Source organism: Halorubrum laminariae (assembly GCF_024494655.1).
Classification (GTDB): domain Archaea; phylum Halobacteriota; class Halobacteria; order Halobacteriales; family Haloferacaceae; genus Halorubrum; species Halorubrum laminariae.
In genome coordinates, this window is the sequence record NZ_JANHDL010000010.1 from 55,544 (window position 1) to 104,519 (window position 48,976).

The 48,976-nt window shown below is 58.7% G+C and carries 35 protein-coding genes and 3 pseudogenes; 25 read left to right on the forward strand and 13 right to left on the reverse strand.

The genetic code is table 11. The features are described from left to right. Positions 1-18: 18 nt before the first annotated feature. The 16 genes from NO887_RS14395 to NO887_RS14470 all read left to right on the forward strand — a co-directional run bounded on the left by NO887_RS14395 (position 19) and on the right by NO887_RS14470 (position 11,419). Positions 19-2,391, forward strand: a complete 2,373-nt coding sequence (locus NO887_RS14395; protein WP_015299293.1) for a heavy metal translocating P-type ATPase — start codon at positions 19-21, stop codon at positions 2,389-2,391. A 121-nt stretch (positions 2,392-2,512) separates the two neighbouring features. Continuing rightward, entirely contained in the window at positions 2,513-2,935 is a 423-nt protein-coding gene (locus tag NO887_RS14400; RefSeq protein ID WP_006183447.1) for a DUF8025 family protein, read from the forward strand. A gap of 107 nt (positions 2,936-3,042) precedes the next feature. Further along, on the forward strand, positions 3,043-3,534 hold the full coding sequence (locus NO887_RS14405) for a DUF7995 family protein (RefSeq protein ID WP_006183446.1): 492 nt from the start codon (positions 3,043-3,045) through the stop codon (positions 3,532-3,534). A 3-nt stretch (positions 3,535-3,537) separates the two neighbouring features. Beyond that, a complete protein-coding gene (locus tag NO887_RS14410; RefSeq protein ID WP_006183445.1) occupies positions 3,538-3,903 on the forward strand; it encodes a DUF7568 family protein in 366 nt (121 codons plus the stop codon). Between the two features lie 77 nt (positions 3,904-3,980). Further along, the gene (locus NO887_RS14415; RefSeq protein ID WP_006183444.1) at positions 3,981-4,376 is read left to right on the forward strand and encodes a DUF7567 family protein; all 396 of its coding nucleotides are present in this window, start codon (positions 3,981-3,983) and stop codon (positions 4,374-4,376) included. A gap of 79 nt (positions 4,377-4,455) precedes the next feature. Continuing rightward, the gene (locus NO887_RS14420; RefSeq protein ID WP_122106725.1) at positions 4,456-4,857 is read left to right on the forward strand and encodes a DUF6166 domain-containing protein; all 402 of its coding nucleotides are present in this window, start codon (positions 4,456-4,458) and stop codon (positions 4,855-4,857) included. 23 nt (positions 4,858-4,880) lie between these two features. Then, positions 4,881-5,159 (forward strand): DUF7389 domain-containing protein, encoded by a 279-nt coding sequence (locus tag NO887_RS14425; RefSeq protein ID WP_006183442.1) that lies wholly within the window; start codon positions 4,881-4,883, stop codon positions 5,157-5,159. Between the two features lie 49 nt (positions 5,160-5,208). Then, positions 5,209-5,430 carry a DUF8129 domain-containing protein gene (locus NO887_RS14430; RefSeq protein WP_006183441.1) on the forward strand — a complete coding sequence of 74 codons (222 nt, stop codon included), beginning with the start codon at positions 5,209-5,211 and terminating at the stop codon, positions 5,428-5,430. 53 nt (positions 5,431-5,483) lie between these two features. Further along, positions 5,484-5,783, forward strand: coding sequence for a hypothetical protein (locus tag NO887_RS14435; RefSeq protein WP_006183440.1), 300 nt, complete (start codon positions 5,484-5,486; stop codon positions 5,781-5,783). A 140-nt stretch (positions 5,784-5,923) separates the two neighbouring features. Beyond that, positions 5,924-6,610, forward strand: coding sequence for a DUF6166 domain-containing protein (locus tag NO887_RS14440; protein WP_006183439.1), 687 nt, complete (start codon positions 5,924-5,926; stop codon positions 6,608-6,610). Then, positions 6,610-6,765 carry a hypothetical protein gene (locus tag NO887_RS14445; protein ID WP_006183438.1) on the forward strand — a complete coding sequence of 52 codons (156 nt, stop codon included), beginning with the start codon at positions 6,610-6,612 and terminating at the stop codon, positions 6,763-6,765. Before NO887_RS14440 ends, NO887_RS14445 begins: the two co-directional genes overlap by 1 nt. Continuing rightward, on the forward strand, positions 6,762-7,298 hold the full coding sequence (locus NO887_RS14450) for a hypothetical protein (RefSeq protein ID WP_006183437.1): 537 nt from the start codon (positions 6,762-6,764) through the stop codon (positions 7,296-7,298). Before NO887_RS14445 ends, NO887_RS14450 begins: the two co-directional genes overlap by 4 nt. Before the next feature lie 168 nt (positions 7,299-7,466). Then, positions 7,467-8,627 carry a dihydrodipicolinate synthase family protein gene (locus NO887_RS14455; protein ID WP_137685130.1) on the forward strand — a complete coding sequence of 387 codons (1,161 nt, stop codon included), beginning with the start codon at positions 7,467-7,469 and terminating at the stop codon, positions 8,625-8,627. A 325-nt stretch (positions 8,628-8,952) separates the two neighbouring features. Next, positions 8,953-9,954, forward strand: coding sequence for a DUF6610 family protein (locus NO887_RS14460; RefSeq protein ID WP_137685131.1), 1,002 nt, complete (start codon positions 8,953-8,955; stop codon positions 9,952-9,954). A 75-nt stretch (positions 9,955-10,029) separates the two neighbouring features. Beyond that, positions 10,030-10,377, forward strand: coding sequence for a DUF8013 domain-containing protein (locus NO887_RS14465; protein WP_006184811.1), 348 nt, complete (start codon positions 10,030-10,032; stop codon positions 10,375-10,377). A gap of 112 nt (positions 10,378-10,489) precedes the next feature. Further along, a complete protein-coding gene (locus NO887_RS14470) occupies positions 10,490-11,419 on the forward strand; it encodes an ArdC-like ssDNA-binding domain-containing protein (protein ID WP_137685132.1) in 930 nt (309 codons plus the stop codon). A gap of 125 nt (positions 11,420-11,544) precedes the next feature. Here NO887_RS14470 and NO887_RS14475 read toward each other — a convergent pair whose 3' ends face one another. Together NO887_RS14475 and NO887_RS14480 are read right to left on the reverse strand one after the other, a co-directional pair. Further along, on the reverse strand, positions 11,545-12,240 hold the full coding sequence (locus NO887_RS14475) for a nucleotidyltransferase domain-containing protein (protein ID WP_137685133.1): 696 nt from the start codon (positions 12,238-12,240) through the stop codon (positions 11,545-11,547). Further along, a complete protein-coding gene (locus tag NO887_RS14480; RefSeq protein ID WP_137685141.1) occupies positions 12,237-12,908 on the reverse strand; it encodes a helix-turn-helix domain-containing protein in 672 nt (223 codons plus the stop codon). The genes NO887_RS14475 and NO887_RS14480 overlap by 4 nt, the downstream gene beginning before the upstream one ends. A 227-nt stretch (positions 12,909-13,135) precedes the next feature. Here NO887_RS14480 and NO887_RS14485 point away from each other — a divergent pair, with 227 nt between their 5' ends. The 3 genes and pseudogenes from NO887_RS14485 to NO887_RS14495 all read left to right on the forward strand — a co-directional run bounded on the left by NO887_RS14485 (position 13,136) and on the right by NO887_RS14495 (position 15,139). Further along, complete coding sequence (locus NO887_RS14485) at positions 13,136-13,954, forward strand: hypothetical protein (protein ID WP_137685134.1); 819 nt, start codon at positions 13,136-13,138, stop codon at positions 13,952-13,954. Positions 13,955-14,126: 172 nt separating this feature from the next. Further along, positions 14,127-14,450 carry a DUF6788 family protein gene (locus NO887_RS14490; RefSeq protein WP_122106741.1) on the forward strand — a complete coding sequence of 108 codons (324 nt, stop codon included), beginning with the start codon at positions 14,127-14,129 and terminating at the stop codon, positions 14,448-14,450. A 93-nt stretch (positions 14,451-14,543) separates the two neighbouring features. Then, a pseudogene (locus NO887_RS14495) lies at positions 14,544-15,139 on the forward strand (DUF8170 family protein). Between the two features lie 454 nt (positions 15,140-15,593). Here NO887_RS14495 and NO887_RS14500 read toward each other — a convergent pair. Together NO887_RS14500 and NO887_RS14505 are read right to left on the reverse strand one after the other, a co-directional pair. Next, positions 15,594-16,850, reverse strand: coding sequence for an orc1/cdc6 family replication initiation protein (locus tag NO887_RS14500; protein WP_122106730.1), 1,257 nt, complete (start codon positions 16,848-16,850; stop codon positions 15,594-15,596). Positions 16,851-17,338: 488 nt separating this feature from the next. Further along, positions 17,339-17,572: pseudogene (locus NO887_RS14505) on the reverse strand (AAA family ATPase); the annotation flags it as partial. 345 nt (positions 17,573-17,917) lie between these two features. Between NO887_RS14505 and NO887_RS14510 the strand changes: the two are divergent. After that, the gene (locus NO887_RS14510; RefSeq protein WP_235167923.1) at positions 17,918-18,151 is read left to right on the forward strand and encodes a hypothetical protein; all 234 of its coding nucleotides are present in this window, start codon (positions 17,918-17,920) and stop codon (positions 18,149-18,151) included. Positions 18,152-18,192: 41 nt separating this feature from the next. Here NO887_RS14510 and NO887_RS14515 read toward each other — a convergent pair whose 3' ends face one another. From NO887_RS14515 to pglX, 4 genes are read right to left on the reverse strand one after another with little or no spacing between them, the layout of a single operon-like run. Then, positions 18,193-21,099: a helicase-related protein gene (locus NO887_RS14515; protein ID WP_256418937.1), complete on the reverse strand. Its 2,907-nt coding sequence runs from the start codon at positions 21,097-21,099 to the stop codon at positions 18,193-18,195. 6 nt (positions 21,100-21,105) lie between these two features. Then, a complete protein-coding gene (pglZ, locus tag NO887_RS14520) occupies positions 21,106-23,271 on the reverse strand; it encodes a BREX-5 system phosphatase PglZ (protein ID WP_256418938.1) in 2,166 nt (721 codons plus the stop codon). Between the two features lie 2 nt (positions 23,272-23,273). Continuing rightward, positions 23,274-23,819: a hypothetical protein gene (locus NO887_RS14525; protein ID WP_256418939.1), complete on the reverse strand. Its 546-nt coding sequence runs from the start codon at positions 23,817-23,819 to the stop codon at positions 23,274-23,276. Then, positions 23,816-28,129 carry a BREX-5 system adenine-specific DNA-methyltransferase PglX gene (gene pglX, locus NO887_RS14530; protein WP_256418940.1) on the reverse strand — a complete coding sequence of 1,438 codons (4,314 nt, stop codon included), beginning with the start codon at positions 28,127-28,129 and terminating at the stop codon, positions 23,816-23,818. The genes NO887_RS14525 and pglX overlap by 4 nt, the downstream gene beginning before the upstream one ends. 149 nt (positions 28,130-28,278) lie before the next feature. Here pglX and NO887_RS14535 point away from each other — a divergent pair, with 149 nt between their 5' ends. Further along, positions 28,279-30,744, forward strand: coding sequence for a hypothetical protein (locus tag NO887_RS14535; protein WP_256418941.1), 2,466 nt, complete (start codon positions 28,279-28,281; stop codon positions 30,742-30,744). Positions 30,745-31,140: 396 nt separating this feature from the next. Here NO887_RS14535 and NO887_RS14540 read toward each other — a convergent pair whose 3' ends face one another. Genes NO887_RS14540 through NO887_RS14555 form a run of 4 tightly spaced genes read right to left on the reverse strand, consistent with a single transcriptional unit; the run spans position 31,141 to position 40,170 of the window. Continuing rightward, entirely contained in the window at positions 31,141-34,974 is a 3,834-nt protein-coding gene (locus tag NO887_RS14540; RefSeq protein ID WP_256418942.1) for a hypothetical protein, read from the reverse strand. Further along, entirely contained in the window at positions 34,971-35,591 is a 621-nt protein-coding gene (locus tag NO887_RS14545) for a BREX protein BrxB domain-containing protein (RefSeq protein ID WP_006182471.1), read from the reverse strand. The genes NO887_RS14540 and NO887_RS14545 overlap by 4 nt, the downstream gene beginning before the upstream one ends. Further along, positions 35,588-39,334, reverse strand: coding sequence for a hypothetical protein (locus NO887_RS14550; RefSeq protein WP_256418943.1), 3,747 nt, complete (start codon positions 39,332-39,334; stop codon positions 35,588-35,590). Before NO887_RS14550 ends, NO887_RS14545 begins: the two co-directional genes overlap by 4 nt. Next, on the reverse strand, positions 39,334-40,170 hold the full coding sequence (locus NO887_RS14555; protein WP_122106902.1) for a BrxA family protein: 837 nt from the start codon (positions 40,168-40,170) through the stop codon (positions 39,334-39,336). The genes NO887_RS14550 and NO887_RS14555 overlap by 1 nt, the downstream gene beginning before the upstream one ends. 128 nt (positions 40,171-40,298) lie before the next feature. On the opposite strand from NO887_RS14555, the gene NO887_RS14560 reads away from it, so the two are divergent. The 4 genes from NO887_RS14560 to NO887_RS14575 all read left to right on the forward strand — a co-directional run bounded on the left by NO887_RS14560 (position 40,299) and on the right by NO887_RS14575 (position 48,587). Then, complete coding sequence (locus tag NO887_RS14560; protein WP_256418944.1) at positions 40,299-43,487, forward strand: PD-(D/E)XK nuclease family protein; 3,189 nt, start codon at positions 40,299-40,301, stop codon at positions 43,485-43,487. Then, positions 43,480-47,118 carry a UvrD-helicase domain-containing protein gene (locus NO887_RS14565; protein WP_256418945.1) on the forward strand — a complete coding sequence of 1,213 codons (3,639 nt, stop codon included), beginning with the start codon at positions 43,480-43,482 and terminating at the stop codon, positions 47,116-47,118. The genes NO887_RS14560 and NO887_RS14565 overlap by 8 nt, the downstream gene beginning before the upstream one ends. A 136-nt stretch (positions 47,119-47,254) precedes the next feature. Continuing rightward, on the forward strand, positions 47,255-48,193 hold the full coding sequence (locus tag NO887_RS14570) for a ParA family protein (protein WP_122106900.1): 939 nt from the start codon (positions 47,255-47,257) through the stop codon (positions 48,191-48,193). Further along, a complete protein-coding gene (locus NO887_RS14575) occupies positions 48,186-48,587 on the forward strand; it encodes a DUF7970 domain-containing protein (RefSeq protein ID WP_235167900.1) in 402 nt (133 codons plus the stop codon). Before NO887_RS14570 ends, NO887_RS14575 begins: the two co-directional genes overlap by 8 nt. Positions 48,588-48,754: 167 nt before the next feature. Here NO887_RS14575 and NO887_RS14580 read toward each other — a convergent pair. Beyond that, positions 48,755-48,976, reverse strand: a pseudogene (locus NO887_RS14580) (Fic family protein); the annotation flags it as partial.

Consider the following 48,976-nt stretch of genomic DNA (forward strand, 5'->3'; position numbering starts at 1 on the left):
CACTCCTACCGTGAGGTAATGACAGAGAATCCGGACGCAGCAGGAGAAACGAGCGGCGGCGGACAGCGACGTGAGCTGACCGCCCGCCTCGCCGTTCCCGAGATGGACTGTCCCTCTTGCGCCCAAAAGGTGGACAAGAGCCTCCAGCGTGTCGACGGCATTACTGACGCCACGCTCCAGCCGACCACCGGCACGGCCAACGTCACGTACGACCCTGATCGGACTAGCGAAGCCGACGTAATCAAGGCGATTGAAGGCGCCGGCTACGAGGTCGTCGGGGGCTCGGACGCTGAGGGCGATGATGAGGACAACCAGGCGACCGACGGCGTCGACATCGCGCCACCATCGGAGGTCTGGACGAGTCCTCGCGCGAAGAAGACGTGGCTCGGCGCGGCGTTCGTCACGCTCGGCCTCCTCTTCGAATTCCTCCTCACCGGACAGAACGTCACGGTGGCGAGCGTCCTCGAGTACCCGCTCCACATCGCAGATGTCCTGTTCCTCGGCGCCGTCGCCGCCAGCGGCATCCCCGTCGTCCGTAGCGGGTACTACTCCGCGAAGAACCGAAGCCTCGACATCGACCTGCTGATGGGGACGGCGATCATCGCGGCGACCGGTATCGGCTACTTCGTCGAGGCCGCCACGCTGGCCGTCCTATTCAGCATCGCCGAGCTGCTCGAGGACTACGCGATGGACAGGGCACGGGACTCCCTGCGCGAGCTGATGGAACTCTCGCCCGACGAGGCGACCGTCCTTCGCGATGGTGAGGAAGTGACCGTTCCCGCCGAGGAGGTCGACGTTGGCGAGACCGTCGTCGTCCGCCCCGGCGACAAGATTCCGCTCGACGGAACGGTCATCGACGGCGAGAGTGCAGTCGACCAGTCGCCGATCACGGGCGAGAGCGTCCCCGTCGACAAGACTGCCGGCGACGAGGTCTACGCCGGCGCGATCAACGAAGAGGGGTACCTCGAGGTAGAGGTCACCTCGACCGCTGGCGATTCGACGCTCTCGCGCATCATCGAGATGGTACAGGGCGCACAGGCGAAGAAGACCGAGTCTGAGCAGTTCGTCGACCGCTTCTCCGGCTACTACACACCCCTCGTCGTCGTGCTGGCAATCCTGACCGCCGCTATCCCGCCGCTGGTTATCGCCGACCCCATCTCGGTGGACGTGGCCGGGTACGGGTTCACTTTCGCCGGCGACTGGCAGACCTGGTTCATCCGCGGGCTCACCCTGCTGGTAATCGCCTGCCCCTGTGCGTTCGTCATCTCCACACCCGTCTCGGTGGTGTCGGGCATCACCAGCGCCGCGAAGAACGGCGTCCTGATCAAGGGCGGCAACTACCTCGAAGCGATGGGCGAAGTCGATGCCGTCGCGCTCGACAAGACGGGGACGCTCACGAAGGGCGAACTCGCCGTCACCGATGTCGTCCCGGTCGGCGACACCACTGAGGATGATCTGCTCCGTCGCGCCGCCGGGCTGGAGCGGCGCAGTGAGCACCCCATCGCTGCGGCGATTCTCGCCCGTGCTGAGGAGGCGGGCGTGGGCGACCTGCCCGACCCGAGTGGCTTCGAGAGCCTCACGGGGAAGGGCATCCGGGGCGAGATCGACGGCGAGACGTACTATGCGGGCAAGCCCGCGCTCTTCGAGGAGCTGGGCTTCGACCTCGCTCGAGCACGCCGCGAGACAGACGGCGGCGTCGTGGCGGAAGAGGCGACCGAGGCCGACGACGGGGCGTTCGCCGAGGACGCGCTCACCTCACTGGAGCGGGAGGGCAAGACGGTCGTTATCGTCGGGACGGAGTCGGAACTGCTGGGTGCAATCGCCATCGCCGACGAGGTGCGCCCGGCCTCGAAGCGGGCTGTCGAACGCCTGCACGAGCTGGGCGTCGAGCGCGTGGTGATGCTGACCGGGGACAACGAGGGCACCGCCCGCGCCATCGCCGAGCAGGTCGGTGTCGATGAATATCGCGCCGAACTCCTACCCGACGAGAAGGTCGACGCAGTCGAGGAGTTACAGGCGGAGTACGGGGAGGTCGCGATGGTCGGCGACGGCATCAATGACGCCCCCGCGCTGGCCACTGCGGAGGTCGGCATCGCGATGGGCGCGGCGGGCACCGACACCGCCCTCGAAACGGCTGATATTGCGTTGATGGGCGACGACATCGGGAAACTCCCGTACCTGTACGACCTGTCGCATACGGCCAACGGCGTGATCCGGCAGAACATCTGGGCGAGCCTCGGCGTGAAGCTTCTGCTCGCGTTAGGCGTGCCGCTGGGCCTGGTCAGCGTTGCGCTGGCAGTCGTTGTCGGAGATATGGGGATGAGCCTCGGCGTCACCGGGAACGCGATGCGGTTGTCACGAATCGAGCCCGATCGAATCATCGACGCCTGATTCTGCGGCGGGAAGTGCGGGCAGGACGCTCTTCTTTCGGGACTTACCTCCGCTACATCGAGACTAGTTGTGGTTTGTCTGGGGCAGAAAGGACTGAGCCCCACCGTTGGCTCGTGATTTGATGCCCGAGAATTCAGACGACGATCCATTCCACGATTGCGAGTTAGATCCCGACGCAGTCCTCGGGACGCGCACCTTCCACGATGTCCTGTTCACCGATGAGACGGAGACACCGGTGAACGTGCTCACTGGCGAGACGCCCGCACATTCACAGGCGACCGTCGAGGAAGCGAAGGAGTTCGCTGCGAGTATTGACACCGACACGCCACAGATTGCACTTCCGGCGTCAGTTGAGACGCAAATCGAGACGCAGAGTAAGCCCTACACGTCGGCTGCGTTCTTCCACTTCAAGGCGACGGGCTCGCTAAGGCGTCACCGCGCCTACCACGCCGCATATGACTCGGATGCGTTCACCGTCGACTTCGAAGCTGACTACGAGTCCGGAAACCTGACCATCACAGTCGATCGAACGAACGAGTCCTAAGAATCGACCGCTAGATCAGGGTTTTTCGAGCGCCGGCGATGGGTGCCGGCGCAGCAGGAGCGAACGATCAACCACTCCCGGTGCGTCGGCGTTTCGAGGTGTTCGAGATGCACATGGTAATTTACGCTCTGGTAGAAGAATCGACCCACGACGACGCACTGGCCAGCGGAAAGTCGGTGTTCGACCGCCTGGTCGGCGCGGACCCACACGCCGGCGCAGTCTTCGACTACCACGTGACGTTCGATGAGGAGGACACGTCCGTTGCGGGGAAGGCGCGATGGGGTGAATTGCCGACTGCAGCCCCCGTCGACTCCGATGCCGGCCAAGACCTGCTTGAGCGTGGCTGGGAGGCGACGAAAGAGGAGTTCGAGCGGAATCTCGACCGGGTGAAAGAGGCCATCGACGAGCTCTCCGATGAGGAGATCATGCGCGACGAAGATCTCGCTCGGCACGCCTTCCACCAGGTTGGCGCCTACGACGGGCCAACGATCTTCCTGTACAACGAATATGCGAACGGGATCCGTCACCGTGAGCAGCTGGATCGAGTGCTGGAGGAGAGCGAGGAGCTCTGGATCGTGCCCGCCGACGTCCACTTCTAACAGATGTCCCGGATCACAAACTGGAAGCGCGAGAGCCGCACGCCCACACTCGCATACCGGAATACCGAGACCGGCGCTCGGGCGGTCTTACACCGAGCGCCGGATTCATACCGCTACAAGTGGCGTGGCGTAATCCTCGTCGACGGCTACCCAGTGTGGTCGCGGGGGTACGAGACGAAGGACGCGAAATCGTTCCGTGACGAGCTCCGTGACCGGCCAGCGCCCGAACTGAGTTGTCCCGAGTGTCCGAACAGCGATATAGCAATCGGTGGGAAAACGGCTGACGGTGCGAAGGTTCAGCGCTGGGTCGAGTGTCGGAACTGTGGGTACGAAACATCCTCGCGAATCGTGTACGGCGCCGAGCGCTGATTGATAGGAGCGTATCTGCGGTGACGTTTATTTTGGGCCGGAATGGGTGGCCCGTCTCAATCGGGCCAGATTCACAGATGAGTCTGGAAGTCATCGACCGCCACAGCGAAGCACTGTTCGAGTTCCTCTGGTGTCCCGTCTGCGGGCACGAGATATTCAGTCACATTCCGTTCGAAGGTGTGTTCTGCAAGAACTGCAACACACAGGTCGAACTCCAAGAATCCCGAGAGACACGCGGCTACGAGGAGGCCGTGCTCGCCTGCTTCGACACCCACTCAACGTGGAACCTCCACGTCGACGAAAAGCTCCGTCGCGATCTACCCGATGGGTCGGCACGGGTGAAGATCCTCGGCGCACCGGGTGCCTACGAGGTCGACTGGTGGAGTCCAGCACCCGGCGATGACTGGCAGCCGGTCGAGCGTGGTGAATTCGATGAGGTCGACGAACCAGCCGATATCTCCCATCTCGCGTAGGGGCAAGCAGTCCCTGTGACTGTTTTTCACCCCCTGAGGGGTGCGGGGGTGCTCGAACGAGTAGCTCCCGAACAGACCAATGAGTAGACCTAGCGACACACACTCGATTGAACAGACACACCCAGCGAGCGACTGCGACATCGCCTACGTCGGGTATCGGCAGAGCGGGCAGGCTATCGTTGAGAAACGTCCCGGCCAAGAACGGCTCACACCAGAGCGGAGTCTCGCGCTGGTGAATCACAGTCCCTCGGGATTCGAATGGGGATATGGTGGTAGTGGTCCGGCACAACTCGCGCTCGCACTCCTCCTCGACTACACAGGTGACGAAGCGTTCGCCCTCGACCACTACCAGGCATTCAAAACCGAGGTCGTGAGCCAACTGGACTGTGCTGGGTCTGCTGGACGCTGGCGACTCACCGGGGCCGAGATCGACGCAATCCTTCACGAAACACCCGGCGAGCCGGCCGCACCGTCCATCTGAATATCAATCACCGAAGGTAACCCATGTCAGAACATACCCAACCATCTCGTGCGGATGACGAATCGACCGCAGCCAGTGAACAGACGACACGAACGGAGTACGTCGAACGCAGTGACGTCGGCGTCTCCCTCACCGTGAAGCTTACTCGCGGGACGGGCACCCGCGATCAGGACAAAATCGTGGCCAAAGCGAAAGGCAAGACTCTCGAAGACGCTCGCGAGGACATGGAGATTCTTCGGGAGTACATCCACGATCTCGCTGAGGACGCCCGCCAGATCCAACCCGAGGAAGAAGACGAGTAACGGCGGGGGCTGTTTTTTGTCGCCTCAGCAGTGACGGAGGCGATCATCAGTGAGCAATCCAGACGGTCAAACAACAGACGCAAGCGATCTTTCGCCAGAACAACGGCTCGAGCCATCGAATACGCGACTCATCAACGCTGGTATCGTGACGATCAACAATATGGAGACGCTGCGAGCCTGCGTCGCCTACGAGAACGCGAATCAGCAACGGGTCCAGATCCTCCGCCAGCTTGAACAGCGGGCCAGCGAACTCCGCGCACAAGACGATTGACCCAACGCCCGGAGGTGTCTGTCGGAGCCTCGGTGGGTGGAGGCTCAATCCAGATGAGCGATCGACCAGAGATCGAGATTCAACGACAGACCGCATTCGGTGACGATGGCCAACTCGAAGTAACCGAAACAAGCGTCGAGACCTCGCTTGAGGACTTCGGCGCTGACGTGGATCATCGTGACCGGGATTCACGTCTTGATCAGCCCGAGGCGTGTGAGTTCGGCGTCGACGATCGACCCGAAGTTGAGCAAACATCCGAGGGAGATCAGTCAACACTCTTCGCTGATACGGACGAGGATCAGCAGACCCTCGCTGGCGACGATGCAGCCGCTCGCTGTCTCTTCGAAGAATAGGCTTGCCTCTATCAGTTGGTTGTCTGATGAATTGTTATACTGAATTCTAACTTTGAAGCGACGTTGAGGGTCTAATAGCCGGTGGTGGTTTTTCGACCCCCAGCAGGGGTGCGGGGAATCCGAACGCCCGCATTCAACCGATGGAGACGAATTCGACTACCGACCCACGAGCAGTCGTACAGGATACGGATGAGCGATGTCAGGCGAGTACAGACCGCGTCGAGTACGTCGGGATGCGTGTCGACGGAACGCCAGTTGTCCTGAACCTCACCGCACACGAACGCCTCTCCCCCCATCAAAGTCTCGGTCTCGTGCGGCATAGCCCGGCGGGATTCGACTGGGGCTACGTCGGGAGCGGACCGGCACAGCTCGCCTGTGCGCTCCTCCTCGATTATACCGACGACGAAACTGTCGCCCAGCATCACTACATCCAGTTCCGCAACGACGTGGTCAGTCAGCTGGTGTGTGATGGCCCGGCCGACTGCTGGCACCTCACCGGGGAGGATATCGAGGCGGCACTCGCTGAATTCGAAGAGTACCGAGCACTCACGCCAGATGGTGGGACGCCGTCATCGTCACTACCGGCGAACTGGAGTGCGGTGAGCCGGACAGATCGGACAGTCTTCCAACGTCGGGATATCGACCACTACGTCGTCCTCGCCGAAGGGAGCGAGGAGTGGTTGATCATACTTTGTGCGCAGGGGGACCGGGCGTATCCCGCCCCACTCGACCATCGAACACTTCCGGTCGAGAACAATCCTGCTTCAACCGTGCAGGCACTCGTCGCTGAGAGTAACGATCTCGTCGAGCCAGAGGAGGACATCTGATGGAGAACATCCGACTCTCGCGGGCCACGTACCAACTCATCGAACGCGCCGTCACGGCGCTGGAGTGCATCGGCCGAGAACTCGAGCGATACAACGACCGGCATGAGCGAACAGCTGGGAAAGACACAGATGAGACGAATCCCAGCGAATCATGACTGACGAAGCGACGCTTGACTACTTCGAGGGCGAGAATTCAGCCGGTGAGTCTCGCTCGCTCACGCTGGAAGAGCGACTCCTCGCCCCGATATCCCCGTCCATCGGTCTGCGGGTGATTCCCGGTCGCGAGGATCCGCTCTATCTCCAAAATCGGGGAACAGAACGGTATCTTTTCCGCGACGATCACGACCGGTGGTTCATCCTTCAACCCTCGGCGAAGGACTCAGAAGAGGCGTTCGTCCGCTGGGTGTATCTCCCAGCAGACCGGCCCGAACGGCTGGCACAGTCAGCGCTTCGTCGACGGACAGTGACCGGCTATGATTATGTTCAGCGGTCGGCCGCACCAGATCCAGTCAGGTCGACGGTGACGGCGATGTTCGTCACGGAACGCTGGCCTGAGACCGCCTACGAGTGTGGGTCGTGTGAGACGCTGTTCGACACGTCACGAGAGCACGCCCTCCACTGCTGGGACGACCATCCGTGGGTGCCAAATCCTGAACAGGTGCGCCGTCGACGCGAAGCCGACGAGTGAATTGAAGAGCCGAAGCCAGGTGTCGGGACCGTCCAGATGATTAACCAACAGTACTGGATTTTTGGGTAGAATGTTGGTTAAGAGGTTGTTTTTGCGCCCGTGAGAGGGGCGCAGGGCGCGTGATGAGAGCGCTGTCGCGGGTGACGAATTCAATTTCGAGGAGACAAGATGAAAGACCCAGAATCCAGAACCGTGTTCGCCGGCGTCGACGGACGAACCGATACAGAACTACCCGACTGGTACCGCCGGAAGAAAACGGTCGACGAACCGAAGTCCTTCGCCGAGACGATTCGTGACCTCCCCCAGGCCGTCGAGACGACAGTCGCATACCGGAATCCCTACTCCGACGAGTGGGTCGAAACGGATCGCTTCAACGCCTTAGTCGAGCCGACGAGAGCGCGCGACCACGCGACAGACGATGAGCCCGGCGCAGACCCATTATTTCACGTCCCCACGGACAGTTACGCGATCATCAACCCGGTGGACGTGTACAGGCCCTTGGAAGAGGTCCTTCGCGAGGAGACCATCGACGGGACGCCGCTGGATGACGTGATGTTCGGCGAAATCCGGCGCTACCGGGGCGGTGGCGAGGTCCATATGGACGTGATGTTCGACGGCCTCGAAGTCCGGCTTCCCGGCCGGGCGGACCCGATCACGATGGCCGTGACCTCCGGCTACGACTTCTTCGGTGAGCACGCAGTCTACGTAGAGGGATTCGCTCAGGACGGGTACTGCTCGAATTCGATGCGCTCGCTCACCGATAAGGAGGTCATCAAGCACGTCGGGGACGTTCGGGACTTCCGGACCTGGTGGGAAGAGATTCTCGCACAGGTCGAGCTCGTCGCTGACGATCTCTTCGAGTTCATCCGAGATGCGCAGGAGATTGATCTCGAGTTCTCCGAGCTCCCGTTCACCGTCACCGAATTTTACAGCCTGCTGGGATTCCCGGACTATCTCGCAGAGCGTGCTGCCGAGGACGCCGAAGCGAACGCAGCGTCGCCGTTTGCAATCGATATGTGGACGCTGCACTCCGGCGCGACATACGCGCTCACCCACTTTTTCCAGGGGAAAGAGGGCACGTCCCTCGACCAGTACGTCCGCGTTGCGAACGACATCCTGTTCAACCCGGAGGGCACCATCGAGCGCGTCGAACGAGCCTACGAGGAGCAGCTGGAGGCGGACGGCGACGACGGGTCGCAGGCGTCGCTCGCCGGCGAGCGGGCGCTCGCGAGCATCGAGCGTGTGAACGAAGACCTGCAGGCCAACGTCGAGCAGTTCGAAGCACGTGAAGAGGCGCTTCGCGAGCGGTTCCAGCAGGTGACGAACTAGCGCAGTCATCCGTTTTCGCGTTTCCATATGGCAAACGAAAACGCCCACCAGCAGTGTCCGGTCTGTGATCGCCGAATCGCGAGCGTGACAATCGTCGGGCCGAGTGAAGCAGTGGTCACGCCGTGCGGGCATCGTATCGTTCCCCACCGACTCGACTGAAGGCCTGACTCACCGTTGAGCGGACACGGTGGCTACGTCGTCTCTATATTAACCAACGATGTGCGGGTTCTGGAGACTAGTGTTGGTTAATAGCGGACTGCGGCTCCGTTTATTGCCCCTCAGAGAGGGTGCAGGGCGGCTGGATTCGCCCTCGCAGCCCATGTTCATGTCGCTCGAAATCAACTCCAGCAGCAGTACTGATCGCGACATCACCGCTGCCAGACAAGCCGACGTCGTGGCGTTCCTCCATCGAGCGCCGTTCGCTCTGGATGCGTATCGGCTCGGATTCTTGCCTGGGTTCCGAGAAGACTGTGGGTACCAGCAGACCCAGTATCAGGACCTGAACATCCCCGTCGGGATGCTCGATAACGACTTTCGGAATCCCGATCTGGATCGGTACGTCGCCCGATTTTTCGAATACGAACCCAAGGTTGGCGTGATCGGAGATGTGTACGAGGGAGACGACGTCGACGAGTACGTGGCCGCTGCCCGCGAAGTTCAGGCGAGTTATCCCGACGCAGAACTCATCATCGTCCCAAAGTGTCGCGAGGTGATCGACACGATCCCGAACGACCTCGTGCTCGGTTACTCGCGGGGGTACGCCGACCGATTGGCGCACGAGTTCTCCGAGCCGACCGACTGGCGTGGCCGTCGTGTTCACATCTTGGGGGGCAGCCCACCGAAACAGTGGGACGTCATCCAGCAGTTGACCCGACCGACACTCACGGACGACCCACCGGCCGACATCGTCGGCCTCGACTGGAACGGGCTGCATCGCGGCGCGCAGTTCGGGGAGTTCTGGACGGCTGACGGCTGGGATGATAGCGGTCGTGACGCCTCCCACGTCACAGTTCGGAAGACAGTCCGACACAGTCTCGCCCGCATCAAGGCCTTCTGGCAGTCTCACGGCGTCTGGCCCGACTCAACGCCACATAGCGACATCCTCGAAATCGAGTACGAGGGTCCGTCACCGACCAATCTCGATAGCGCTGTGTGTACCGAATGCGAAGCGAACGTCTGGACGACTCGACGCGGTCCCTTCATCGCTGAGTATGATACCGGCGTGCTCTGTGGCTACTGCAGCTACGAGTGCTACTTCTCACATCGCCATCGGAACAACCTGGAGGAGATCGCCAGCGAGCAGAGCGTGTACATTCCACCGGCGTGACGCTACGAGTGGTTTTTCGCGCCCCGGAGGGGGCGAGGGCTCGATCCAAAAAGTCCTCCGAGAAGGTGATTTTCCGTGAGTCAACAACAGCGTCCGAACGATGTCTCGATTGACGACATTCCAGTCGACGTATCGAACACCCAATCAGGCGAGGTCGACCCCGCCGAGGTACCCGAGGAGATTCGGTCGATCACTCGTGGACTCGCAAGCGAGCAACCGCCGACGAATCCGCTCGTCGTCCTGAAGGCCGCCCGCTGGTGGTATATACATGGTAAGGGCGGGACCGATCCTGCGTTCCAGTGGGCCATCGAGTGGGCACGACACCTCGCGACGGACACGCCGAGCGATGTCGACCAGTTCGACGCGTTCCTTGAGTACCTCGTCACGGTCGGCTTCGCTGACGAGAAAGCAGCGCTCCGATAGCAGCTCCGATCTAAACCCCCCGAAGTCGCGCCGATGTTTATCGTGCGCCCCCGAGGGGTGCGGCGCGTCCTGACTTCTCGGAGACGTCGTCGTACTCGATGTGATGCAATCCATGATGACAGCCAGTGAGTCGGGGGTCTCGTTCGAGGAGACCGACACCCGACACGACAAGATGCACAGTACGATCGAAGACTGGATCGACGATCTCGTCGCAGACGTCGACGAGGCAAAAGCCAGCCAACAGTTCCAGGAGTGGCTCGATGTCCAGTCCCGATTCCACGACTATTCTCATCGTAACACCCTCCTGATCAAACTCCAGTGTCCCGAGGCGACCCGCGTGGCGGGCTACAATACGTGGAGATCGGAGTTCGACCGGCACGTCCAAGAGGGCGAACAGGCGATCTGGATCTGGGCACCCATTATTACGAAGCAGTGCCCCGAGTGCGAGAACTCACCGAGCTACCACGAGCAAAGCGACTGTGACTATGACGAGACATCGCCCGAGGAGTGGTCGAAAGGACTGGTTGGATTCAAACCAACGGCAGTCTTCGACGTGTCTCAAACCGAGGGCGAACCGCTACCCGAGCTGGAAACCGAGGCAGCTGGTGACGCCGACGACCTGGTGCCAGCGCTCCTCCATGCGGCAACTACTCTCGATATCGACGTCCGTGTCGTCGACGCTGCCGAGTGGGAGCATGGCGACGCGAAAGGCGTCTGCAAACACCGGACTCTCCACGAGGGCCAGCCCGTCGTCGAAGCGAAAGCCCGCTCAAATCAGGCCGATCTCGCGGTGACATTGGTTCACGAGTACGCCCACGCGCTGCTTCATTTCGATGGCGACGACGAGCCCGAGCGCGCAAAACGCGAGGTCGAAGCGGAAGCCGTTGCGTACATCGTCGGGCGGTATTTCAACCTGGATACGAGCGGGTCAGCGTTCTATCTTGCCGCGTGGCAGGACGACGATGCGGAGAGTATTCAGGAGCGTCTCGGCCGGATCAGTTCGACCGCTCAGGAAATCATCGACACAGTTGTAGAGGGCTGAACACCCCCTTCCCGGCTGTTAACCAACGCCGGAGGGTACTCTGTCGACATTGTTGGTTAATTCGTTCGGCATCCCGACCCCGTGTGTTTCGATCGGTCCCGAGACATACCCATCGACAGTCGATGTTATCGTTCAGAATCGATTCGGCGCTGCTGGTCACGAAGGAACTCAACGACGGCATCGATATCCTGTTCGGGAACCGTTTGCTGTTCGAAGACTCCTTTGAATGCATCTGCGAAATCCTCCGACGTGAGGCGGTTGAGGACAGTCTCGATGCGACCAGCGAGCTTCTCGGATTCTCCGCGATGCAGATGAGTCGCGATCCGGTCGAAATCCGCGCCAGCAGCCAGCACCACCAGATCCCGGGAGTCTGCCTTGCGGCCACTGTGAAGTTTCACGGCAAACAGCAACTCCCGTTCCGGAATCCTGGCTGTTACCGGGCGCCCGGTTCGCAGTTCCTGGGTGACGGAGTGCTGGGTCAGATAGCGATACGACCATTCAGCTTCCGTCTGGCGACAGCCCAACGCGTCGACCATCGCGTCGAACCGAACCGGATTCCCGATGTCCTTCTCAAACCGGATGGTACGGCCCTCGTAGAGCTCGTTTCGCTCGACATCGGCCGTTTTCTCGTAGCCGCGGTCGGTGAGAAGGTCCGTGTAGTCGTCGACCGCTTGGGCCGGAATGACGACGTCGACGTCCGTGGTGAAGCGCTGATTGAACGCCGCGATCGCCCACCCACCGACGAGGACGTATGGCAGGTCAGCGTCAATGACGGCCTCCAGCGTATCCAGCAGCTCGTCTTCGCGTTCACCGAGACTCATGCGTTCAAACGCGGATCCTCGTGGGACGCGTCAATATCGCGGTCGTACTCGTCAGCGATCATCTCCAACGCCGGCTCGTAGTTCACCCGGTACTCCAACATGTGCTCGATTGCATCGTCCAACGGAATGACCGGATTGCCGTCGACCCACTCGCGAGTGATGCCCCCACTCGTCGGGAACAACACGTACGAGACGGTCGCGTCGTAGTCGCTCGCATCCGGCCGCTCTTCGATCCGGCTCGGAATCCCGAACTCATCAAAGAATGCCGTCCACTGCTCAACATCCCGGTCGGCGACCTGGATGAAGATCGGATAATCGTCGTGGCCCCGGGCGATCTGATAGCCGCCGTGGGTCCAGACGTAGACGCCGTCGATTTTCGTGTACGCAAAGGGCATCCCGGCGAAGTGCGGAATGACGTAGCCGTCGTCGATCGAGGGGGGAACAGCGCGAGAAATAGCGGCGACGAGATCGTAGTAGCGATCCCTGACAGCGTAATTCTCGATGTAGACGCCGTCCTCACGCCGGATGAAGCCTGCGTCCTCCAACCGCTCGATCCAGTCGTAGACCCAGGAGTAGGAGCCGTCGATCTTCTGGGCGATTCGACGGATCGAGTCGCCCGGCCGGGCCGCGACCATGATCTTCGCCGCGGTCTCGTCGACGTACTCCATCATTGCTAGTTATCGGTATCGCATCTAACGGTATTAGTCTTGTCCCCCGTATTTCCTATAGAGTTATCTCTATACAGATATATAATTCTTGGCTCCGGTAGTCCGATCCGGCGCAGCATTCGAGCAGAAATGAATTAACCAACAGAGGATACGACTGATCGCTATTTGTTGGTTAAGTCTATCAGCGCCCGCCGAGGGGCGGAGGCGCAGTCCCGTCTCCACGAACTATGACCGACCGATATCTAACGACCGTTCTCGACGAGGCAGAGCGAGTCGCAGAGCACCACGAGCAGGTCGCCCAATCATCAGACCATCCGGAACACGAGTATCTCCGGTACGCCGTCCTTCGGCTGCTCGAAGACGAGGCTGACGACACATCGGTGGAGGTACCGCAGATTGACGGCGTGACTGTCGGCTACGGAGAGGACGACGCGATGTGCAACAGCTGGGACGACGACGTCGAGTGGTGGGAGACGGTTCCGCCGCAGGAGGCATGTACTCGCTTCCGGGTATTCTACCCCGACGAATACGACGCTGTTCCGCGAGTCATCGTCGACGTGATGGCAGCACTCGGGGCGTGGCGTGTCTGGATCGGGAGCGCTGCCGCCTGTGGCTCCTACGACCATCGCGAGCGGCGGGAAGTCCACTATCTGTGGCCGGAGGGGCATCCGGTCGAGGCCCTGGTTGCGAATCGGCTCCAGGATCCCGAAGCTGCGGTTGCCCCAGACGGCGGCCGCTCCGGCGACGTGCGCGATCGGATGGTCGTCACGGAGCACTCGCCCCAGCACGACGACCTCGAGCCGCGAACCAGCCGTGCCGTCGACGAATCGATGGCCGTCTCGCTGCTCGAAAAGGGTGGCCTCTATGAGGTCCGATCGGCGTCCGGAAACTGGTATGAAGTCGACGTGATCAGCGAGTCGTGTACGTGTCCAGACTGGCGGAAGCGTACGCCCGATGGCGGCTGTAAACACCTCCGGCGAGTCGATCAGGAGATCAAGCAGGGGCGGGTCCCACGACCTGATGGGCGTCTCCCCTCGAACTCGTAGGATCGCCCAGCGTTCGAGATCTCCCGAGGCTACTGTAACATCAGACGAAACTCCTTGATGGAGAGTTTCGAGTAGTGAGACGGCTGCTGGAGAACCGGTGAGAACAGTTGGCAGCAACTTAACCAACAAAACTATGCAGTTTGCGCCTGTGTTGGTTAACACAGATCGGCCCATGTCCTACGAGCCACCGACGCCCCCAGCGGACCTCCCCACCGACGTCATCGACACACTCAACGGCTATTCACCCGAGCTGCTCCGAGACGTTGCCCACTATGCCGAGGACCTCGCCGAGCATCGCGAGCGCGAGGCCCGCCTTGCCGAAGCGGAGGAGGAAGACGAGATCGACGAGCGACCCGATGACCTCCCCGATGATGTCCCGACGAAGGCGACGATCACGATCAAGGAGATCAACGACAACCGCTACTACTACTGGCAGTGGCGAGAAGGAGATCGCGTCAAATCAAAGTACAAATCCCCAGTGAATCCGGACGAGTAGACGAACTAGTACCTCAGTCGGATGGCCAGCTGTTCGGGGAGACACCCCGTCTGCGAAGTGAAAGACGCAGGGTACGGGAGAAGTCCCGAGTTGATGAGTGAGGATCCAGTCACTGTCGACGAACTCGCCGAGAAAGCCGACGAGTATCTGCACGAAGCCTCACTCACACCGGAAGAATACGAAGCCCTGAAACAGAGTGTTGCGGAGCTCACGCCGATCTTCTCAGCTAAGAATTCGCACTTTGTCCTCGGCAGCTACGGGAAACATGAAATCCGTCGTCTCCAGCTCGTAAAAGATCGTCTCAACCGACAGCCCGGTGCGTACGCGTTTCTGATGGTCGACATTCGAAGCGAGTTGACGAATACCTACCTCAAGTTCCGGCTGCTCGCCGATCACACAGACGTCATCGTGGGCGTCACCGAACACGCTCAGGGCTGCTTCCTCGTCGAGCAGGGCTACTTCACAGCCCTAGAGGAGTACTTCGCGAAGACGCACGTGTTCAAACGCGAGTACAACACGATAGATGCGGACGCGATCGACACGAACGTAGCCGTCGAGAGTCCTACAGTGGAATGCAGACCGCGATCTTCGAGATGCTCAACGATGCTAGGCGTCTCTGCCGGTGGACGACTGAGAACGACCTCGTCGAGTGTACCGAGGCTCTCGTGAGTGATCAGGAATACCCGTAGACAGAGACTAATCGGTTACTCACACCCCCGACGTTTCTGTCGTTTCTCCACGAAATCCTGTTCACTGATGGCCCAGACAACAAATGAACTCGAACAGGAAGACATCCCCCGTTTTCGAGTAGTAAGTGCGGGGGTGAATCCGTGCAAGATTGGGTCTTCGAACCACGAACCCTCACGGGATAAGTAGTCCACTGGAGAGCGATTGCAAATGCTCGTAAATGAAATGTCGTTTAGATTTTGTCAGACACTCCACTATTGCCAGTAAAATCGGAGGGTAAGACGCTATTAGATGAAATTGGCAACGGTGGTCCTGGTAGTAACTAGTCGGATTGATTGGGGCAGGGAGTTACTGGCAACACCGGAGAGGGTACTGGATAAACTGGCACTGACGGTTGCGCGGTTACTGGCAAAAGTGGAGAGGGTATTGGCAGTACTGGTGTTGGCGGTTGAGAAGTTACTCCAGAACCCGATGCCGCTTGGCAGTTTCACGAATATCGTCGAGCTCTCCGAGTTCACTTTCGAGTGCGTCGAGGGCCGACGACAGGGAGACATCAAGCTCGTATTCGTTGTAGTTTCCGCGTCCACTCGACGAGTCGACCAACCGTAAAATCCCGTGGAGGCTCAAATCCGACAAGTGGTCGTGTACCCGCCTGCGTTTCAGTGGTTCACTACCGTGATTTCGAAGAACTGCTTGATATCGCTCATAGATCAGTTTCGTTCGTTCAGGCGTTTCACCTTCTGCCGCTAGCTGGCAGACAGTCAGGAGCACATACTGCCCCTGCCGGGTCAACGAATGCATCCCTTCGACAACCTGTTGTCGCTGGATCTGATGCTTGGCCTCCCGAACGTGGTCTTCGGTGATTTCCGCCTCTCCACCCGCCATCGCGTCGTTCTCGGCGATATCAGCTGCTTTCCGGAGTAACCGTAACGCCTGCCGAGCAGATCCCGAGTCCTGTGCAGAGAATGCGGCGCACAGTGGGATTACATCTGATTCGAGGACATCGTCGTAGAGCGCGATATCGGCTCGCTGCTTGAGAATATTCTGCAGTTCAGTCGCGTCGTACGGAGGGAACAAGATTTCCTCTTCGCAAAGAGTGTCCTTGACTTTCGGAGAGAGGTTTTCTCGGAACTTGAAGTCGTTCGAGATGCCGACCACACCGATTTTCACATCGAGATCCAATTGCGAGCGTGCTCGTGGAAGCTCGTACAGAATATCGTCATCCGAGCCGATGTTATCGATCTCGTCCAGAACCACGAGAATAGTCCCACCGATCGACTCAAGGTCGTTGTAGAGTTCGTTGAAGATGCGTTTTTGTTGATACCCGGTTTCGCTCATCGGTTCGCGCGAAGACGAGACTGTGGTGAGAGGGTGAGAAGGAGAGCGAATCTCGTTCACGAGATTGACCGCTACCTGATAGGATGTGGTGCAGCCAGTACAGTTGAGTTCAATAACGTTGAGATCGACGTCGTCGTACTCTCCGGCGGATTCTTGCAGCTCCTCAAGAAGATCGTGCGTAGCAGCTGTCTTCCCGACGCCGGTAACGCCATACAGAAAGACGTTGTTCGGTTGCCAGCCCTGAATGACAGGACGGAGAGCGGCCGCATATTCGTCGAGTTCTTCGTCCCGCTCCTCGAGTGTCTCTGGCTGGTAATCATCCCGGAGGACGTCTTTATCCTGGATGATGAACGATTCTCGATTGAATCGGCCCATAGGCGGACTCAAGACGAAGAGCCATCATAAAACCAGGGGTTCCAGTATCACCACTAACCCACCACTCGAACCAGTTATGCCAGTACCGCCCTCGCTTATAAAACACACACACTCCACTATTGCCAGTAAACCTTTGCAACAACTGGAGGGGGTCGTTGACCCCCTCTCTAATTAGCGGTACTTTTAATATATTGTATGTTAAACCAAACCCGTACTAGCGAAAACTCGACTAGCTATAGTAGGTTTAGATAACAGTAACTAGACTAGAGACGTGACATCTTCTGCCCTCCTGTCCATTCTCCCCTCGTTACTGGCAATGGTGGAGTGAGAGAGGTACTTAAACGACGGTATTATTGGCAATACTGGCAACTCTGGTTGCCCTCTCCCTGCTACCATCGCTGCCTACCCGATATTCCAGTCGAAATCTACCCTTCCCGACACCAATCGATCGATGACCGTGGACCTCTTTTCACATGTTTCGCTCGTTCCCACTTCCCGATGATGACCGTTTCTGAATCTACTCTCCGTGATCCCCGTCGTTCATCGTGGTTCGAGATGCAGGTCTTGCCGGCGCCGCTGGGCCCGGTGACGATGGCCGTGTCGGCGGGTTCCCCGTTCGTGATGGGCTCGAGAACGCTGGAGAGATGGTTGACTTCGGCGTCGCGATGCTCAACTTCCCGAGGGACGAACCCGGCGCGGAGAACGCGAGCATCGCGGATCATCGTTGCTTGATAGACTGGTTTTCTGGCTAGTACTAAAAACGTGATTGGGTTGTTTCCGGAAACCATCTATTCAGTTCCATTTTACTTGTCGTATCCCCCTGCTGTCGTGCGATTTCTAATTGTGGAAAACCAAGTTTTCCGGGATTTTCCGGAATCGGCTCATTAACGGGAGAACCACTTTCTCGTATGCGCATTCTGTCGCCGAGGGCCAGGTAGTCGATGGCGTCCTGATTGCGAGACCGTCCGTGCGAGATCTCCTGTTGTGGAGGGGATTGACCGTTCAAAAGGACGAACCAGCCACGTTACTACAGAACGCTAATCAAACACCTCTTCGATACGTCGAATATGGCAGACGACAGGACCGAGGGTGTGATCGTCCACCTCGTGGACAAGCACGGGGAGGGCGAGATCGAGCGCGAATACGACGACTGGGAGATTGTGGACGAGGGATGGATTAGATGCATCGGCCCGTCGCAGGGTGGCGAACTCGACAGTGGCCACGTACCCGTCTCGTACTACCCACCCGAGCGTGTGGTCTCCGTCGACGTTTACGAGAAGCCTTCACGAAAGTCGGTCTGACGCGCCGGCAGCGATCCGCTCCCGTCCCGATCTGGGATCGATTAGACCGGGAGAGCAAAGCAAACGTTCTCCACCTCTGGCGCAAGTGAGATGACCCGAGCCTTCCGCTGCAATTCTTGGCGCCGGTCTTCGATACGCTGCTCAAGTTTGTTGAGCCGTTCTTGTTGACCACGGATCGCGATGTCCATATTTGACCCAGCCTCTGCTTTCCGCTCATAGTTCTCGATGAACTCCTCGATTCGCTGGCGTTCAGCCTCCGCATACTCCTCGAGGTCATCCAGTTCTTGCTGGGTCTCCTCTCGGCGGCGCTCGTGTAGTTCTTCCCGCAAGGACGTGACCTGCTGGCTGATGTACCGGTCAGCGGCTTCTCGCAGTTGATCCTGACTCTGTATCAGCGATCGCACCCGATCAGCGTCGGGCGACCCTTTGATACTGTCACCCTGAACAACACGCTGACCCATCCGCTGCCGGGGGTCTTGATGGCGGGCATCGACATACACAGGGATCATATCTTCCCGGATGACCTCGCCCGTCCCGTCCTCGAACGTCACGCGGTAGTTGTATGCAATCCCCGGCTCGTCGATGAACGGGAGGAGCTTTAGCCCAACATCGCCGTGCTCGCTCTCAAGAATTTGCTGCATGAGCCGCTGGACCAGATCATCATCGGGTGAGACGTAGTCGATACCATCGTGGTCCATCGCGAACTCTCGGCTAAACGTGAACGGCCCGTACTCCTCGTCCGTTCCTTGCCGTAGAGAGCGTGGCAGCTGGGCCCTGTAGAGGTTGCTCCCAGCTTTTTCGACGTCGCCGCCGAGCGCCTCGACGCCGCGTTCGACGAACTCGCGGATGTCGGCCTCCGTCCCGTAGACATCCTCGGACTCGTCCATCACCTCCTGAATCTTCTCCCGGCTCTCCTGGTCAAACGTGCTCGTGTCGATGAGGCTGCGTTCGTACCACTCCTGGAGCGTGCGTTGGCGTTCGTCGATGAGCTCCTCGAGTTCTTCCTTGGTTGCACTCGCCGGTTCGTCGTTCTGGATGGACTCCATGATGAGCGAGTCGACGTTGATGTCGTCAAGCATCCCCAACACGTCGGCCGTGTTGCCGAGTTTGCCGCGGATGTTCTCGACCTTGTTCTGGAGCATGTCGAAGATCTCGCCCTCACGAGTGTCCTCAAACGTGAAGTTCCAGACCTTGACCTCCTTGTCCTGGCCGTAGCGGTGGAGCCGGCCGATGCGTTGCTCGAGGCGGTTCGGGTTCCACGGCAGCTCGTAGTTCACCATGATGTGGCAACTGTGCTGGAGGTCAATCCCCTCGCTCGCCGCGTCGGTCGCAAATAGCAGCCTGGACTGGCCGTGGTTGAACTCCTCCTCGATGCGGGCGCGTTCCTCCTTGTCGACGTCACCGTGGATGACGAGAATCTCGTCGGCCCAGGGTTCGTCCTTCACGAGGTCGAGCAGGTAATCCAGCGTGTCCCGATACTCGGTGAAGAGGAGGAGCTTCTCGTCCGGTTGCTCCTCTAGCAGCTGCTGGATGTACCGACGCACCTTCTGGGCCTTCGAGTCGACGGAGATGCCCTCGGCAAGCGAGACGAGGTCGCGGAGCGTTTCGATCTCCTCTTCGAGTTGCGCATCGCTCTCGGTGACGGTCAGCGCGGAGAGTTCCTCCTCGGCTCGTTGTTTGTCCTCTTCGTCGAGGTCTTCGCCGTCGAGATACGCAGAGGCCTCTTCTGAGAGGCTCGTGGAGGTCGATTGCTCGTCGACGAGGTCGCCCAAGCGACGGCTCAGCGTCGCTTGGATGGCGCCGATGCTGCTGACAAGGCGCTTCTGCATCAGTGCCATCGCGAACCCGACCGCTGGCTCGTTCAGCTTCTCGGAGCGGTTGTAGACGTTCTGGACGTAGTCAGTAACGGCCCGGTAGAACTGCCGCTCATCGTGGGTCATCTCCACGGGAACCGTATTCACGTCGCGGTCGGGGAAGATGCGCTCGCCGTCATCGTCGTACAGCGTTTGCTTCCCGCGCCGAATCATCACGCGGTCGACGGCCTCTTTCGAGAGATCCTGGTCCTCGGCGACGAGGAACGGGTCGATGTACTCGACGAGCGAACGGAACGCCTCACCCTTGCCATCGTGTGGCGTCGCGCTGAGCAGCAGCAAGGAGTCGGAGTTGCCGGCGACCCGTTCGACCATCTTCGACGTCTCACTGGGCGAATCGCCTCGTTTGGCGGCCTTGTGCGCCTCATCGACTATCACGACGTCCCAGAACGCTTCCTCGAGGGCCGGCTGGAACTCGTCCTGTCGGAGGAAGGCCTGACTCGTCACCATCTGTTGGTGGTCCTGGTCCCAGATGTTGGCCTCCTCGCCGAGTCTGCGGCGTTCACCCTCGACCCACTGCCGGTCGGCCGGCGTGAGGTCGATGTCGAAGAAGCGGTTCATATCACGAATCCACTTCTTCTGGAGGTGGGCAGGGACGACGAACAGGACGCGGTCGGCACGATTTCGAGCGGTGAGCTCTTTGAGGATGAGACCCGCTTCGATGGTCTTCCCGAGGCCGACGTCGTCGGCGATGAGCGCACGTTGGCGCAGCTTCTGCATCACCCAGTTGACTGCGGCTAGCTGATACGGTTCGAGACGGACGAGTGAGTTCGAAATACTCAGCAGCTGTCCCTGCTCGTGGGCGATTTGTAGCTGAAGGGCTTGCGAACGTAGGTCGAACCACTCGGCCGAGACCGACTCGTGGTCGGGATGTAGCTGTTCGGCTGACGCCGAGCGCAGTTCCCCAAGCTGATCGCGTTTGGGTTCGACCTCGACGTCATCGATACAGACAGTCTTCACGCCGGCGTCTTCGACGTAGGCCCGGAGATAGTCGAGATCGCCGACGGAGTAGGTCTTAATGACCTCGGCAGTGCGTCCATTGAGGAGGACCGTATCACCGGGATCGAAGTTAGTCATAAGCGGTCATTCCTGCGTGATCGTGACGAAGTTGAGCACGAATTCCTGTGGGAGAACCCCACCGTGGTAGAAGCGAGCATCGGGAATTCCCTGATTGCGGAAGCGCTGAATTGGATCAGCGAGGACACTAATTTTCGTGTCATCGTCAAGGTAGCCGAGATGAGTGTTCTCGTCGAGGAGGACGCCAGGTGCATCCTCGTCGATCTCTGTTCCGGCCACCCAACGGCGCGTCACTTGCTCTGCCTCGTCCGGTGGATAGATACCATCAAGATCGATGCTCTGGGGAAGCGAGACAAAACCGTGGTCGGCGAGGATGTATGCGCGGTCCCACTCTCCCTGGTCGAGCTTCTCGCAGATGATGTCCGATATCTTCTCGATACGGTCGCTGAACAGCGCCTCGAAGTCGGTTAGCTCTTTTTCACCAGCTTTGTCGAGGTCGTTCCAGTAGTACGCAACGCGAGTGTTGCTCCACCCCGACTCGTCGTCCTCGCTCTGCATGATGTAACTCCAGCCATCGTCCTTCAGCATCTTCTCGCGCTGGTAGTTAGTGATCTCGCGGCCGTTGCGTTCCGGAACGAGTTCCCCGTCGTCGAGTTCGATGTTGAAGCTGAACTTGCTCCCGGGCGTGAGTGCGGCCTTCCCAAACTCAGTATCCGAGGGGAGTGTTCCGACCCAAGCAGTCTCGTCGACTTCGAGGCCGGGGAGTTCACGACGGACGGACTCCGCCAGTTCGTGGGCGAGGTCGAAACGCAGCGCGTCGACGATGAACAGCGCAACGCTCTGGCCACTCTGGAGGTGTTCTTGCTCCTGGTCGAAGAACTGGTGGGCGTAGTTCTCACCGACAAACGGCGAGCCATCCTCGATTTGGTCGACAACGAGATCACCGAGATCGCTGAGGTAGTCGAGGTAGCGTGACTCAGTCAGCGACGTCCGCAAGTCGTCGAGCGTCGCCGTGGCGGGGTGCTCTTCGGGGAGGTCGTTCTCGGGCTCTCCCGAGATGATGAGATTGTACACGGCGTTGTCGATCTGCCAGGTCCCCTCGTCGACATCGCCGTAGAGGTCGACGACGTCGGTCGTATCGCCGCGTTCCTCCCACGTCTCGAGTTCGTGCGCCAGCTTGGCGACCTCGACGGCCTGCTCCCAGACGCACGTCCACGGGACGTCGCCGTAGGTCGTTTCGAGACGCTGGTGGCGGGTAGATGCTCGAGTTGCGCACGTCTCGTAGTCGCCGTCGTGGAATGACTGCGTCCATTCGTCCCAGAGTTCGTGTTCGAGCGAGGCGTCGACGGGACAATCGGCGAGTTCCCACGGGTCGTCGTAGGTGCGGAGGACATCGTGCCAGAAACGGGCATCAGGGTCGAGGTAGACGTGCGCCAGTTCCTCGGCACGCTCGGAATCGACCTTGCTCAGCAGCGACTGAAGTTCGGGCCGAGAGATTCCCAGTCCGGAACTGGATTCAGGCCGGTACTCGGCGTCGAGGAGAGACTTATCGAGACCCTCCTCGACGAGCCACTCGGCGACCGCCCAGCGTCGTGTACGCGTGACGAGCACGTCCTCATCGGTAACCCCTTCGACGGCTGTGACGCCGTCGTCGACGAGGAGATCACGAATCTTCAGCAGGTCGTCGGAATCGTCGGGCAGATTCTCGGCGCCGTGTTCGAGCACGAACTGGACTGGGTCGTCGTGCCCGTTGAGGACGATCTTCGTCTGGAGGCCCTGGAGCGTCGGTAGGCCGCCCTCGCCGTTGAGTTCTCGGAAGAGTGTCTTCGCGACCTGCTCGCGGTCGCTCACGTCAGCGTCTTCGTAGGCCGTGCGAATCGAGGCGGCTTGGATGCGGTCGTTCTCGAAACAGCGTGCCGCAAGCTTGCCGATGTGCTGTTCGACGACACCACCGGTGTTCTCGACGTCTTTGAACCAGTCTACGTCGTCGCTGTGCGCCTGTGGCACGTACCAGACGGTTCGGTCGCGGGGTGCGTCGGCGCGTAGCTCCAGCGGCGTCTGTTCGGCTGCGTGGAACTCACAGCCCACCGAGTGGCTGACGTTTTTGACAATGTCGCGAAGATAGCCACCGTCATCCCACCAGAGCACGACAGGATCCTCGTCAGCCGCCTTATCGATGGCAGTCTCGATGGCGTCTTCAGCGCACCGTGGGAGGGTTTTCGTCGCGGGCATAGTTATTGGGTAGCTTTCTGTTTCACGGCTTCAAGTAGTTCCTCGCGCGTATCAGTACCAATTCGAGCGACACCAACACGCTGGTAGGTGAGGACAGTACAGTCCTTCGCCTCCAGCTCTTCAAAGTCAAACCCCTCAAGCGAACTTCGAGCGGCACCGAGACACCAGATCGACTCTGGCTTGGCTGCTTCAACAAGTTCGTCCCATACCTCCTCAACTGTTTGTTGGAAAACGTCAGTTGATAAGAGGATAACCATTACATCTGCGTTGGCCGCGGCATCAAGGAGCTCAGCTCTCGCTTGTTCGACCATACCTTCACTTCCGACAGAATCCTGTACGCCTGCATATACAGCAGACATTCTCTCTTCTCCGCCGGCGACGCCAAACTCCCTGGAAAGAACGTACAAGTGGCAACCTACCAACTCTGCAAGTTCGTCGTACAGGCCTGCAACTTGACCAAAGAGCCCTTCATAATACTCTTTGACTGGCTGGTCACGATGTTCAGCCGTCGTATTCGACCGCTCTGCAAAGATGTGTGCCTCCATCATAGTACCTGTCTGTCGACTGTTTCCGGCACGATTTCGGCGTCGGCAAGCGGTATGATGTTGATCTCGGCGCCGTGTTTACGGTTCGGCTGATAGCCAGCAGTCGTAATCTCTGAGAGAGCGCGATCGGACCAATCAGATGGGATACGTTTGTCCACAGCTTGGCAGCGGTCATCAATCTCCTCGGCCAGTGCCTTGAATTCAGCGAGCGGGGGAAGGTCGTCGACCTTCGCAACATCCTCTTCGTCGGCCATCTCTTCCAGGTACTCCTCATCGACGATCGAGGAGTCATCGAGCCCCATCGCCAGTGAGGCGAGCAGTCGTTCGTCCTCAGTTAGATTATCGTACGGCTGACCGTCCTCATCGAGCAAGTCAGCACCTTCGCGCTCGAAGTAGTAGGTCATAAACAGGATACCCGTACTGGAGTAGTGGTCAGATCCCTTGAGCCGCCAGTTGAAGTAGTCAAACAGGTCAGCCAGGTGTGCCTCGACAGGCTCATCGACCGGTTTGGCGTACTGCTCGCAGGCACGCTCGAGTTCTTCGAGTGCGTCGACCCACTCCTCGCGCCATTCGTCGACGGCGTTCCAGAAATTGTCTGAGAATGTGTCTTGGAACCACTCTTCGCCGTTGCGTTCGCGTAGTTCCGCCAGCGTTTCCACGCGCTCCCGAGTCTCCTCGCGGAAAGTGGCGACCTTTGGGGCTAGTTCCTCTACGTGTTGGCGGTCTTCGTCGTCGAAGTCTCGTTCGTCAGTGCTACCCAATTCCTGAATCACGTCCTCGAAGACGCTAATCTGGTTGAGTCCACTCGCGCAGCGCTCATACTGCTCGGCTGCCTCGGCCTGTTCACTTGCAGAGAGGGAGTCGTCACTCCGGCGGCGATTTGCGGCGCTACGGCGTTCGCGCAGTTCGGCCTTCCGCGGTTCGAGGTACTGGTTCGTGAGACGATCGAACAGCCCTGAACCGAGGCTGTGGTAGTCAACGAAACACGCGAACCCTTCACCGGTAGAGTCGGCGAGTAGACGCTCGGTTGTCAACTTCCAGACGATAGGCGTGTTTTCCATCTGGCTTACGTGGTAGTCGAACAGGTTCTCGGTGATCCATCGTCGGAGGTTGGGGTAGGCTTCCTCGGCGGCGGACTCGGTGCCGAGAATTTCGTCAACCTCGACCAGTCGGTCCCCGGCGTACACACCGTAGGCATCCTCAAATCGCTCGACGATGCGGTCCAGTATGTTCGGCTGGTCGTCGACGCCGTGTAGCGGGACGACGCCGTCGTCTTCCTCGCGGACGGCCTCCATCGCGAAGTGGTGAACGAGGTCTTTGACCTGTTTGTCGACGTTCCCGGGGACTTCAGGGACCGACTCTGGGTCAGGGACTTCGCGATCCTCTGGGGATTCTGAAGTACGGAGGAAGATTTCTTCGCGGATTTCCTCTTGAGTCTTCGGAGAAATGTTGACAGCATCGTAAACTGCGTCATCTACTTTCTCCGAGATCGCTTCCAATCGGGCTCGTTTCCGGATTTTTCCTTTCTCTGCCTCCCGAGCGGCTACCTTAATTGAAGCACCCTCCGAAATTTCTGTTCGGTCGACTTCGTACCGTTCTTTAGCTATCTCAGCGTGGGGATGGTCGAAAAAGAACGTAACATCGGTATTCGGATAGAGTGTTGGTGCGATGTAATATGGACTTGTAGACTCGGCTGAACGTTGTGAGAGAACTACCTCGTACTGCTCTTTTGATAACTGTTCGAACTCAGAGGATTCGACGATATCGCCAATCCACGGTGCTGCACCAATTTCTCCAGGATTCCAGTTCCTCTCAATAGTTTGTGACAAGAATAGGATGTGATATAAGTCCGAATTGAGTATGGCCATCGTTGTCCAGAGGGAAGCATCTTCCCGGGGGAACAACATAAGGCCGTTAACACTGAATAACCCCCCTGGGTAGAACCCGAAACGGCGACCGGTCTGTTTAATCAGGTTCCAAGTCAGCCCGGGCTCTCCGTAGAACTCTTCGTTCCGAATTCGGAATGATGGGCTCGACCGGCGGATCATCGTACCCCTTTCTCCCCATTCAACCATATCTGTCACCTGTGGTGTGATCCAGGCATTCTCTCCACCCTTAGTTAACGGGCGAAACGTGTCTGCGCTTTTTGTCTCCCAGTGTGCCCGAAGAAATCTTGCGTTATTGGACGTTTGAAGTCCTGGAACGGCGGTGAACTTTGACCGCGCATCAACACCTGCGTGTTCCGCATCAAGTAGTACGTCAGTATCGTATAAGTCTCTGACCGGTGCTGGAGTCGAGTAACAGATAGGTGTGCGAGGAATATCCGCAAACGTGGATAACTCAACGTCGAAACGCCTCTTTTTGTTCAAATCTGCATCAGAGATCACGTCAACAAACGCAGACTCTTTTTCTGAGCCCGGGAGGTCGTAGAGGCGGAAGAACGAACCTTGCTGCTGTTTCTGGCTGGAACGAATTACTGTTCCTGCAGTATGAACCGTGGCGTTATCCAATACACCATTCCCAAACTCAGCGAGGAAGTCGAATCCTCCTTCTTTACCGATGATATTGCCCCTGAAGCTTTCGTAGCTACTTAGAAACATAAACGTCCGCGGAACGAGCATTCCTATACGCCCGTCACGCTTACTCAAACGGTTGCAAACCTCGAAAAATGAGACATAATAATTCGGATAATATTGATAGTTGGCCTCTACATAATTCTGCACTCGGGTTGGCATTCGTCCCTTAGACCCATACGGCGGATTCATAAGCGCAACGTCGTAATCCTGCGCTAGAATATCCAGTAGCCGCACGAAACTCCGCAAATCCTGCGCAAGGAATGAGTCCGATTCCCGATGTTCCTCCACAGCCTCGCGCAGACTGTGCAGAACCTGCCCGAGTGTGTGGCTTTCCCGCGGGTCGTCGCCGAGGGTAATTTGCACGCCTCCGACGTCGCTGTCGTCTTCGAACAGGTCGCCGAGGGTCCCACGCACGTCGAGTAGGCTCCCGAGCCCATGGACTTCCTCGAAGGCGTCCAGGATACGCCGCAGCGCGTTCTCGACATCTTCGTCGTCGCCAGCGACCTCCTCGAACACCGCTTCAACACCGTCGATCTCGGCGATTGTCGCGTCAGCACAGACGATGCCCACTTCCGGCATATCGAAACCATCAGCACCCTCGGCCTCGGCCCGAGTTCGTCCCTTCAGATAGAGGTTGAACGCCGCGAGCTGGCAGGCGCGCATATCCAGGTCGACGCCGTAGAGGTTGTGCTGGAGGATTTTTCGTGGAATCTCCTCGTCAGCCAGGCCGGTCTCGGCGCGCCAGATTCGCTCCAGCACGTCGAAGGCGTACAGCAGGAAGTGGCCACTCCCACAAGCGGGGTCGATGACTCGAAGCTCTTCAGGGTGATCGAAGTCGGTGGGCTCACCTTCCTCTTCAGACGGAACAAGGTAGGTACAGAAGTCAGCAATATCGGGTGATCCATCAGGCGAGAGAGGGCGATTCTTCCGCTCGTCAGGGGAGAACTCCTCCTGCGCTTCGACGACGTCTTGTAACTCACCTGTGTGTTCAAGGTAGAGCTTTCCGAGCGAGTTGTCGGTGAGCATCCGGACGACCCAGTGGGGCGTATAGAACTGGTTTGCTGGTGGAACGTCTTCGGGTTCGAGCCCTTCGCGGTCGCCCTTGCGACGCAGATCGTCGAGCAGCTTGACGTTGTAGTATTCGTAGACCCAGCCGAGCACGTCGTCGGCCCGCCAGACTTCGTCGTCAACACTGTCGAGCATCCCGCAGAGTTCCTCGAGGGTGTCGTCGTCGGGATCGATGAGGCTGTACGCCGAGGAACGATCGAACAGTATCTCGATTTCCTCAGCGAGATCGTCACAGGCGTTGTGATACGCCTCCAGAATTGCTTCATCCTCCAGCAGGAACTCCTTATGGACGAGGGTCTCGGCGGCGGGCGTCAGGCCGTTATCCTTGAAGACGGTGACCTCCTCGTCGATGAACCCCCGCACTTCCATACAGCGCAGCGCGGCCAGACGATTGACGATCGTGTAACCCACGCCAGTCACGTACTGATCGAAGGCTTCCGACCAAGTTTCGCCGTCGACGGCTTCGAGTTCGATCGCCTCTACAAGTTGTTGGATGTCCTCGTCCAGCGAGTCGACGTCCTCAGGTTCGTCATCCAGACCTTTCTGTGTGAGCTGGAACTCAACGTTATCCTCGACCCGCTCGCGCATCTCGGTGACGACGTCTTCGAGGTGTTCACGCTCTTCCTTGTCCAATTGAGCCTTCCGCTGAGAGAGAGAATCGCTTTCCATGGGGAACTCGGGATAGGAACGAGAAGGCGCAGGGGATACTTGAAGATTGGCAAGAAGTTACACCATGAATCCTCTATGGCTCGATCTTCGTCCTCTACTTCCGCTGTGCTTCCGGTACGTATTTTCCGATGCGGCAGTATGACCTGGCCATGAGTAGCGAAGCTCCGCCGGATCTAACCCCACTCCAACGCTCAATTGTTCACGCAAGCGCTGGATCTCCCGACGCATCTTCTGCTACAATTGCCTCCTACGTCGATAGCTCTTCCTCGTACGTAACAGAGATTCGGAACGAATATGAGGAATTGATTGACCATCTTGCCGACCTATCCGACCTATCCTATCTTCCCTCGTTTGCACACCCCTATTCAATCATTCTTCCCGAGCCCTTGATCGAGGAGTACCAATTTGAAGTTGGTGACGTGGTCGAATTGACGTTCGATGTAGACGGGCGGGAAGAGACGACGTTCGGCATGGTTGCTCCTTTTGAGGACAGCATGGTTGGCCGCTCATCCCCTGAGATGCAAGCACGTGTCTACGGGAGTTACTTCTCGCTTGGAGATATCCAAGACGAAATCACGGAATTCGACCAGTTCGACTGCGTCGACGAGAATAAGGCGGAACTCTCTACCAGCGACGATTTCCTTTCGTATCTCCATTCTCTAAAACGCCAGCTCGATACGCAAATTGACTCGGGTGTGCAGATGCTCATCGGTGTGGGGATACTGGAAATCGTTCACGGTGAACGTGATCCGAACAATCTCATTTCATCCCCGTATTTCATCCTCGAAAAAGACCGGTTCCCTCGGTATCTCGCTAATAATGGTCCCGAGTTAATTGATGCGCACAAATATGTCGGCCATATTGACGAGCCCGATGACGTGTATTTCACGTATTATGGAGAGGACCTGCAGCCATCGCAAATCGAGTCGCTTCGTGAGACCATTCTCGACGTCAAATATTTCAAATCCACGTGGAACTATTCGATTCCAGGGTATCGAGCCGCCGTTGGCCCGACGACGACTGATCCAACCGAGGAAGTGATTCGGGTCACCGAGGAATCGCTCCATATTGTCGAAGGAAAGGAGCGGAATGTACAGTTTCTCGAAGCCGATGGGACGCCGACGACAGGACTCACAGCAGACAGAATCCACGACGCCATTCTCGATGCAAATCCAACGTTCGAATCACTGGTATCTCATACCAGGTACTCCGGCGAAGCAGACGGATTTCCGTTGCGACGTGATGGCGATCAGATTTACATACTCTTCGATCAGGTAACCCTCGTTCTGACGGCGAACGGAGATCACCTCTCATGGGTATCCCCTACCGATATCGACCACGTGGAGACGATTATCGAGGCTGTCAATGGAATGATTGAGGGGCAGCTTGATGTCGAGGATTACACAGTACAACCTGCTGATGTCCAACAGCCTCGGCGGATTCAGCAGGATGACTGGACGTTCGATACGAACTCACTGTATCACGATCACACTGATGATACCCCTACGAGCATCCTGAATACGATATTCTCACATCGCTTTTTCCACGACAGCACTATTCACGTCCCGTGGGCAGTGCTATTCGAAATGAACAAACACCCCGATGCGGGCAGCGCTACAGCGGCAACGAATGAGCAAGGGTTCGAAAATATGTCTATCTTGTCGTTGCTGGATACGCTCGACTATTTGGAGGTCGAAGTTCAGACACCACCCGAAGAAATCACGGTTGATTTAGCAAATGGTGACGTTGCCGATATGCAGGTTCTTGCTTATTCTAATCAGCAGGACGCAACCTTGGTGACCGGGGACGAGTCACTTGCTGAGCTTGCCCGACTCTCGGATACACCCTCTTTCAATATTGCCCAGCTAGATGGTTTGTCCTCTGGTGTCGACGATGAATCCTCGTTTGAAGATATTTTTGAGCTGATCGGGTCAGAACTCGTTACCCACGCTGAAATCGTTGCTGAGATAGACGAACTGCTGGATACTGACACTGCTGCACCTATCGCGGAGTCTGGGACGACCTCGACAAGGGATGCTAATTCCGTCCTCGAATCTTGGGTTTCGAACGATGAAGTTCTACCGTATGTCCGATCTACCGATAGTGAACGATGCTATGCGCATAGTCAGAGCATTACCCTCGTTCCGACAAAAGCGGTAATCGAAGACCTCCCCCAGTATCTCGATAGCTCAGACGATTTCCTCACTGACGAATTCCTTAATCCCGTCGCTGATGATGTTCTTTCGCTGGCTCACAGCGAGTTACCAAGCATCACGCTCGTCGTTCCTGCTGAGTATATCGTTGAAAATTCGGTTTCAAAATCTGCTCCGGGTGATTTCAGCAGGAAACTCCTGAACATCTCTCATGCAGAGAACGTCGAATATGAAACTCAACCCGCTGTACGCGCGGCTGCGTCATCGTCCCTCCAAGCCCTTCTTCAAAATAACGTGGAGAAGGGAGAAGACGCTTTACTGTCTTGGCACGATTACGTAGCACTATGTCTCACCACGGCTTTAGACTCGGCGTATTTGTTACTCCCTGATTCTAATGGGGAGACATGGAAGTTCACAGAACTCCTCGGCGTTGACACTGTTACGCTCTCACAAAATAGCTAATAGAGTACTTCAGAGAAAAGCCGCCAAAAGACAGCCTATTCGTCGAATTCAACGGTGACGGTTTCACCATCTGCGGTCTCGTACGTGAGCACAGCACCGTTGAGCTGCTCCAGGTTCATACTTTGGTCCCCGTCGGACTCGGTAGTTGCGCTCATCTCAGGTAGCAATTCGGCGGTCAAGATAAAAAAGTATTGGCTCGTTTCCGGACAGACGATAATTGAATACTTTCTTGAGCAGACGGCACCGTGGTTCTTCCTAATTCAGACTGCAGTCTTCTTCGGGTCCCGTTCTCTCCTCACCAATAGCTAGGGTATCAAGCCTATATCCGTTATTTAATACGTGTCTCTTCTTGCTGATCGCTCGGATTGGATCTACGTCGGAATTGTTGACGGTGTCTCAGTCCTCTATAACTACGATACTCCCGTTATCTAGCTCGTCCAACGTCCCGTTCACGGCCCTCTTTCGACCAAGAACAGTATTCGCGTCCGAAAGGAGTTCGGTCACACGATTCTCGCTTGGTCGACTTTCGGCATCAACAGCTGACGTAACTTCATCGGTCACGTCGGCGTTCGGAAGCTCCTGGCGCAACTCTTCAGCGACCATCTGAAGTTCGGCCCACGCATCGTCGTCCGCATCTGGCGGCCTCGGGTCCTTTGCACGCTCGATGAGCTGGCGCACTCGTCGCTCTGAGGGCGGTCGCGAAGCGGCGAGTGTAGTCTCGACGGACTCGGTCGTTGGTGACTCTGGGTGTTCCTCACGCAGGTCTTCGCCTGCTGCCCGTAGCTGCGACCAAAGAGCCGAACCGTCAGAGTCGTCGAGGAGGTCGCGAACCTGCTCGTACGTTTCGGCCTGTTGGACGACAGCGGAGTCGACGACATCACCTTCCGACAGATCCTCACCGGCCCACACAGCTTCGAACACGTCCTCCAGGTCGCCAAGTACGATGTCGTCGAACTCATCAGTAGCACCATCGACGATCCCTCGAACGTCGTCCTCGTTCGACCGTAGCCACGCGCTCAGATCGGCACAGATGGCCTCCGGGTCAGAGTCAGCGACGGTCTCACCTGTGATCCGCCGGTACTGCGCCGACGTTTCGTCGGCGCGAAGTCCCTTCGCGTCCTCCAGCCGTGACTCGACCGTCGAAACGCTGGGAACAGTATCGCCTTCCGCTGTCGCTCGCATACTGGCAGTGATCGACGCGTTCGGATAGAGCGAGGCCATCGTGTCGAGCTCGTCGCTGAAGCGTTCCCAGAGTGTCGTCCCGTCTTCGCTGACGCCGAAGAGTTCACGAGCGTTCGCGAAGATCTTCGCCTCCTCGAGTACCGTTTCGAGGTCATCCTCACTTCCGAGGTCGGACGTGGAAAGCTCGTCCCCGCCGAGGGCTGGGTCGACCGTTGCCTCGAAGGCGCTGAGCGTCACATCGAACTCACGGCTGGCGCCTTTCAGCGTCCGCTTGACAGTCGCACTGTTCTCGTTGACCCACTGGCCGAGCTCGCCCAGCCACTCGTCTGGTCCATCACCCGACGGCTGTTCACCGAGCACCGTCGTAACGAGTTCTCGCACCGTCTTCGGATCGATAATCTCGACGCCGAAGCGGACTTGGAGTGAGGTCAGTCCCCCTTTGGTCCGCACTTGTCGGCCGATGGCGGCGGGATCAGACACGTACTCCGTATCCTGCTTGAGCGCGACTGACTCGTTGGAGGTCGCAAGTGTGATGAGCAGCGCCGCGATCGACTCCTGTGGCGTCCCGCGGTAGTCCCCGTTGGCAGTCCGTGTTTGTTGCAGGAGTGTCTCGACGTCGACGGATTTCTGTCCCTCGTACATATCGATGAACTCGCGACACCAGCCCGTATCGGCGACTTCCACGTTGGCGGTGTCGACGCCAAGCATCGCGGCGTCCGCGTCCGAAAGGGGCCAGTCACCGCTCCCGCGGAAGAACTTCGCCATCGCCTTTGCGTCGTCGACCTCGACGAGCGGCCGTGAGAGCGTCTTTCGAGACGATCCGAAGACAGCATTGACCTGGTCTTCGACGACGCTTTCAAGCACGCTCGAGCGCGCACCACGGTGTTCGTGTACCGTGTACACCGACGCGTCTTCGAGTATCTCCGTCACCGATGATTCGAGGCGGCGTTTGTCGGCACGGTGCTCGCGTTCGAGTTCCTCGTGGGATTCGGTCTCCTCGTCCAACACCTGTCCCATCCCGATGACGTTCCGGATTCGCTCCAGCATTGTCTCCGGGACGTCGACGGTGATCAGGATGTGCTCGCCACCGTCGCGACCGTTGTTCACGTCCTGCCACGTCTCAATCTGCTCCGAGACAGTATCGTGATCATCGGCCAGCACACGAACGCGAAGCGCGTCGTACTCGGGAGACGGGGCTCGGTCGACTGGTTCGAGGATGGAGTACTCGTACCGCAGTGGGACGAGGCGCTCGTCGCCGACATCTACCTCGTGGCGGCTGCCGTCACTCCTGAAGAACGCGTCGTTCTCCCGCAGCCGCGTTTCCACCCATGCCGACAGCTGATGCGGCGATATCTTCGCGGCCTTGTCCTGGGCGCGACTGAGGATGCTCTCCTGTTCCTCGGAGACGAGCGTGTAGACCTCGTCGCCTTGGTCGTTCGTCTCGGTGAGTGCCTTCTGCTTGTCGACGAGCGTCTCCAGTCCCGATTCGGTTCGCTCGACGACGTCGTCGACGGACGCCGTGACGTCGTCGACCATCAACCGACCGAGGTTCCCTGGCGTCGACGGCACAGCGGGCGTCTGGTTCAGAAGGTAGAGTCCTTTCGCGAGGCGGACTTCCCACGCATCCTCGTCACCGTCGAACGTCGGGACGAGCGTGTTATCGATCATCTCCTGGACCCAGAGCGGGAGGTACGTGGTCTCCTCGACCAACAGGTCGAACAGAACGTCCCACGTGACGAGCGAGCCCTCCTCCTTCGACGCCCACCCGAACTTCGTGAACAGCGACCGAACGAGGACGAGCAGTGCTCGACCCTGAATGTAGTCGCGATCGGTCGACCGGCCCTGTGTGATGAGTTCCTGCATTACCGCCCGCAGGAGCGACAGGTCGTACTCGCGGAACGGATAGGACTCGACTGGGTCTGGATCCGCGCTCGTCACCGACGAGTACGTGTCGAGTGAGAGATCGGGCATCGACGCCACTAACGACTCGACACGTTCGCGTCCCTCGGGGTCCGACTTCTGGAGCCATCGCTTCCGGACGATGATCTCAGTGTCCGCTCCTTCAAGCCGTACCTGTTGATGCGTCCAGTGATCTTCGGGCGGCTCACCGATGAGACTCTCCCGTGTATCCGGGAGGGAGTACTGCCCGGTAGTGACCACGACCGGGTTCGGCCCACGCTGCAGTGCCTCCATTGTATCCTCGAACTCACGATAGCGATGGCGACTGTCGCCGACGAAGAGCGCCACCTCGTCTAAGCCGAGCAGCAATTCGGTTCGTTTGCTGCCGTCGTTGAGAGCCACCGTTGCAGTCTCGACCCGTGAGACGAGGTCCTCGGGATCGAATTCTTCTGGATCGACATCCGCTTCTGCGGTCTCGATGGAGGCTTTCACGCCAGAACGACTGTTGAGTTCCGTCCCGGATGTCTCTTCCATCGCCGGCAACGCCTCGTAGAGCCAGCTGCGGAGGGACGCCCGTTCGGCGAGTACGTCGTCGAATGTCTTCCCGTCATGCTCGAACGTTCGGAGGGCTTCCCAGACCCCATCGTACTCCATGTCCAGCGTCCAGGCCCACTCGAGCAGCCAGTTCGGGTCGGTCGGATATCCGAGATCCCGGCCAATCGCCTCGAAGATGAGGAACGGCAGCGGCGGCTCTTTCGACGCATCGCGGTCAAGCAGGTTGAGGAAAACTGGCTTGAGGCGGTCGACGTGAGAGTCTGTGATTGCTTGCTGGAGTTCGTCGAACCCGGGCCACTGTTCGGCTAGTCGATCACCCAGGTAGGCGAACTCGGATTCGTCGTCAGCGAGGAGGCCGACCAGCTTCAGGAGGTGGGTCTTCCCCGAACCAAACGTCGCGTGGATGTAGAGGAACCGAGCGGCCTCACCGGGATGGGTCTGGATAGCTTCGCCGAGCGTTTCGAGGACCTGCTCGGCACTGTCGGTTTCATAGAACTCTCTCACGTCGGTCTCGGCTCGCTCGCGAGCGTTGACTTTCTGTACTTCTTCGAGCTGTCGCGTCGGATCGCTGTGGAAGAGGTCGTCGATAGTCATTGGAGATGCACCCCCTGGATCTGGCCGTCGATCTGGTGGGCGGGGTAGTAATGGCGTGATTCACCGCCGAAGAAGCTCAGCTTCCCGCCGACGACGTCCCCCGGGAATGGGATTCCGATGGTGGACTTTACGTTCCGACGGTCAAGCTCGTCCAGCAGTTCTGAGGCACGCGTGAACGGATACAGACTGCCGAGATTGAGTAAGAGCACCACATGGCTCTGGGTCTCCAGCTGGGCTTCGCTGAGCTCGTGTTCGATCATTTGCTGAACGAGTTCTTCAGCAAGCCGGTCCTGCATCGTCTCCTCGATACGCTCACCTGGCGACGTATCGCCCTCGAGTTCAGCCAGGGGTTCGCCCAGGTCGACGAGGAGTTTGTACACATCTGTCCGTGGCAGGAGTTCGTCAAGCCAGATCGGCTGGACCGTTACGTTGTCAGGAATCTCTGGGGCTTCCTTTCGTCCATCGGACCAGGTCGCGAGCCTATCTGCGACCCGATGCTCGACTGCTGGGTCGACAGCAGCGATGACGAACGGGTTACGAATCCCGTGTTGCCCCTGAGCGAATGTCCGTAGTTTCTCCTTGAATTCACGATACGGCGACGAACTCGTCTGGCTCATCGAATAATCACCCCTTCGTCAGTCTCCTCGATATCAAGATCTTGCTGTTCCACGAGACGCTCCAACCGGCGATTCAGTTTCTGCCGATCGTCAGGAACGATGCCGATCTGATCGACGTCGTCCGGCGTACGATCCCCAACGATCGACGACAGTTCATCGAGCCGATCATCCAGCTCACTCGGACTGTACTCGATAGTTTCAGCGAGCGGCTCTAACTGCGCCACGTCGTCAGTAATCTCGACGATATCGTCTGAATCAGCATCGGTAGACAACACCGTGATCGCGCTCTCGATGGTTTCGTACCACTGCTGGAGGTGGCGCATCGGAGTGATGTATTCGCCTTCGAAGGCGACGTGGACGCCTGCGGGGAGATCAGTAGCTGGGAGAATCCATGGATGCTCCTCAATACGGCTGACTAGTTCACGCAGGCCTCGTTCGTCAACGAACGCGTTCCACGACCTCTCAAGTTCGGGTGCGAGGTCCGGAACTAATTCTCCCGAGAGTGTACTCCACCCATCGGTCGTCCACCACTCCCCATCGAACGATGAGACCGCAGATGAGCGGGACTCGATAGATGCTTGAGCGTCGTCGTCAACCCAGTCGAACTGGCGGTTTCGAATCGTTAGTACCGCGTCGAGCTGTTGTAGCGTCGAAAGACGCCGGTTCCAGACGTCGGTTACCTCTTCGACCCACTCTCGGGCCTCGTTGGTCTCGTCGATGACATCCTCGATGCCGTCATCTTGTGACTTGACGGTTGAGATGCGATTTTCGGTAGTATTGATTCGTTCCGCCAGCTCATCAGCAAACGCATTGAGTAAGCCAGCGACTTCGTCGGTTCGCACGTCGGTTTCGACGACTAGCGTAACGTCCTCGCGAAGTCCGGTCAGCTTCGAGCGAATCTGCTGGTTAGCTTCTTGGAGGTGGATGAGACCATCCGCAACCGTTTCAGTCGTCTCCTTGAATCCACCCTCTTCCAACAGCTTGCTCAAGTTTGTGCGTGGAAGGAGTTTCAACCTCGTCGTCGAGAGGCTGTCGAGGTCAAGGACGGCTTCGTCCTCCAGCGTGTTTCCGTCTTCGTCGATTGGTAGTAGTCTCCCCTCCCGACAGAATCCCCAGATGATCGCACAGAGAGCAGGCCGGGCCTCGTCGTAGAATGGCTTCTCCTCAACGATCCCGTCGAGAACGGTGTTCATATTGAGTCCTTCGTCGCGGCCTTTCAGCTGCCGGCCGGTGAGGGACATTACGTTTCGTTGAATCGTCTGTTTACCCTGCCCACCATTCTGGTTCGACGAGGGGACTTGGATTGTTCGCGCCCAGGGCGGGAGCGGAGCATCGCTGTCGAGTTCGCGTAGTTCTCGCAGTCGACTTTCGTCGACCTGGAGCATCATCGGGTGGAAGTCGTCGGGATAGGCGACGTCGACAGTGGCCTGTATCGCCTTCGAGAGACCACCGATGTCCGTCCGATCTTTCACGGTATAGGAGCCACTCATCATTGCGCTCGTCAGCTTACTTCGGACGGCGTTGGCACGCTGTTCGAGGTCACGCTCGACGGCTGGTGGGGCGTCACGCGTCGCAATTGCGTCGCGAAGCGCCCACCACTCAATCATTCGTTTGCGAAGATCTTGGAGGCCATCCGTGTCGATCTCCCAGTAGAGCGTGTCCTCGTCAGTTTGCTCTGGTTCTATGTCTGGGCGGACGCCCTGCACATCGACGTCGATGTCCAGCCCACCTTCGGCTTCAATACTGCTCTCGAATGTTGTCCCGTCGAGTCCGAAGTGATACGAAACGGGGTACTCGTCACTGGATTCTCCGTACGGGACTGACTCTGGTAGCGATAGGTCCTGGGTGATGCGATTCCAGAGATGTTCGTCCAAGGTGTTGACGACGTCGTCCCAGTCGGGGTCGGCTTCATTCTCCTCGGTCTCGTCGTAGATGAGGCGTTCTTCCTGTGTCGCGAACCGATAGCGAGGCCCACTTTCGTCTTGCGTCGGCCGAATGAACTTCTGCAGTCGATCCAGTGATTCCTCGACCCGATTGGTCGTGCTAACCCACGATTGGCCGTTCAGGTCGTCCATGACGGCGACCGCGATATTCCCCTCGTTCAGGGGAACGATTTCGTGGACGTGCTGGAGCAGGAGTACGGCCTTCGCAACGTCGAGGTCGAACTCTTGAAGCTCACTTTCGCCGTTGCCTATCTCGTCAGCGATGCCGGTCGTCTCGTCGGTGCCCTCGACGACCCGCATATCCTGCGGTAAGATCTCACGGAGTTCAGGCTCAATCAACTCGAAGAAGTCGACCAGCGAGACGATATGGTCTTCCTTGCCCTCGTCGACCCAGTCGTCCAGCAACCCGTGCATAAGCGCGAGAATGGCACGGGCAGTCCCCGAGAAGATGGACTTCGCCGGGTCGTTTGCCTCTCGACGGAGGTTGAACAGGATTTCGAGGAACAGCGGCGCGTGATACGGCAGGAAGGGGTAGAACTCTACGAGCTCCTCATCATCAATCGCATCGAGTGCCGGCTTGGTGTTCTGTTTGATTTCGTTGTACACGAGCGACTCAGCCGGTTTCACGTCGGCGTCGTCAAGGACTCGCCGAACCGCGTCCTCGCCCGTCTCTGACTTCTGGAACAGCCGGCGTTTGGCGATGTCTCCGACGTGCTTGCTCGGAAGCTGATACCGGTGCGGGAACCGGTCTTTGACGATACTGAAATCGGCCCCGTGGGCCGCGAACTTGGGTTGGACATCTTCGATTTTTGCCTGCGCCGTCGCGACAAGCTGAATGTCGCCGTCTCCGATGTCGTCGACGTTTTCCGCGAGTGTCTGTAGTTCGGTGAGCCGCTCGAAGTCGGTCCCAATGAAGAGGCTCACCTCGTCGAGCAGGAGGACGAGCTTGACTGGTTGCTCAAGCTCCGCTTCACGTTCCTGGCGCAGCGATTCCAGTCGACTGACAACCTCTTCTGGGTCAATATCCGAGGGTTGGAGATCGGTGTAGCCGTCGCGTGTCCCCGTGACACCCTCGAACAGCTTCGGAAGCACAACATCGGACAGCGCACTGTACTCCTGGACGTCGGTCCAGAGGCCGTCAGTTCCCCACTCGTATCGCGGTTGATCCGGTGTCACTCCCTCGACGACTGATGCAGCTCGATCCTCTCGTTCTGGCCAGGCGTCGGTCGTTTGATACCAGTCTTCGAAGTATGCGACGTCAAGCTGGGAGGACAACCCAGTCGAGACCCCGTTATTGACGCCCGTGAGTATCGGATTCTGGTGGGCGTGCCGGAGAACAATTTCACTAAAGCTGCGTTGCTTCTGACCCTGATACTTCAGCAGGTTCACTGAGACAGGGATGACGTGATATTCGGAATGAACGGATTCCCACTGGGTTCGGAGCGTATCGAGGTCCCCACTCGCTGACGCATCCGGGACGAGGTTACTCCAAACCTCGTCGGAGCGGTCCTGGAGCCACTGAGTATCCATCAGCCCATCCAGAACTGTGAGGAGGTGGCTCTTTCCGCTCCCGTAGTACCCGTAGAGCCAGTAGTTCGACCCTGTACGCATATCCTCTGCTTCGCCGAGCAGTCGTTTGACGAAGTCTTCGAGGAAGCGCTGGGAGTCAGCCGTAACGTGATATGACTCAATGGCTTGTTTCCGGTGCCGTTTCTCGTCTGCAGATTGGTCCTCGCGGTCGATGCGTACCGATTCCTCGAAGTCCTCCGGTAAGTCTTCAAACCATGTTGCGTCGACCATTATTCAGCTCCCCCACTCGTAATCGATGAGTACGGCTCGTCGGCCGGCCGCAGTTGGAGACTTCCATGGAGATCGACAAACTCCCACGCTTCCGTCTCTGCTGCCCGATTGTAGAGTTCCTCCCAACGGGCGCTCGGCTGGAATAGGTACTGGAGCCCAGTTGGTGATTCGAACCACTCTTCGTCGCCTTCCTCATACGAGTAGCCCATTGCGACGAGGAGTGGCGTCTCTCCTAGTGATGGTGGATTACCGACGACCGTTTGCTGATTCTCCAGGGCGCCGATTTCGCGCATAACTGACCGCAGTCCTTCGCACCATCTCTCTGTCGTTGAGTCCGCATAGTCGAACGGTGTCTCGTCAGTGTATTCGAACTGGTTCAAGACGGAGGTGAGTGTCTCATTAGAGAAGTCAAGAGATTCGGGAAAGTCCTCAGCAATGCGTCGGGCATATTCGTGAACAGCATATCGAACGAGCGCGTCATCGGCGACTAGATAGAGGTAGAGCACTTGAGCTTTGTCTCGCGATGACGAACAGGTATCCAAGACGGCGGGAAGATCACTTGGATTAGGGAGGGTGGCAGGTGCGTTTTTGAATCGTGATGAGAGAACGCGGTATATTTTCTGGGAACTCCCCTTCGTACTGCGGTTCGCACGTCGTTCCTCAAACCAGATTTCCTTGACCTGGTTCCAGTTCCCGTGTTCACGGTACAACCGAGCGATCTCTTCTGCTCGGTCAGGTAGGAGGCCGCACATGGTCAAATCCATGTTGACCTCTTCGGGAGAGAATGTACGGGAAAGAGACGGCGGTCCGTTATCGCCGTCCGGTAGAGTGTTCATACGATGGTGGAGTCAACCAACCCACTTTACTATTTGTCATTGTTGGATATTCACTCCGCGTTAGTCAGAATACGCGTAGAGGAACCAATAAAAATGAAGTGAGAGCGATATCTTGAGGACTGTATTCGATGACCTCTACGCTCCTAACTGGTTCTCAGCATGCACATTTAGAGAAGGCGGCTTTTGAACGGGCTGCGGAGATTGCTGAGGATTCACTCGGGAGTGTTCTCTACATCACCCGGAACGACGCTCGTCGAAGTGAAGTTGAGGACAATTGGGCTACGACACACGACCCTCTCAGTCTTCGTGCCGAGACGCTCGACGCAGTTGTTCGGGAGTGGTACGAGCATCTCCACGGCCCGGTTCAACCGCTCTCCGGGCAGCTGAACCGTCGACTCGCGGAGTACGCGCTTGACCGAACAACAGCCGAGACAGATGGCGCTCTTGCTGGCGAACCAGCCTCTGCCGCCCTCGCTGATTCGTTCAGTAGCCGCTTCTCACTCTTCGACGACGCCGGCGTCGGTACCGCTGACGCGCTCGTAGCGGAGTTCGAGGGCTCAGACCTCGATGACCGTATCGCGACAGCCACTGTCGACGCGTACCGACACTACCGGAATCTCCACGCTGACTATGTCGATGAGTGGGTCTGTACCCGGGGAGAAATGTTCGACGCCGTCGCAACGGCGGAGCAGTCACTATCGGCGCTCTCCCCGGAACTGGATGTCGTCGTCCTCTCCGGGTATCACGAGTTCCGCCCCGTCGAACGCCGACTCATCGAACGCCTCGTCGACGAACTTCCAATGATCGCACTGCTGCCGCTTCACCAGGATGGTCGGAGCGGAGTCGACGCCGTTGCGGAGGACGCCTTAGAGGTCTACGACGCACTTGACTTCGAGACAGTAGAACTCGATCCCGTCGACGAGTCAGGGCGAGCCTTCGGAACGATCACCGAGTCGCTCTACCGCCCGGACCCGGGCACTGTCCCTACTCCAGACACTCTGCGATGGCGTGAACTCCCGACGCCCGAGCGCGAGATTCGCTTCGTCGCTCGCGAGCTCAGAACCGAGTTGGCCGATGGCCGTGATCCCGACGATCTGGCCGTCGTCGTTCCCGGGACTGAGGCTTATTCGGGGTACGTCGAGGATACGTTCGATACGTTCGACATCCCGCACGTCACGACCGCCGCCTCACAGCTGAACCGGACGTTCACCGGGAGCGTCGTCCACGATCTCCTGAACCTCGCCGAACCCGAGCCCCGTGCTGAGGACCTCACGTCCCTGTTAGCGAATCCATTGGTTGACGTCGTCGACACCGACCAAGCCAACTCCGTCACGGCAGCTGCTCGCCGGCGTGACACGGTTTCTGTGTCACCCCTGCTCGATGACGTCGACGACCAGGCGGCGGCACTGATCGAGGAGCTGCTGGCCACGCTAGAGACGCTCCGAACAGGCGACGTCGAGGACGCAACCGAAACGCTCCGACGACTGTTGGATGACCGATTCGACCTGGAGGCGGCGACGGAGGACTACGCCAGCGGCGCCGAGCAAGCCGTCGAACAGCGAGCCTACGACCTCGTAGACGAGGTTCTCTCCTCGTTCGAGTCGCTGGCGGCGGTCAATAGCGATCTCTCTCCGTTGGCACTGTTCACCCGTGCGTTCGATGGCGTGCCGATTCGGGTTCCACAGCGCGCTGCTGGCGGCCACGTTGAGGTGATGGGGCTGCTCGACGCCCGGATGCGCTCGTTCGAGAAGGTGTTCCTCGTGGGCCTGACGAGCGAGCATTTCCCGGTAACGCCGGAACGCCCGGCCTTCTTCGAGGAGATGACCGACGCTCATCCGCGGTTCGACACTGGCGACGAGCGCCTCCGGGGGCGCTATCTCTTCGCGACGCTCCTCGCGAACGTCGACGAACTCACGATCACCACACCAGAGACGGGCGACGACGAATCCGCCGTCGTCCGGTCGCCGGTGCTCGACGAACTCCAGCGCGTGACCGGCATCGAACCCGAAGACGGCGTCGACGACCGCGTGGGCTCCCGCGAGGACCTACAGCGGCATGTCGCTGCAACGGCCGACCGGCGTGCGGCAGTCAGCCGCGCCGGCGACCGAGGTGATCTCTCCCCCGAGCAGACCAAGCGCACGGATCGGGGACTCCACTGTGCGGACAACAGGGGAACGACTGGCCTCTCCGAACACGACGGCGTTTTAGAACCCGAGACGGTCGATGAGGTATACCCTCCGTCGGCGCGGGAACCCTACAGCGCGAGTCGAATCGAACGATACGTCGAGTGTGGGTTCAAGTTCTACGCTGACGAAGTACTCGGAATTGCGGATCCGGACGATGTCGAGGTCGTCCCTACGCCCCTCGAAACTGGATCGTACGTCCACGACGTCCTCGAACGGTTCTTCGCGGATTTGCAGGACGAGACCGAGGACGGTGTCGATCTCACGAACTTCGACCGGGACGACCTGGCGACGCACCTTCGCGAGATCGCCGTTGAGGAACTCCGTGATGCTGACTTCGAGTACGACGGCCTGTTCTACGAACGGTGGAAGGCGGAGCTGTTCGCGGGCCTGGGTGACGGCGAGAGTGCTCCGTACGAGGCCGGGAGCAAACCTCACGACGCACCGGAACAGGGGTTGTTCGCTACCTTCCTCGACAACGAACTCTGGCGTGACGGCGCCGCCCGCCCACACCTGTTCGAGGCTCCGTTCGGTGAGGGGCTGCCCGACTCGGATGCTGGGCCGTTCACGGTTGAGCGACCGGACGGCTCGACTGTCTCGATTCGGGGATACATAGACCGCGTTGACGTGGGCCGGGATGGCGAACAACCGACGCTCACGCTCTACGACTACAAGACTGGGCGGGCACCGTATATGACGAAGACGACCGGTGGCACGAAGTTCCAGCTCCCCATCTATCTGCTTGCTGCGGCCAACGTCGTCGACGGTGATCTGTTCGAGCAGGGTTCGCTCTCGGCGACGTACTATCAGGTGCGACCGCCAAACGACCTCAAGGTTCCACGCGGCGTCGAATCGAAGTTCGATTCAGAGGTCGAACTCCGCCGGTTCCTGAACGATGTCGTTCCGGAGTGGTTGGGCCAGATCGACGAGGCGATCGGTAACGGTCGGTTCCACACGACGCTTCTGTCGGCTAGCGGAGCGAACTGCCGATACTGTGACTACCGTCGGGCGTGCGATGTCCGCCATCACCGCAAGCGGGAGTTCGTCGACAAGGTCCACGAGGACGACTCCGCGTACGTTCCGCTCCGTGTTCGTGACGACGAGGACATCGAGGCGGTGATGAGCGATGACTGAGGACCCCGAGGAGATTCAGCTCACGGAGGAACAGGAGGACGCGCTCGTCCAGGGCCGGAACGTCGCGATCACTGCCGGTGCTGGGACGGGGAAGACGACAACGCTCACCGAGCGGTACGTGACGATACTGGCCGAGAACCGGTCGCTCACGCCGGAGAACATCGTCACGATCACCTTCACGCGAAAGGCTGCTGCCGAACTGACTGAGCGTGTCCGAGAGGAGGTGTACGACCGGCTGGAGGCCGTCGACTCACCGAAGGCCTACCACCGCTGGCGAAACGTGCTCGACGATCTGGAGGACGGCTATGTCCACACCATTCACGCGTTCTGTACCCGGCTCCTGCGAGAACGGGCCGTCGAGGCTCCGGTCCCGCTCGGCTTCGACGTACTCGACGAAGACGGTGCCGCGACACTCCAACGCGAAGTCGTGACGGAGTTCCTTGAACGCAACCAGGACGATGATGAAGTCGCGCTCCTCGCGCAGCTCTGGGGTCGTGACCAGCTGGTCGATGTACTCGCTGGATTACTCGATGAGCGCCCGCAGAGCGAGGCCGTCCTCGATGAGTGGCGTGATGCCGAGGTCGCCGACTACGTCGATATCTGCTGGGAGGTCGTTTGTGATCTCGATGTCGCCGACGCCCGACAGACGCTGTATGCGGACGGGCTCCTTGACCAGCTACGCACGGTTGCGGGCCGTGTCGACCGTGAGGGCGCTATCGCCGACGAAGACGGTCTTCGAGCCTACCGGGCCTTCTCCGAGGTCGCGACGATACTCTCGGACTACCCCGAGGAAAGCGATCCCCGCGACTGTCAGCGGGCAATCCTCGAGCTGTACGAGGCCTGTGAGAAGAAGAACGGCGGCCTGTACAGCAGTTCGGGGTACGTCGTCGGTGACCGGGACGAGTGGGGTGAGTACGGTGACGTCTACGACGACCTGAAGGACGTCATCGACACGGTCATCGCGGCCGTCGAACCGCACGCGGATGCGGTCGAGACGACGCCAGGAGAACTGGAAGCGAATAGCGCTCACTACGCGCTGGCTCTGATGCGGGTCTTCGACGACGTCCTCGCAACCTACACCGACGAGAAGGAGCGCCGCGATACGCTCGACTTTCCCGACGTGATCGAGACAACCCTCGAGTTCTTGCGAGCGAACGATGCCGTCACGGTGCGGCTCCGAGAGCAGTTTGCGGCCGTGATGGTCGACGAGTTTCAGGACACGGACCCGCGTCAGTGGGAGTTGGTCAAGCTCCTCACGGGCGTTGACGAGCAGGCGGCGTCGAACGTCTTCCTGGTCGGCGACGAGAAACAGAGCATCTACGGATTCCGTGGGGCCGACGTGACGACGTTCGGGGATGCGCGCAGAGAACTCCAGACCGTCAACGAGGCTCGTGGAGTTGACGACGTTCCCGACAGCGAGGCCGAGAGTCCGACGGCGCTCGAACTCTCTGGGAACTTCCGGACGCTGGATGAGCCGCTGTCGTTCTTGAACGAACTCTTCGAGTACCTGTTCCAGTCGGAGGGTGATACGCACGAACCCTACGAAGCGCCACCACAGGAGTTGACCACGCAACGTGACCGTGTCGAGGACATCGAGGGACTTACCGGGAGTGTCGAGTATCTCGCTGTGCCCGACGATGCCGACACTGCGGCGGAACTCTTCGGCGACGACCATCCGGTCGCCGAAGGTGCGCTGGACCACACCATCGAGGCCGAGGCGCAAGCACTCGCTGCTCGACTGACCCACCTGTTCGACGATCCGCCGACAGTCCAAGACCCCGACACGGGTGATCATCGCGACGCTACGCCGGACGACACGGCGATCCTCCTTCGCCGGCGAACCCATCTGGATCGGTATCAGCGCGCCCTCGAAGAGTACGACATCCCCTACACTGTCGTCGGTGGCGTCGGGTTCTACGATACGCCTGAGGTCCAGGCGCTCACGAACCTGCTTCGAGTACTCGGTGATCCACAGGACGACGTCTCCCTCTACGGGGTGCTTCGGTCGCCGCTGTTCGGATTCACCGATGACCGCCTCGCACCAGCTGTCGCAGAGGCCGATTCAGTGTGGGATGCACTCGCCGAGACGGACGATCCACAGCTCGCGGATGCTTTCGACCTCCTCACTTCGTGGCGGACCCTTAGTGGCTGTGCGATGCCGTCTGAGGCTGGTGTGCTCCCGTGCAATCGTCTGTTGTCCCGGGTGATCGACGACACGGGGTATCTGGCGAGTGTGAGTGCTGACGAACGCAGTCAGCAGGCCGTCGCGAACGTCGAGAAATTTCGCGACCAGGTTCGAACTTGGAGTGAGAACGGTGTTCACACAGCTGCTGGGTTACTCCACCGGATCGACCGCCAAACCGAGATTGACCCCCGAGAAGGAGAGGCTGACATTCCGGGTGATGTTGAGGGCGTTCGGATAATGACGATTCACGCCGCGAAGGGACTTGAGTTCCCAATCGTCACTGTCCCCGATCTCGGAAGTGACCTCAATTTCGGGCGGTCCGTTGACGACCACGGCTATGTCCGCCTCGTCGAGGGGACGACTGATGCCCCACCGATTCCTGCAGTAGGTGCTCCCCACCCCAACGATGCGTTCGCAATCGAGAAGACGGCAGTCCACGAATATGCCGATCGTCGCTCGCTCCCGCAAGAGCGTGCGGAATCCAAACGACTGCTCTACGTGGCCTGTACCCGAACTCGGGACCACCTGCTGCTGTGTGGAACACACGACATCGATATCGATGAGTCTGGCCACATCGAACTCGGTGAGCCAGATGATTTCGACGACGCCAGTCGATGGCGGGATTGGATCCAGCCCATTCTGTTTGACGACCATGAGCTAGTCGCTGAGGCGTTTCACGATGGAGCTACAGACGCTCGAATTGGTGATGCCCAATACACCATTCAGGCGCCACCTCGGCCGGTTGAATGGCAATCTGAGGCTCCGACTGAAGAGTTAGACCCTGCGATTACTGTCCCTTCCCCGCCGGAACGTCAGGCTGCCGTTCGCGTTGCCGCGACGACCCTCGTCAGTGCTGTTGCGGATGCCTCCGAAGACGGACACAGCTACACGTCGGGGGATGGGACAGTCGGATTGAGTCCCACCACCTTCGGAACTGTTGTCCATCGGCTCAATGAGCTCCGTCCCCCACGAGAAGAGTGGCCCTCGTTTATTCGTCAATTGAGTCGTATGGGGAGCGAGGAACCGACGGATGACGATCTCCAAGCGGCCGTGAGCCATGCCCAGGATGCGATCCGGTTCGTCGATGAAACTGAGGCGGACCTCCCACTCGAAGCGACCTATGACGAGTACTCAGTTGTCGCTCGTCTTGATGACTCCCGCATAGTGGGTGATATTGACCGTCTTCTGGTCACTCCTGATGCGTATCATATCATCGACTACAAGACGAACGATCTTTCGTCGACGACGACTGATACCCTCGCTGACCACTATCGGCCGCAAATGCTTGCCTACGCTCTCGCGCTCTTCCAGCACGATCCCGCCCGGCAGGTTCGTGCTTCACTCCGGTTTACCGATGTTGGGGTTGAAGAACGGTTTGAGTGGCAACGGAGTGAACTGACTGATATCGAATCTGAACTTCGCTCTATGTTGGAGCTCGTCTCCTGAGCCACGTTTACTGATTCTATCCTAACTATTCTAGAGTAGTAAACTATTCTGGAATAGCGTATAGCTTTGGAATAGAATACTATTCGGACTATTCACCACAGAGTTAAGTTGAGAGGAGTTGATACTGCTGAATAGTATGAGTGGCTCAGATAGCGAGAATAGCATAGATAGAACGAATAGCCCGAATAGCCCATATGATTCGGTACAGACCGACGGCAACTTTCGGGCTGTTTCGGTTTGTATGCTTAAGGGGGGCGTCGGAAAATCGACGATTGCGGTCAACCTCGCCCGACAGCTGGCCGCACACGAACACGATGTCCTCCTCATCGATCTTGACCCGAACGGTCACGCGTCCGTTGGGCTGGGTTTTGACGACCAGTATCACAACACCGAGGAAACAATCGGCGACGTCTTCTTCGACGATGCTGACCCGACTTCTGTTGTCTACGATACCAGCTACGAGTTCGATATTCTCCCGTCCAGCGAGGATTTAGAACAGGTCGAGCGGGAGATCGTCGTGGGCGACGTGTTCCAACCCTCTGCGCTGCTCAAACGGGAAGTCGTCGACCCACTCCTCGGTGATACGTACGACTATATCGTCACGGATTCGCCGGCGTACCGGTCCCGACTCACGGACAACGCGCTCGTCGCGACAGCGAATCTCGTGCTTCCGCTCGCTCCTGGGAACGAGGCGATGGCCGGCTTGGAGCGAACCATCGAGCGACAGATCTCCCCGCTTCGGCAGCATATGGACGTCGACGTCCTGTCGCTGGTTCCGAACATGTTGAGCGGCCGTATCGACCAGCAGACTCAGGATCGACAGCTCCTCGAACGTCTCAACTCGCACGATAACCTTCAGGACCGCATCCCGAATTTCGCGAGAATCACGGACTGGGAGGCTGTCGACGCCGGCGATCTCAAACCATCACCGGGCATCCGTGACCGTACCAGCATCACGAAGGCCTACGGCGAGCGCAAACCCCTGCTGGACTACGACCCTGACTGTGACCAGTTGCAGTGTTTCGACGAGTTGGCGCACATCGTTGAGGCTGGGGAGGTGGTCCGCCATGGCTGACGACGATCCGTTTGCCGACCTCGGGGAGACACTCGAAGATGAACCGGACGACGAACCCCAGGATACGGATGACGCGTCTGAATCGGAAGGCGACGAGGAGACGCCCTCTCAGGAACCCGTCGAACGACAAAACCCGATGACCGATTCAGCGTTCAGCTATGAGGCCGCTAAACAGCGGCCTTTCTACGCCCGGGAGGCTACGATCGAGGACTTCGATTCCTGGCTGAAGTATGAACTGGAACGCGAGCTCAACCAGCAGGGCTACCAGAACATCGTCGTTCGGGAAATGACTGATGCTCTTCTCCGAACCGTCGTGGAGGAAGATCTCGTAGACGAAGTGGCCGAACGATTCGAACAAGCTCGCGAATCTGCTTCTTCAGAATCGACTGAATAGCGTACTATTCCAAAATAGAAAGCTATTCTACAATACCCCAACAGCAACCTCAGAATAGTCTGATTCCGCCTCTATACGGTGAACTCAGTTGAGACCGCCGGCTCACAGTAGTTGAGGCCGGTCATCTCAATGCATATGCCTGCCTCAAGCCCTCTCTGCTCAGTGGTTCAGAGTTGGTCGATCGGCTTGTTGATGATTTGGAAGACTTCGCTCGCCCGGTAGAACCGATTCCGGTCTTTCCCGGTGAGTTCTTCGAGTATTCCGTCATCTTCGAGCTGTCCGATCAGTCGGTTGGCCGTGCTGTATTCGACATCTAACCACTCGGCCGCCGTATTCACGTCAAGGTACGGATCTTCGAAGAGCCGCATCACCAGTTCGAGGATGTTCTC

What these genes read in the sequence shown, in the direction of transcription:
- NO887_RS14560 (WP_256418944.1), top strand. Translation starts at nt 40,299, where the DNA reads ATGACCTCTACGCTCCTAACTGGTTCTCAGCATGCACATTTAGAGAAG.
- NO887_RS14510 (WP_235167923.1), top strand. Translation starts at nt 17,918, where the DNA reads ATGGCAGACGACAGGACCGAGGGTGTGATCGTCCACCTCGTGGACAAG.
- NO887_RS14570 (WP_122106900.1), top strand. Translation starts at nt 47,255, where the DNA reads ATGAGTGGCTCAGATAGCGAGAATAGCATAGATAGAACGAATAGCCCG.
- NO887_RS14500 (WP_122106730.1), bottom strand. Translation starts at nt 16,850, where the DNA reads ATGGGCCGATTCAATCGAGAATCGTTCATCATCCAGGATAAAGACGTC.
- NO887_RS14550 (WP_256418943.1), bottom strand. Translation starts at nt 39,334, where the DNA reads ATGGTCGACGCAACATGGTTTGAAGACTTACCGGAGGACTTCGAGGAA.
- NO887_RS14405 (WP_006183446.1), top strand. Translation starts at nt 3,043, where the DNA reads ATGCACATGGTAATTTACGCTCTGGTAGAAGAATCGACCCACGACGAC.
- NO887_RS14455 (WP_137685130.1), top strand. Translation starts at nt 7,467, where the DNA reads ATGAAAGACCCAGAATCCAGAACCGTGTTCGCCGGCGTCGACGGACGA.
- NO887_RS14540 (WP_256418942.1), bottom strand. Translation starts at nt 34,974, where the DNA reads ATGACTATCGACGACCTCTTCCACAGCGATCCGACGCGACAGCTCGAA.
- NO887_RS14410 (WP_006183445.1), top strand. Translation starts at nt 3,538, where the DNA reads ATGTCCCGGATCACAAACTGGAAGCGCGAGAGCCGCACGCCCACACTC.
- NO887_RS14420 (WP_122106725.1), top strand. Translation starts at nt 4,456, where the DNA reads ATGAGTAGACCTAGCGACACACACTCGATTGAACAGACACACCCAGCG.
- NO887_RS14525 (WP_256418939.1), bottom strand. Translation starts at nt 23,819, where the DNA reads ATGATGGAGGCACACATCTTTGCAGAGCGGTCGAATACGACGGCTGAA.
- NO887_RS14460 (WP_137685131.1), top strand. Translation starts at nt 8,953, where the DNA reads ATGTCGCTCGAAATCAACTCCAGCAGCAGTACTGATCGCGACATCACC.
- NO887_RS14395 (WP_015299293.1), top strand. Translation starts at nt 19, where the DNA reads ATGACAGAGAATCCGGACGCAGCAGGAGAAACGAGCGGCGGCGGACAG.
- NO887_RS14440 (WP_006183439.1), top strand. Translation starts at nt 5,924, where the DNA reads ATGGAGACGAATTCGACTACCGACCCACGAGCAGTCGTACAGGATACG.
- NO887_RS14415 (WP_006183444.1), top strand. Translation starts at nt 3,981, where the DNA reads ATGAGTCTGGAAGTCATCGACCGCCACAGCGAAGCACTGTTCGAGTTC.
- NO887_RS14480 (WP_137685141.1), bottom strand. Translation starts at nt 12,908, where the DNA reads ATGGAGTACGTCGACGAGACCGCGGCGAAGATCATGGTCGCGGCCCGG.
- NO887_RS14475 (WP_137685133.1), bottom strand. Translation starts at nt 12,240, where the DNA reads ATGAGTCTCGGTGAACGCGAAGACGAGCTGCTGGATACGCTGGAGGCC.
- NO887_RS14555 (WP_122106902.1), bottom strand. Translation starts at nt 40,170, where the DNA reads ATGAACACTCTACCGGACGGCGATAACGGACCGCCGTCTCTTTCCCGT.
- NO887_RS14565 (WP_256418945.1), top strand. Translation starts at nt 43,480, where the DNA reads ATGACTGAGGACCCCGAGGAGATTCAGCTCACGGAGGAACAGGAGGAC.
- NO887_RS14545 (WP_006182471.1), bottom strand. Translation starts at nt 35,591, where the DNA reads ATGAGCCAGACGAGTTCGTCGCCGTATCGTGAATTCAAGGAGAAACTA.
- NO887_RS14575 (WP_235167900.1), top strand. Translation starts at nt 48,186, where the DNA reads ATGGCTGACGACGATCCGTTTGCCGACCTCGGGGAGACACTCGAAGAT.
- NO887_RS14515 (WP_256418937.1), bottom strand. Translation starts at nt 21,099, where the DNA reads ATGACTAACTTCGATCCCGGTGATACGGTCCTCCTCAATGGACGCACT.
- pglZ (WP_256418938.1), bottom strand. Translation starts at nt 23,271, where the DNA reads ATGCCCGCGACGAAAACCCTCCCACGGTGCGCTGAAGACGCCATCGAG.
- NO887_RS14425 (WP_006183442.1), top strand. Translation starts at nt 4,881, where the DNA reads ATGTCAGAACATACCCAACCATCTCGTGCGGATGACGAATCGACCGCA.
- NO887_RS14485 (WP_137685134.1), top strand. Translation starts at nt 13,136, where the DNA reads ATGACCGACCGATATCTAACGACCGTTCTCGACGAGGCAGAGCGAGTC.
- NO887_RS14490 (WP_122106741.1), top strand. Translation starts at nt 14,127, where the DNA reads ATGTCCTACGAGCCACCGACGCCCCCAGCGGACCTCCCCACCGACGTC.
- NO887_RS14445 (WP_006183438.1), top strand. Translation starts at nt 6,610, where the DNA reads ATGGAGAACATCCGACTCTCGCGGGCCACGTACCAACTCATCGAACGC.
- NO887_RS14470 (WP_137685132.1), top strand. Translation starts at nt 10,490, where the DNA reads ATGATGACAGCCAGTGAGTCGGGGGTCTCGTTCGAGGAGACCGACACC.
- NO887_RS14400 (WP_006183447.1), top strand. Translation starts at nt 2,513, where the DNA reads ATGCCCGAGAATTCAGACGACGATCCATTCCACGATTGCGAGTTAGAT.
- NO887_RS14450 (WP_006183437.1), top strand. Translation starts at nt 6,762, where the DNA reads ATGACTGACGAAGCGACGCTTGACTACTTCGAGGGCGAGAATTCAGCC.
- pglX (WP_256418940.1), bottom strand. Translation starts at nt 28,129, where the DNA reads ATGGAAAGCGATTCTCTCTCTCAGCGGAAGGCTCAATTGGACAAGGAA.
- NO887_RS14535 (WP_256418941.1), top strand. Translation starts at nt 28,279, where the DNA reads ATGAGTAGCGAAGCTCCGCCGGATCTAACCCCACTCCAACGCTCAATT.
- NO887_RS14435 (WP_006183440.1), top strand. Translation starts at nt 5,484, where the DNA reads ATGAGCGATCGACCAGAGATCGAGATTCAACGACAGACCGCATTCGGT.